This is a genomic window from Micromonospora sp. NPDC047753 (genome assembly GCF_040642735.1).
Lineage (GTDB): Bacteria > Actinomycetota > Actinomycetes > Mycobacteriales > Micromonosporaceae > Micromonospora.
The window spans coordinates 1-49,683 of the sequence record NZ_JBEYSL010000001.1; the positions used below are offsets into that span (position 1 = coordinate 1).

The 49,683-nt window shown below is 71.4% G+C and carries 42 protein-coding genes; 24 read left to right on the plus strand and 18 right to left on the minus strand.

What is annotated here, in order from left to right:
* Positions 1-1,297, minus strand: a 1,297-nt coding sequence (locus ABZ749_RS00005; protein ID WP_357221031.1) for a hypothetical protein, incomplete at its 3' end; no start/stop codon positions are given.
* Between the two features lie 109 nt (positions 1,298-1,406).
* Here ABZ749_RS00005 and ABZ749_RS00010 point away from each other — a divergent pair.
* Both ABZ749_RS00010 and ABZ749_RS00015 read left to right on the plus strand, forming a co-directional pair.
* Positions 1,407-2,705 carry a PQQ-binding-like beta-propeller repeat protein gene (locus ABZ749_RS00010; RefSeq protein WP_357220929.1) on the plus strand — a complete coding sequence of 433 codons (1,299 nt, stop codon included), beginning with the start codon at positions 1,407-1,409 and terminating at the stop codon, positions 2,703-2,705.
* Positions 2,702-3,979 carry a PQQ-binding-like beta-propeller repeat protein gene (locus ABZ749_RS00015; RefSeq protein WP_357220933.1) on the plus strand — a complete coding sequence of 426 codons (1,278 nt, stop codon included), beginning with the start codon at positions 2,702-2,704 and terminating at the stop codon, positions 3,977-3,979. Before ABZ749_RS00010 ends, ABZ749_RS00015 begins: the two co-directional genes overlap by 4 nt.
* Here ABZ749_RS00015 and ABZ749_RS00020 read toward each other — a convergent pair whose 3' ends face one another.
* Positions 3,980-5,131, minus strand: coding sequence for a peptidase C39 family protein (locus tag ABZ749_RS00020; protein ID WP_357220936.1), 1,152 nt, complete (start codon positions 5,129-5,131; stop codon positions 3,980-3,982).
* A 141-nt stretch (positions 5,132-5,272) separates the two neighbouring features.
* On the opposite strand from ABZ749_RS00020, the gene ABZ749_RS00025 reads away from it, so the two are divergent.
* From ABZ749_RS00025 to ABZ749_RS00035, 3 genes are all read left to right on the plus strand, one after another.
* A complete protein-coding gene (locus tag ABZ749_RS00025; protein WP_357220939.1) occupies positions 5,273-5,941 on the plus strand; it encodes a response regulator transcription factor in 669 nt (222 codons plus the stop codon).
* Positions 5,938-7,113, plus strand: a complete 1,176-nt coding sequence (locus ABZ749_RS00030) for a HAMP domain-containing sensor histidine kinase (protein ID WP_357220942.1) — start codon at positions 5,938-5,940, stop codon at positions 7,111-7,113. Before ABZ749_RS00025 ends, ABZ749_RS00030 begins: the two co-directional genes overlap by 4 nt.
* 239 nt (positions 7,114-7,352) lie before the next feature.
* Positions 7,353-7,790, plus strand: coding sequence for a VOC family protein (locus ABZ749_RS00035; protein WP_357220945.1), 438 nt, complete (start codon positions 7,353-7,355; stop codon positions 7,788-7,790).
* A gap of 119 nt (positions 7,791-7,909) precedes the next feature.
* Here ABZ749_RS00035 and ABZ749_RS00040 read toward each other — a convergent pair whose 3' ends face one another.
* The 8 genes from ABZ749_RS00040 to ABZ749_RS00075 all read right to left on the minus strand — a co-directional run bounded on the left by ABZ749_RS00040 (position 7,910) and on the right by ABZ749_RS00075 (position 16,001).
* Positions 7,910-8,536, minus strand: a complete 627-nt coding sequence (locus ABZ749_RS00040) for a dihydrofolate reductase family protein (RefSeq protein ID WP_357220948.1) — start codon at positions 8,534-8,536, stop codon at positions 7,910-7,912.
* Positions 8,533-9,009 carry an SRPBCC domain-containing protein gene (locus ABZ749_RS00045; protein ID WP_357220951.1) on the minus strand — a complete coding sequence of 159 codons (477 nt, stop codon included), beginning with the start codon at positions 9,007-9,009 and terminating at the stop codon, positions 8,533-8,535. Before ABZ749_RS00045 ends, ABZ749_RS00040 begins: the two co-directional genes overlap by 4 nt.
* Complete coding sequence (locus ABZ749_RS00050; protein WP_357220954.1) at positions 9,006-9,344, minus strand: metalloregulator ArsR/SmtB family transcription factor; 339 nt, start codon at positions 9,342-9,344, stop codon at positions 9,006-9,008. Before ABZ749_RS00050 ends, ABZ749_RS00045 begins: the two co-directional genes overlap by 4 nt.
* 161 nt (positions 9,345-9,505) lie before the next feature.
* Positions 9,506-10,366, minus strand: coding sequence for a hypothetical protein (locus tag ABZ749_RS00055; protein WP_357220957.1), 861 nt, complete (start codon positions 10,364-10,366; stop codon positions 9,506-9,508).
* A gap of 170 nt (positions 10,367-10,536) precedes the next feature.
* A complete protein-coding gene (locus tag ABZ749_RS00060; protein ID WP_357220960.1) occupies positions 10,537-12,597 on the minus strand; it encodes a 3-hydroxyacyl-CoA dehydrogenase NAD-binding domain-containing protein in 2,061 nt (686 codons plus the stop codon).
* Positions 12,594-13,790, minus strand: a complete 1,197-nt coding sequence (locus ABZ749_RS00065; RefSeq protein WP_091400648.1) for a thiolase family protein — start codon at positions 13,788-13,790, stop codon at positions 12,594-12,596. The genes ABZ749_RS00060 and ABZ749_RS00065 overlap by 4 nt, the downstream gene beginning before the upstream one ends.
* Positions 13,791-14,004: 214 nt before the next feature.
* Positions 14,005-15,333 carry a ribonuclease D gene (locus ABZ749_RS00070; protein ID WP_357220963.1) on the minus strand — a complete coding sequence of 443 codons (1,329 nt, stop codon included), beginning with the start codon at positions 15,331-15,333 and terminating at the stop codon, positions 14,005-14,007.
* Positions 15,334-15,428: 95 nt separating this feature from the next.
* Entirely contained in the window at positions 15,429-16,001 is a 573-nt protein-coding gene (locus tag ABZ749_RS00075) for a DUF3000 domain-containing protein (RefSeq protein ID WP_357207090.1), read from the minus strand.
* A gap of 137 nt (positions 16,002-16,138) precedes the next feature.
* Here ABZ749_RS00075 and hemE point away from each other — a divergent pair, with 137 nt between their 5' ends.
* From hemE to hemQ, 3 genes are read left to right on the plus strand one after another with little or no spacing between them, the layout of a single operon-like run.
* Positions 16,139-17,236 carry a uroporphyrinogen decarboxylase gene (gene hemE / locus ABZ749_RS00080; protein ID WP_357220967.1) on the plus strand — a complete coding sequence of 366 codons (1,098 nt, stop codon included), beginning with the start codon at positions 16,139-16,141 and terminating at the stop codon, positions 17,234-17,236.
* Positions 17,237-17,241: 5 nt separating this feature from the next.
* On the plus strand, positions 17,242-18,651 hold the full coding sequence (gene hemG / locus ABZ749_RS00085; RefSeq protein WP_357220970.1) for a protoporphyrinogen oxidase: 1,410 nt from the start codon (positions 17,242-17,244) through the stop codon (positions 18,649-18,651).
* On the plus strand, positions 18,648-19,349 hold the full coding sequence (hemQ, locus tag ABZ749_RS00090) for a hydrogen peroxide-dependent heme synthase (RefSeq protein WP_196921722.1): 702 nt from the start codon (positions 18,648-18,650) through the stop codon (positions 19,347-19,349). The genes hemG and hemQ overlap by 4 nt, the downstream gene beginning before the upstream one ends.
* A 265-nt stretch (positions 19,350-19,614) precedes the next feature.
* Here the strand turns inward: hemQ and ABZ749_RS00095 are convergent, their stop codons facing one another.
* From ABZ749_RS00095 to ABZ749_RS00115, 5 genes are all read right to left on the minus strand, one after another.
* On the minus strand, positions 19,615-20,130 hold the full coding sequence (locus tag ABZ749_RS00095; RefSeq protein WP_357220973.1) for a GNAT family N-acetyltransferase: 516 nt from the start codon (positions 20,128-20,130) through the stop codon (positions 19,615-19,617).
* Positions 20,131-20,222: 92 nt separating this feature from the next.
* Positions 20,223-21,338: a lytic polysaccharide monooxygenase gene (locus ABZ749_RS00100; protein ID WP_357220977.1), complete on the minus strand. Its 1,116-nt coding sequence runs from the start codon at positions 21,336-21,338 to the stop codon at positions 20,223-20,225.
* A 117-nt stretch (positions 21,339-21,455) separates the two neighbouring features.
* Positions 21,456-21,911: a GNAT family N-acetyltransferase gene (locus tag ABZ749_RS00105; protein ID WP_357220980.1), complete on the minus strand. Its 456-nt coding sequence runs from the start codon at positions 21,909-21,911 to the stop codon at positions 21,456-21,458.
* Positions 21,912-21,935: 24 nt separating this feature from the next.
* On the minus strand, positions 21,936-22,877 hold the full coding sequence (locus ABZ749_RS00110) for a DMT family transporter (protein WP_357220983.1): 942 nt from the start codon (positions 22,875-22,877) through the stop codon (positions 21,936-21,938).
* A 210-nt stretch (positions 22,878-23,087) separates the two neighbouring features.
* Positions 23,088-23,348, minus strand: a complete 261-nt coding sequence (locus tag ABZ749_RS00115; RefSeq protein ID WP_357203274.1) for a Prokaryotic metallothionein — start codon at positions 23,346-23,348, stop codon at positions 23,088-23,090.
* A gap of 156 nt (positions 23,349-23,504) precedes the next feature.
* Between ABZ749_RS00115 and ABZ749_RS00120 the strand changes: the two genes are divergently transcribed.
* The 3 genes from ABZ749_RS00120 to ABZ749_RS00130 all read left to right on the plus strand — a co-directional run bounded on the left by ABZ749_RS00120 (position 23,505) and on the right by ABZ749_RS00130 (position 25,309).
* Complete coding sequence (locus ABZ749_RS00120; RefSeq protein WP_357220986.1) at positions 23,505-23,780, plus strand: isoamylase early set domain-containing protein; 276 nt, start codon at positions 23,505-23,507, stop codon at positions 23,778-23,780.
* A 109-nt stretch (positions 23,781-23,889) separates the two neighbouring features.
* Positions 23,890-24,636 (plus strand): lytic polysaccharide monooxygenase, encoded by a 747-nt coding sequence (locus tag ABZ749_RS00125; protein ID WP_357220989.1) that lies wholly within the window; start codon positions 23,890-23,892, stop codon positions 24,634-24,636.
* Between the two features lie 64 nt (positions 24,637-24,700).
* Positions 24,701-25,309 (plus strand): DUF305 domain-containing protein, encoded by a 609-nt coding sequence (locus ABZ749_RS00130; protein ID WP_357220992.1) that lies wholly within the window; start codon positions 24,701-24,703, stop codon positions 25,307-25,309.
* A 12-nt stretch (positions 25,310-25,321) separates the two neighbouring features.
* Here the strand turns inward: ABZ749_RS00130 and msrB are convergent, their stop codons facing one another.
* Positions 25,322-25,726, minus strand: coding sequence for a peptide-methionine (R)-S-oxide reductase MsrB (gene msrB, locus ABZ749_RS00135; RefSeq protein WP_030336225.1), 405 nt, complete (start codon positions 25,724-25,726; stop codon positions 25,322-25,324).
* 47 nt (positions 25,727-25,773) lie between these two features.
* On the opposite strand from msrB, the gene ligD reads away from it, so the two are divergent.
* Entirely contained in the window at positions 25,774-26,805 is a 1,032-nt protein-coding gene (ligD, locus tag ABZ749_RS00140) for a non-homologous end-joining DNA ligase (RefSeq protein WP_357220995.1), read from the plus strand.
* Positions 26,806-26,818: 13 nt separating this feature from the next.
* Here the strand turns inward: ligD and ABZ749_RS00145 are convergent, their stop codons facing one another.
* Positions 26,819-27,124: a hypothetical protein gene (locus ABZ749_RS00145; RefSeq protein ID WP_357220997.1), complete on the minus strand. Its 306-nt coding sequence runs from the start codon at positions 27,122-27,124 to the stop codon at positions 26,819-26,821.
* A 67-nt stretch (positions 27,125-27,191) separates the two neighbouring features.
* On the opposite strand from ABZ749_RS00145, the gene ABZ749_RS00150 reads away from it, so the two are divergent.
* The 10 genes from ABZ749_RS00150 to ABZ749_RS00195 all read left to right on the plus strand — a co-directional run bounded on the left by ABZ749_RS00150 (position 27,192) and on the right by ABZ749_RS00195 (position 38,145).
* On the plus strand, positions 27,192-27,380 hold the full coding sequence (locus ABZ749_RS00150; protein WP_357221000.1) for a hypothetical protein: 189 nt from the start codon (positions 27,192-27,194) through the stop codon (positions 27,378-27,380).
* A 73-nt stretch (positions 27,381-27,453) separates the two neighbouring features.
* A complete protein-coding gene (locus tag ABZ749_RS00155) occupies positions 27,454-28,707 on the plus strand; it encodes a DUF222 domain-containing protein (protein WP_357221004.1) in 1,254 nt (417 codons plus the stop codon).
* Positions 28,708-28,870: 163 nt separating this feature from the next.
* The gene (locus ABZ749_RS00160) at positions 28,871-29,515 is read left to right on the plus strand and encodes a YdeI/OmpD-associated family protein (protein WP_357221006.1); all 645 of its coding nucleotides are present in this window, start codon (positions 28,871-28,873) and stop codon (positions 29,513-29,515) included.
* Between the two features lie 31 nt (positions 29,516-29,546).
* Complete coding sequence (locus tag ABZ749_RS00165; protein ID WP_355009378.1) at positions 29,547-30,026, plus strand: DUF2975 domain-containing protein; 480 nt, start codon at positions 29,547-29,549, stop codon at positions 30,024-30,026.
* Positions 30,026-30,241: a helix-turn-helix transcriptional regulator gene (locus ABZ749_RS00170; RefSeq protein WP_030336216.1), complete on the plus strand. Its 216-nt coding sequence runs from the start codon at positions 30,026-30,028 to the stop codon at positions 30,239-30,241. The genes ABZ749_RS00165 and ABZ749_RS00170 overlap by 1 nt, the downstream gene beginning before the upstream one ends.
* Positions 30,238-30,402, plus strand: a complete 165-nt coding sequence (locus tag ABZ749_RS00175; protein ID WP_357221010.1) for a hypothetical protein — start codon at positions 30,238-30,240, stop codon at positions 30,400-30,402. The genes ABZ749_RS00170 and ABZ749_RS00175 overlap by 4 nt, the downstream gene beginning before the upstream one ends.
* 115 nt (positions 30,403-30,517) lie before the next feature.
* Positions 30,518-33,706 carry an ABC transporter permease gene (locus ABZ749_RS00180; RefSeq protein ID WP_357221013.1) on the plus strand — a complete coding sequence of 1,063 codons (3,189 nt, stop codon included), beginning with the start codon at positions 30,518-30,520 and terminating at the stop codon, positions 33,704-33,706.
* The gene (locus tag ABZ749_RS00185) at positions 33,703-36,411 is read left to right on the plus strand and encodes an FtsX-like permease family protein (protein WP_357221016.1); all 2,709 of its coding nucleotides are present in this window, start codon (positions 33,703-33,705) and stop codon (positions 36,409-36,411) included. Before ABZ749_RS00180 ends, ABZ749_RS00185 begins: the two co-directional genes overlap by 4 nt.
* A gap of 1 nt (position 36,412) precedes the next feature.
* Positions 36,413-37,408, plus strand: coding sequence for an ABC transporter ATP-binding protein (locus ABZ749_RS00190; RefSeq protein WP_357221019.1), 996 nt, complete (start codon positions 36,413-36,415; stop codon positions 37,406-37,408).
* An 11-nt stretch (positions 37,409-37,419) separates the two neighbouring features.
* The gene (locus ABZ749_RS00195) at positions 37,420-38,145 is read left to right on the plus strand and encodes an ABC transporter ATP-binding protein (RefSeq protein WP_357221034.1); all 726 of its coding nucleotides are present in this window, start codon (positions 37,420-37,422) and stop codon (positions 38,143-38,145) included.
* Positions 38,146-38,337: 192 nt separating this feature from the next.
* Here the strand turns inward: ABZ749_RS00195 and ABZ749_RS00200 are convergent, their stop codons facing one another.
* Positions 38,338-38,790 carry a GNAT family N-acetyltransferase gene (locus ABZ749_RS00200; protein ID WP_357221022.1) on the minus strand — a complete coding sequence of 151 codons (453 nt, stop codon included), beginning with the start codon at positions 38,788-38,790 and terminating at the stop codon, positions 38,338-38,340.
* 296 nt (positions 38,791-39,086) lie between these two features.
* Between ABZ749_RS00200 and ABZ749_RS00205 the strand changes: the two genes are divergently transcribed.
* Both ABZ749_RS00205 and ABZ749_RS00210 read left to right on the plus strand, forming a co-directional pair.
* Positions 39,087-43,070 carry a LamG domain-containing protein gene (locus ABZ749_RS00205; protein ID WP_357221025.1) on the plus strand — a complete coding sequence of 1,328 codons (3,984 nt, stop codon included), beginning with the start codon at positions 39,087-39,089 and terminating at the stop codon, positions 43,068-43,070.
* Between the two features lie 89 nt (positions 43,071-43,159).
* The coding region (locus ABZ749_RS00210) for a polymorphic toxin-type HINT domain-containing protein (RefSeq protein WP_357221028.1) at positions 43,160-49,683 on the plus strand (6,524 nt) is incomplete at its 3' end.

Consider the following 49,683-nt stretch of genomic DNA (forward strand, 5'->3'; position numbering starts at 1 on the left):
GCTGGGCCGGCACCCGCGGCCGGTCGGCCACCGCGCGCCCCTGGCGGTGCGCGGCGTCCCAGGTCAACGCGAGCAGTACGCCCACCGCGGCCGCGACCACCAGCGTCAACCGGGTCGGCATCATCATCTCGACCAGCGGCAGGTCGTCCGACACGTACGACCACGGGCCGCGCACGCCGGTCTCCACACCGTTGAAGCGCACGAACGGCCCGATCGCGGCCACGCTGAACACCACGATGAGCACCGCGGCGATCCGGGCGGCCAGCGAGCGGCGTACGAGCAGCACCAGAGCCACCACCGAGAGCAGCACCAGCGGCCAACCGAACCAGGTGTTCTGCTCGGTCAGACCGATCGTCTTCTCCACTGCCGGGTCACCGGCCCAGGTGTCCCTGGCGAACGTGACGAAGGCGACCAGGTCCTCGCCCCAGTTGTGGAACACGCCACCCTGCAGGCCCCGGTAGGACTGCGGGCCGTTGAACTGGAACCAGATCGGGTACGCGGTGAGCACCAGCGCCAGCCCGCCGGCGACGCCGAGTCCAGCCAGGAAGGTGCCGGCGGCGGCCCGGGTGGCGCGCGGCCGCTGCACGGCGTACGCCAGCACGATGACCAGGCAGGCCAGCGCGGTGAGCAGCAGCATCTCCTCGTTGATGAAGATCTGGTACGCCACCAGCGCACCGAGCACGAGGCCGTTGCGTCGCCACCGGCCCGGCTCACCCAGGGTCAGCACCCGCACCACGATCAGCGGGAGCAGGAAGTTGGAGACGAAGTTCGGTTGGCCGTTGGCGTGGTGGATGATTCCCGGCGCGAAGCCGAGGAACGCGCCGCCGACGAACGCCGCCGCCCGGGAGCGCACCAGGTGGCGGGAGAGCATCCAGTACCCGGTGCCGGCGGTGGCGGCCAGCGCCGCGCCCAGGTAGACGGCGTACATCACCTGGGGGCCGAGCAGCATGGTCAGCGGGGCCAGCGGCAGGGTCACCCCGAGCAGCGAGGTGTTGGCCATCATGTTCACCCCGTCCGGGGCGTTCTGACGGGCCGTGAACAGCGGGTTCTCCAGGTGCCGCACCGAGTACTCGCCGTGCGCGAACAGCCACTCGAACCAACTGTGGTCGGTGGGCAGGTGCGAGGAGACCCGGCCGTTGACGTCACCCCAGTAGTTGAGGCAGACGAAGACGCCCAGCAGCACATAGGCTCCGAGGGCCAACAGGTCGGCTCGGGCCGGACGGCGTCGAGGCCGCCGTGTCGACTCGGCCTCGACCGGGTCGGCGTCGGTCACGGGAATCAGCGAAGGGTCTACCACCGGCACAGCCACGACGCGCCATCGTACAGGCGGGGTTCCGTCACTTTTGCCGGGCCGGTGCGCTGACGGTCGGTTTGCCGGACGGTGACTCGTCGGCCAGCCTTACCTGGTGACGGAAGGACGGTCGTTGTCGATCATCGAGCTGGGCGAGATCAGCGACGAGCCCACGTCGGCACCTCCGGTTCGCCGCCCGCGCGCCGTCGATCGCCCGCTGCGCAGCGCGACTGTGTTGCTTCTCAGCCTGGTGATGCTGGCCGGTGCCGCGCCGCCGACGCAGCGCACGGTGAGCGTGGTGCCGGGGTCGCGGATGGCCACCGCGTATCTGGCCGGGGACGGGGTCTACGTGGTCGATCCGCCGGCACCCGACGGGGAGCGGTACCTGACCGCGTACGCCCAGCCGGCACCGACCGGCGTCGGGGTGCGGCGGCGGTGGCAGGCGCCGCTGGCCCGCACGGCCAACTACCTCGAGGTCCGGGTCGAACGGGGTCTGGTGCTGGCGCTGGCGGTCAACGCCCCGAACCGGCGGTTCCAGACCACCGCCTTCGACAGCGCGACGGGCCGGCAACGCTGGCAGCATCCCGGTGCTCCCCAGCCGACCCCCGGCGGTGGCCTGCTGGTGACCAATGGCCGGGAGGACGGGTCGGGCGCGATGAGCGGGGTCGAGCCCGACAACGGCCTGGTGCTCTGGTCGGTGCCGCTCCCGCCGGCCGCCAGCCCCACCTACCACCTCACGTCCGAGGGGCAGGTCGACCGGTTCGTGCTCCTGCAACCGACCGGCGAGGTGCAGGTGCACGACGCCGACACCGGCCAGCTGCTGCGCAGCATCGACACGCTGTCCGGTGACCGGTCGGCGTACCAGCGGGTGCAGATCGTCGACGACCTGCTGCTGCTCGTTCCGCCGGGCAGCACCCGGCTGGTGAGCTTCGGGCTGGCCGAGTTGGAGCCACGGTGGACGGCGGAGGTGACGTTGGTGTCGCATGTGCTCGAATGCGCCGGTCTGCTCTGCGCGGCGCCGCAGACCGGCGGCCTCCAGGTGCTCGACCCGGCCACCGGCTCGGTGCAATGGTCGGAACCGGGCCAGGACGTCCTGGCCGACGTCCGGTACGGTCGGCTGCTGATGGCCAGGCCCGGCCAGGGGTACGCGGTGCGGGACGCGGCCACCGGGCAGGTACGAACCGAACTGGGCGTGTGGAGTCTGATGCCGGTGCTGGGGCCGGACGATCCGCTGGTCGGTGTGCGGCGAAGTGACGACGGTCGGATGGTCGTCGCCGAACTGGACCTGGTGGCCGGTCGGACGCGGATCGTCGACGTGCTGCCGGGTATCGCCGGCAGCTGCCAGGCGTCCCTGCCGGTCCTGCTCTGCCAGCGCCTCGACGGCACCACCGCGCTGTGGCGGTTGACGCGATGACCGGGCCGGTGATCGACCTCGGTGAGCTGCGGCACGACCCGGACCCGGACCCGGTGCCCCGCCCGCCCCGCGCTCATGGTCGTCCGCTGCGCTTGGCGCTGGTCGTGGTGCTCGCTCTTGTCACGCTCGCCGGCTCTGTCGTCACACCATCCCGGCCGGCCCCGGTGACGCTGCCGGTCCGGTCCGGGTCCGACGTCATGGTCGACGGTGACCTCCTCCTGGTCCTGGAGCCGACCACCACCACGACCCGACGGACGCGGGTGTCCGCCTATCGGTTACCCGGCGGCGAGCCGGTCTGGCAGGCGCCGCTGTCGGCGGAGGCCAGGTACTGGGGGATGACCCCACTGGCCGGGATGCTGCTGGCCACCGGCTACGAGATCGGCCCGGACGGTCGGGACACAATCACCGTCGCGCTGGACCGGGCGACCGGGGCGTACCGGTGGCAGCAGCCGGGCACCGTCTCCAAGCTGACCGACGGCAACGTGCTGCTGCGTAGCGGCGGCGAGACCTTACCGTCCACTCTGCGCGCGGTCGATCCGTGCTGCGGCACCGTGCGATGGCAGCTCTCCGGCGCCAGCGCCGAGACGACTGTGCGGGGCACCGAGCGCGGGGTGGACCGGGTGGTGCTCAGCGAGGCGGACGGGCCGGTCGAGGTACGCGACGCGATCACCGGCGCGGTGCTGGCCCGCGCCGACCTGCGCCCGCCCGACGGTGGTCGGATCGGCCTGGACCTGACGAAGGACCTGCTGCTGGCCATCGACAGAGGCTCGGGCACCGTCACCGCGTACGGGCTGGACCAGCTTGACGCCCGCTGGACCCGCGCCAGGCTCCATGTCGACTTCGCGCTGGACTGCGGCCCCGTCCTGTGTGTGCGCACCGGCAACAACGAGCTGCAGGCGCTCGACCCGGCAACCGGCGAGGTGCGCTGGAGCAGCACCCAGTGGGGGTGGGCCTGGCCGACCGGCGGCCGGCTGATGGCCAACATCAGCGGAATCGGTCCGCTGGAGCAGTACATCGTGCTCGATGCGCTGACCGGCCAGCAGGTGGCGGACCTGGGCCGGTGGGAGCTGTACCAACTCGGTCCCGGCGGCCGGTTGGTCGGCATACGGCGGCACCCCGACGCAGGAGTGCTCGTCGGTGAGTTGGACGTCGGCGCCGGAGAGGTGCGCATCGTGGACGTGCTGCCCGACGCCACCGGGGAGTGTCAGGCGATCACCGGCTACCTGGTGTGCAGTGCGGCCGGCGGGTACCAGCTCTGGAGACTGACCGACTGATCACCAGTTGGCCTGGGCGGGTGGCGGGGGCAGCGGCACCGACGCGGGTCGCAGCACGTACGCCACCCCACCGCTGCCGCGTTGCCAGACCGCCTCGAACGCCTGCCGGGGCACTGTGCGACGGACCGCGTCGTCGTCCGGGGCGTACGGGTCGTTGAGCACCGGGTCGCCGTCGGCGCTGAAGCCGACCAGGACCATCAGGTGCCCACCGGTGTCGTACTCGAGCCCCGGCACCTCGTCGGCCCGGAACGCGGCGGAGACGATCAGGGGGATGCCGGCGGCGACGAACTCCTCCGCCTCGACCAGCGACCGCAGCCGGGTGACGAACGCGTCCACCCCGTGCAGACCGGCGTACGCGGTGTTGAACGGCCAGTTGCCGGCCCCGGCGTACGCGTGGTCGTAGCAGTGCCGGGCGGCGTGTACCACCACCGGACGCGGGCCGGACGGCTCCACCCAGGCGTAGCGGTCCGGCGTCGGCTCGGCGCCCCAGTAGGCGAGCACCATCGAGGTGCAGGTGGGGCTGCACCAGGAGTCACCGCCACCACCCCACTGCGGGTACTGGCCGGCGTGCAGCCGCTGCGAGTAGCGGGGCACCTCCAGCACCCGGCCCCAGGCGGCGGACGAGACGGGTTCCCCCGCGTACCCCTGGTCGACCGTCGCGGGGCCGGTGGCGACAGCGCCGATGCTGCGCAGCACCGGCCCGGTCGGGTTGCCGGCGGGCCGGCACAAGGTCACCCGCGTCTGCCAACCGGTGACCGTCGCTCCGGTCACGATCAGGGTGTCGGTGTCGACCCGGGCGGCACTGTCACGCTGTCCGGGCAGCGAGGTGCGCCGTACGGTGTCGTCGCCGGCGGCCCAGCGGGCCAGCCGGTACCAGTCGGTGCTGGGCGCGTCGTCGTGCCAGCCGCGCAGGTCGACCTCGATCCAGCAGCCGTCGGGGGTGTCCGCCGTCCAGGACGGCACCACCTCGGCGACGGCGAAGCCGACAGGTACCGGCGGCGACGTCCAGGTGCCCCGTTCGGCGACGCCGTCGAGGATGAGCCCTCGACCGCCGGCGAGCAGGCCGTCGCCGCTGCCGCTGGTCAGGTCGGCCGGCAGGTGGAAGGCCCGGTAGGCGATGTCCCGCCGGGTGGGTGGTGCCGCAGTGGTCATGCCAGTCCGTCCGTCGCTCGATACCGCCGGCCAGCATCGCGTACGCCGCGGTGGCCCGCAACGCCGGCCGGCGCGGACGGCGAGGGACGATGGTTGCCCGCCGGCACTAGGTTGTCGGTGGTCAGCAGCGAGGAGGCCGGGATGCGGGTACTGGTGGTCGAGGACGAGCGCAACCTCGCCGACGCGATCGCGCGGGGGTTGCGCAAGCGGGGCATGGCTGTCGACGTGGCGTACGACGGCGACGCCGGCCACGAGGCGGCGTTCGTCACCCGGTACGACGTGGTGGTGCTCGACCGTGACCTGCCGGGTGTGCACGGCGACCAGATCTGCGCCGACCTGGCGTCCTCCGGCGCGTTGACCCGGGTGCTGATGCTCACCGCCAGCGGCACGGTGGCCGACCGGGTGGAGGGCTTGCAGCTCGGCGCTGACGACTACCTGCCCAAACCGTTCGCCTTCGACGAGCTGGTCGCCCGGGTGCAGGCGCTGGGCCGGCGGGCGACCCCGGCCGCGCCTCCGGTGCTCGAACTGGCCGACCTGGTGCTCGACCCGGCCCGCCGGGTGGCCACCCGCGGCGGGGTGCCGGTGGACCTCACCAACAAGGAGTTCGGCGTGCTCAGCGAACTTCTCAGGGCGCGTGGCGCGGTGGTCTCCAGCGAGGAGCTGCTGGAACGGGTCTGGGACGCGAACACCGATCCGTTCACCACCATCGTCCGGGTCACCGTGATGACGCTACGCAAGAAGCTCGGCGACCCGCCGTTGATCGAGACGGTGGTCGGTGCGGGCTACCGCACCGCCGAGGTGAGCGCGTGAGCCGCCGGCTGCGACCCACTCTGCGGTTGCGGCTGACCCTGCTCAACGGGGTGCTGCTGGTCGGGGCCGGAGCGATCCTGGTGTTGCTGGCCTGGCTGCTGGTCCGCGACGCGTTGCGACCCACCGACGAGTTGGTGCCCGGCACGATCGTGCTGCTCTCCGACGGCCGGCGGATGGACGCCGCCGAGTGGCAGCGGCAGTTGGTCGATGCCGCCTCCGGGGAACTGCTGGCCAAGGGCCTGGTCGCGCTGCTGGCGATCAGCGTGGTCGGGGTGGCCGGCGCGTACGCGGTGGCCGGTCGGGCGCTGCGCCCACTGCACCAGGTCACGGCGACCGCCCAGCGGCTGGGTGAGGCGACCCTGGACCAGCGGATCGGCTACTCGGGCGCCGACGACGAGGTGGCCGAGCTGGCCAAGACGTTCGACGCGATGCTGGATCGGATCGCGTCCGCCTTCGAGGCCCAGAAGCGTTTCGTGGCGAACGCCTCGCACGAGCTACGTACCCCGCTGGCGGTGATGCGTACGGAGATCGACGTGACGCTCAGCGACGACGACGCGGACACCGCCGAGTACCGACGGATGGCGACAGTGGTCCGCGACGCCTCCGAGCGGGCCAACGGCCTGGTGGACGCGCTGCTGGTGCTGGCCCGCAGCGAGGCGCAGGCCGGACGGCAGCTCGGCCGGCGTACCGAGTGTGACCTCGCCGCGGGCACCGCCAACGCACTGTCGGCGATGCGCCGCGAGGTGGAACGGATCGGCCTGCGGGTGCAGACGTCGCTGGAGTCCGCGCCGGTCGTCGGCGATCCGGGGCTGCTCGACCGGTTGGCCGGAAACCTGATCGAGAACGCGGTCCGCTACAACCACCTGCACGGGCGGCTCTGGGTGCGTACCGGCACCGACGGTGACCAGTCCTGGCTGGTGGTGGGGAACACCGGTTTCGAGGTGGACCAGGCCGACGTGCCGGGACTGTTCGAGCCGTTCCGCCGTGGTGGCCGGGAACGCACCGGTGCCCGTGGCTCCGGCCTGGGGCTGTCCATCGTCCGGGCGGTCTGCACCGCGCACGGCGGCACCGTACGGGTGGTCGCGCAGCCCGGCGGGGGCCTGGAGGTCACTGTCACCCTCCCGTCGTCGGACGCCCCGGTGGCGCCCGCGACGGTGTCCGCCGCCAGCTGATCGGGGTTGCGCACCTCGCTCGGCCGATGGCACGATCACGTCGTCAGCTCGACAGGGAAGGGGGTGCGTCGATGTCCACCAGTCTCGGCTCCGCGCCCCGGGTCAGCGTCGGCTGACGTCCCGGAGGCGGAGCGCCCCCGCACGGGTCGGGCGCTGATCGCCCACTCGAAGGGGAACCAGTTCCTGCGTGGTGCGCCGGGTACACGGGCCGCACCACGTCACCACCGTGGAGGACCACTGTGAGTTCGACGATCCACAACATCAGCATCGACTGTCACGACACGTACGCCCTCGCCGGCTTCTGGTCGCAGGTCTTCGACTGCCCCCGGCAGCCCGACGACTTCCCGGGCGACCCGGAGGCGATGCTTCTGCCCCCGGGTGGCCCGGAGGTGCTGTTCATCGAGGTGCCCGAGGGCAAGACAGTGAAGAACCGGCTGCACCTGGACCTGCAACCCGCCGACCGGACCCGGGCCGAGGAGGTCGAGCGACTACTCGGCATCGGCGCGACGCTCGTCGCCGACCATGTCAGCCCGACCGGTGGAGGTTGGGTGGTGCTCGCCGACCCCGAGGGCAACGAGTTCTGCGTGCTCGGCAACGCCGACGAACGGGCGGCAGCGGCGGCGGCGCGGGCAGCGGCAGCGGCGCTCGCCACGTCGGAGGTTGCCGAACCGGCCTGATGGTCGACGTACGGCACCGGGGCACCAGCCACCTTCGCGTGGCCGGTGCCCCGGCTTCCCGCTGTCGGGGCGGGGCCTGATCGCGAGATCCAGGCGGTGGCCGGGCCGTGTCGCGGTGACTAGACGAAGGCTGTCGCGCCTTCGTACTGCGCCGTCGGGGCGGCGCCGACATGCTCGTACTCGAGCAGGAGCAGGCCCTTCTCCGTCGCTTCGTGGTGAACCAGTCGGAGGCCGACGGGCGCGTTCGGGTGGTCGAGCAGCCGCCGCCCGGAGCCGGCCACGGTGGGGGCCACGACGAGTCGGAGTGTGTCGACGAGGCCAGCGGACAACAGAGCCTTGCCAAGTCGTGCGCTTCCGTGAATCTGGAGCTCCCGTCCTGGCTGCGCCCTGAGCTCCCCGACGCTGTGGATCGGGTCGCCGTGGAGCACTGTCGTCGGGTGCCAACCACCCTCCGCCAGGGTGTTGGTCACGACGTACTTCGGCAGTGAGTTCATCCGTTCGGTGAACGGATCGTTCGGGTCGGTGATCTGCGGCCAGTCGCGAGCGAACGCCTCGTAGGTCCGCCGTCCGAGCAGCAGACCGTCGGCGAGACCCAACCACTGCGAGGTGCGGCGGACGAAGACCTCGTCCAGGTAGGGCACGAGCCAGCCGCCCAGGGTGAAGCCGCCGCTCGTGTCCTCGGTCGGCGAGCCGGGCCCCTGGCTGACGCCGTCGAGAGTGACGAACTCGGTAAGGACGATCTTCACAGCGCCTCCTGGCTCTCGGCGAGCCCGGCGAGTTGTTCGGTGACCGAGCCCCAGCCGTCCGCGAAGCCGATCTTCTCGTGAAGGTCACGAGCGGCGGGATCACCGTGGCGGACGATGATCCGGTAGTCGGTGCCGTCCGGATGCTCCTTCATGGTGATCTCCGCCGTCATCGGGACCGGGGTGGGGTTCGCGGGCCGCCAGGCGCTGTCGATCACGTTGGTGAACACGATCCGTTCGAGGTCGTCGACGACGAGGAAGCACGCGTCGAGGTGCGGGACGAACTCCACCCCGTCGTCGCTCAGTCGGGTCACGAGTGCGCCACCGGGCCGGACGTCCAAGCGGTCGACGCGGCACAGTGCCGGTGCCGGTATCCACCACTTCTCGAAGCGGGACGGGTCGGTCCAGGCGGCCCACACGGTGGCGCGGGGGGCGCGGATGACCCGCGCCATGGTCAGGTCCAGGTCGGGATTCATTGCTGGTTCTCCTGCTGATCGGTGACGAGGCGTTCCAGGCGATCCGTGCGCTCTTCCCAGACCCTGCGCTGCTCCGCGAGCCAGTCGTCGACGACAGCGAGGCGCTCGCGGTTGAGCACGCAGGTGCGCACCCGGCCGGACTTGGTCGTGTGGATCAGCCCGTTCGACTCGAGCGTCCGCACGTGCTTCATGAACGAGGGGAGGGTCATCGGAAGTTCGCGGGCGAGGTCGCCGACGCTTGTCGGACCGTGGCCGAGGCGTCGGATGACCCAGCGCCGGGTCGGGTCGGCGAGGGCGACGAACACGCCGTCGAGCTGCGCCGAATACTGTGCCATGCGGCTAAGTATTTCGGGAGATGATACTTAGCGCAAGGGCAAAGTATTGGCGGCCGCGGGGAGTGCGCTGACGTGCCACCGCCGGTCGGTTGGCGTGCCTCAGGAGAAGCAATCGGGGCCCCGGCCACCTGAAGGTGGCCGGGGCCCCGGTCGCGTACGGATCAGGACTGCTGCTCGACCTGGCCCCGGATCGCGGTGAACTCGGCCTTCGCCTGGTCGGCGGACTTGAAGTACATCACCACCATGCCCAGGCTGCCCCGGTCGGCCCAGACGCAGATGCCCAGCGGCACGGTCTCGGCCTTGCCGTCGCCGCAACGCGCCTCACCGCCGAGCGGGCCGGCGTCGACGGCCGTCATCGTGTCCACCGTCAGCTGCTTGGACAGGCCGTCCACATAGGCGTCCAGCTCCTTCTTCGGGTCCGACAGCAGCCCGGACACGCCCGCGATCATGACGAGGTCCTGCTTGGTCGGGTCGCCGTAGAAGGCGGCGACAGTGCTCGTCTCGTTTCCCGCCGCCGTCTTCATCCCGGCGACCGCCTGCTCAGCGGCCGTCAGGAGCTCCGGGTTGGTGAGCTTCGGCCGGCCGGCGAGGGTGGTCGGCGCGACCACCCGGGTCTTGCTGGCGTCCAGCGCTTCGTTCACCGGCCCCTTGGCGACGGCCCAGATGATCGCCGCGCCGCCGACGCAGAGCACCAGCACCACTGCCAACACGATCAGCACGATCTTGCCGACGTTCGACTTCTTCGCCGGGGGAGGACCGCCGGCCAGGTTCGGGTCACCGTACGGCTGACCCGGCTGCGCGTGTGGGAAGCCAGGCTGGGCCGGCGGGAAACCGGGCTGCGCGGGCGGGAAGCCCTGCTGCGCGTACGGCTGACCCGGCTGCGCGGGCGGGTAACCACCGGGCTGCTGCGGCTGTCCCTGCTGCTGCGGCGGCGGCCACCCGCCAGGCTGCTGGCCCGGCTGCTGCGACGGGTCGGGGGAATCGTGCGGCGGGCCGTAGGGATTGGCCGGCGGCTGAGACATCAGTCAGCTCCAAGATGGGGTTGCGAAACGCGTGATCCTAACCCGCCGCGATGCCCGCCGCCGTCCCCGCGGAAACCCGCATCCCGCGATCGTCTGACCACAAACGGTCGCGGTGGCCGGTCCGTCCGATAGGGACGATCCGACCACCGCGACCGTGGTGCTGCGATCTGTCAGGCGGGCAGGCTCGCCGCGCCGGGCGGCAGGAACCGCTGGCCGGTGACCCGCTCGGAGGTGCCGGTCCGGTCCAGGTACGGCGTGACACCGCCCAGGTGGAACGGCCAGCCGGCGCCCAGGATCATGCACAGGTCGATGTCCTGCGCCTCGGCGACCACGCCCTCGTCCAGCATCAGCCGGATCTCCTGCGCGAGCGCGTCGAGGGCGTTCTGGCGCACCTGCTCGGCGGTCAACGGCTGGTCACCCACCACGAGCAGCTTGGCGACCTCCTCGTTGACCTCGTCATCGACCACGATCGGCTGACCGGAGTCGGCGATCCGCTTGAGGTTCTCGCTGACCCCGAACCGGTCCGGGTACGCGGCGTGCAGGGTGCCGCCCACGTGGTACGCGACGGCCGGCCCGACCAACTGGAGCAGAGCGAGCGGACGCATCGGCAGGCCCAGCGGGTCCAGTGCGCTGTTCGCCACGTCCAGCGGGGTGCCGGCGTCGACGGCGGCGAAGACGGTGCCCAGGAAGCGGGTGAGCAGCCGGTTCACCACGAACGCCGGAGCGTCCTTGACCAGCACGCTCGACTTCTTGAGCTGCTTACCCACAGCGAACGCGGTGGCCAGGGTGACGTCGTCGGTGCGCTCGCCCCGGACGATCTCCAACAGCGGCAGCACCGCCACCGGGTTGAAGAAGTGGAAGCCGACCACCCGCTCCGGGTGCTCCAACTCGGCGGCCATCTCGGTGATCGACAGCGAGCTGGTGTTGGTGGCGAGCACCGCCTCCGGAGAGACGACCTTCTCCAACTCGGCCCAGACCTGCTTCTTGACGCCCAGGTCCTCGAAGACGGCCTCGATGACGAAGTCGGCGTCGGCGAACGCGCTCTTGTCGACAGTGCCGCTGACCAGGCCGTACAGCTTGGCGGCGGTGCCCTTGTCCATCCGGCCCTTGGTGACGGCCTTCTCGATCTGGGTGTGCACGTAACCGACGCCCTTGTCCACCCGGGACTGGTCGAGGTCGGTCATCACCACCGGCACCTGGAGGCGGCGGGCGAACAGCAGCGCCAGCTGGCTGGCCATCAGACCCGCGCCGACGATGCCGACCTTCGTGATCGTGCGAGCCAGGCCCTTGTCCGGTGCGCCGGCCGGGCGCTTGGCCCGCCGCTGCACCAGGTCGAACGCGTACAGGCCGCTGCGCAACTCCTCGGAGAAGACCAGGTCCGCGAGGGCCTCGTCCTCGGCGGCGGTGCCGGCGGCGAAGTCGCCGTCCTTCGCCGTCTCCAGCAGGTCGAGCGCCTTGTACGCGGCCGGGACCGCGCCGTGCAGCCGCTGGTTCAGCGTCTCCCGGGCGAAGTAGAGCACGCCCGCCCACATGTCCTTGTCGACCTCGGGTCGGGTCACTGTGACCTGACCGCGGACCACGCCGGCAGCCCACTCCAGGGACCGCTCCAGGAAGTCCGCCGGCTCCAACAGGACGTCCGCGATGCCCAGCTCGGCGGCCTGCTTGGGCTTGAGCATCTTGTTCTGCATCAGCGGGTTCTGGATGATCACCTGGGTCGCGGCGGGGATGCCGATCAGGTTCGGCAGCAGCTGGGTGCCGCCCCAGCCCGGCACCAGACCGAGGGACACCTCGGGCAGCGCGAGGGCCGCCGCGCCCCCGGAGAGCGTCCGGTAGTGGCAGTGCAGCGCCAGCTCCAGGCCACCGCCCATCGCCGCGCCGTTGACGAACGCGAAGGTGGGAACGGTGCTGTCCTTGAGCCGGGCGAAGACCCGGTGGCCGAGCCGGCCGATCTCCAGCGCCTGCGCGCGGTCGGCGAGCTGCGGCAGGCCGACGATGTCCGCGCCCACGCAGAAGATGTACGGCTTGCCGGTGACCGCGATGAACGCCGGGTCGGCGGCGAGCGCGGCGCTGATCGCCTCGTCCAGGCTGGCCAACCCACCAGGGCCGAAGGTGTTCGGCTTGGTGTGATCGAAGCCGTTGTCCAGCGTGATCAGGGCGGCGGGCCGGTCCAGCCCCGGCACGTTCACCTGGCGCAGCAGCGCCCGGGTGACGACCTCGTTCGGTGCCTTCACTTGTTGCCACCCTCCCAGTGCGGGTTCTCCCAGATGACAGTGCCGCCCATGCCGATGCCGATGCACATCGCCGTGAGGCCGTAGCGGACCTCGGGGTGCTCGGCGAACTGGCGGGCCAGCTGCGTCATCAGCCGTACGCCGGAGGACGCGAGAGGGTGACCGATGGCGATCGCACCGCCCCACGGGTTGACCCGCGCGTCGTCGTCGGCGATGCCGAAGTGGTCGAGGAAGGCGAGCACCTGCACGGCGAAGGCCTCGTTCAGCTCGAACAGGCCGATGTCGTCGATGCTGAGCCCGGCGAGGCGCAGCGCCTTCTCCGTCGACGGGATCGGGCCGACGCCCATCACCTCCGGCTCGACTCCGACGAAGCCGAACGACACCAGCCGCATGGCGACCGGCAGACCCAGCTCGCGGGCGGTGGCCTCGTCGGCCAGCAGGCTCGCGGTGGCGCCGTCGTTCAGGCCGGCCGCGTTGCCCGCGGTGACCTTGCCGTGCGGGCGGAACGGGGTCTTCAGGGTGGCGAGCTTCTCCAGCGAGGTGTCCCGCGGGGCCTCGTCCACGGTGGCCAGGCCCCAGCCGCCCTCGGCGTCGCGGATCGACATCGGCACCAGGTCGTCCTGGAGCTTGCCGTTGGCGTACGCCTTGGCGGTCTTCTGCTGCGAGGCGAGCGCGAACGCGTCGGTGCGTGCCTTGGTGATGTGCGGGACCAGGTCGTGCAGGTTCTCCGCGGTGGAGCCCATCACCAGCGCGGACGGGTCGACCAGCTTCTCCGCGATGATGCGCGGGTTGGGGTCGACGCCCTCACCCATCGGGTGGCGGCCCATGTGCTCGACGCCACCGGCGATGGCGATGTCGTACGCGCCCATGGCGATGCCGCTGGCCACGGTGGTGACCGCTGTCATCGCCCCCGCGCACATCCGGTCGATGGCGAAGCCGGGAACGGTCTTGGGCAGCCCGGCCAGCAGGGCGGCGGTGCGGCCGATGGTGAGGCCCTGGTCGCCGATCTGGGTGGTGGCCGCGATGGCGACCTCCTCGACGCGCTCCGGGGGCAGCTGCGGGTTACGACGCAGCAGTTCCCGGATGCAGCGGATCACCAGGTCGTCGGCGCGGGTGTTGGCGTACATGCCACCCGCCTTGCCGAACGGGGTACGGACGCCGTCGACGAAGACGACGTCGCGAACTTCACGGGGCACTTGAGCCTCCTAGCCGAGGGGCACGTTGCCCCGAATGCTACTCGTCAGTAACCAACCCCGTCCCGACCCCCCGCTGTGGCCCACCCCACATCGGCGCGCGCCAACGCCCCGTTGATCATGAAGTTGTTGCCATCGGCATCGGCGTGTCCTGGCAATAACTTCATGATCAACGGGCGGGGCGGGGCGGGGCGGGGCGGGGCGGGGCGGGGCGGGGTTAGGGGGTTGGGGTTTTTGGGGTCAGGGCTTCGGTCAGGTCGGAGATGAGGAGGCCGATCTGCCACTCGCGGGCGTTGAGGCCGCGCAGGGTCTCCGCCACCGACTCCTCGGTGATCTCCTCCGGCGGGGTCCAGGCCAGCCGGCGGACCGAATCCGGAGTGATCAGGTTTTCCGGCGGCAGGTTGTGCTCGCCGGCGATGCGGATCACGACCTCCCGGCAGCGGGCCAGCCGACCGGCCGCCACCGGGTCCCGCTCGGCCCATCGGTGTGGTGGGGGCGGGCCCTCCACGGCCGGCGAGACCGGCAGGGAATCCTCCGGTAGCTGCCGGGCGTCGTCGAGCGCGGCGAGCCAGGTGCGGGCCAGCCGACGGACCGACCGACCGCCGAAGCCGGGCAGGGTCAGCAGGGTCTTCTCGTCCTTCGGGTCCAGCTCGGCCGCGGCGATGATCGCCGAGTCGGGCAGCACCCGACCGGGAGCGGCGTCGCGCCGGGACGCGATCTGGTCCCGGGCGTACCACATCGAGCGGACCCGGGCCTGCGCCCGCGCCCCCCGCAGCCGGTGGATGCCCGAGGTGCGCCGCCACGGCTCCGCCCGAACCCGGGGTGGGCGTGCCCCGGTGCGGACCAGCGCGGCGAACTCCTCCGCGGCCCAGGCCGACTTGCCCTGCCGGGTCAACTCGGCGTCCAGCGCGTCGCGCAGGTCGGTGAGCAGCTCCACGTCGAGGGCGGCGTACGTCAACCACGACTCGGGCAGCGGTCGGCTCGACCAGTCGGCCGCCGAGTGGTGCTTCTCCAGGGTGAACCCGAGCAGCTGCTCGGTGAGCGCGGCCAGCCCGACGCGTTCGAACCCGGCCAGCCGAGCTGCCAGCTCGGTGTCGAACAGTCGGCGTGGACGCAACCCCACCTCGGCCAGGCAGGGCAGGTCCTGGCTGGCCGCGTGGAGGACCCACTCGGCCTCACCGATCACCGCGTCCAGCGCGCTGAGGTCGGGCAGTGGCAGCGGGTCGATCAGCGCCGTGCCCGCACCGGCCCGGCGAAGTTGAACGAGGTAGGCCCGTTGGCTGTAGCGGTAGCCGGAGGCCCGTTCGGCGTCCAGCGCGACCGGGCCGGTGCCCGCCGCGAAGCGGGCCACGACCTCGGCAAGCTCGGCCGGGGCGGCCACCGGATCGGGGGTGCCGTCACGCGGGGCGATCAGCGGAACGGGCCCACCGTCGGCCGGGTCAGCCCCCTCGCCCGCCGGCTGCGGCTGGGCCGACGGCGGGTGCTGGGGTGCGTTTCCCGGAAGTTCTTCGGTGGGCCGACGGCGCAGGGGTGGTTCGTCGGTCACCTGCCAACCCTAGTGCGCGCGGAGATCCGGCGGGTGCAGCCGGTCCGGCGTGTGTCGATCAGGTGTCCGCAAGATGTCCTCCCGAGGGCCGAACGTCAGGCTGCGCCGGCCGGGCGGCGGTCGGCGAGGGCTGTGACGCCCGGTGGGGGGAGCCCGGCGGTGGAGGCGAGCAGGGCGCACCAGCCGAGCAGGTGCGGGGTCAGGTCGTCGTCGACCGGCGTCCAGGACGCGCGAATCTCGATGTCACCGATGGTCGGTGGCCCGGCGAGATCGCCGAACCGGGTCGACATGGTCTGTGTCACCGTTCCGCCGATCGCCCGGTGGCCGGCGTCCTGGGCGTCCAACGCGTCGGTCAGCCACGTCCAGCCGACCCCGGGCAGCAGCGGGTCGGCGGCCAGATCGACCTCCAACTCGGCTGTCACGTAGGTGACCAGCCGCAGGGTGCCCTGCCACGCCTCGTGCCCGACCGGGTTGTGCAGCAGGATCAGCCGACCGGTCGCCACCTCGTCGTCGTCGCGCAGCACTGTCGCGGCGAGCGCGAACGCGTACGGGGCCAACCGCTGGGGGGCGCCGACCTCCTCCAGGGTGATCTCCGGCCGGGGGGCGGCCGACCGCAGCCCGGCGACCGCGCGGGCGAACGTCTCCGGGAGCGCGATCGGGGGGGCCATGTCGGCAGCCTATGCCGCCGTTCGTCGCCCGCTTCGACGGCGCGCCGACGCTCGTGAAGGGCACCGGGCGTAAGGAACGGTGCCCTTCCTCTCACCCCCACCCGGTTTCCGGTGGTGGGCGTGGCACGATTGCGGCGATGACCACGGACACCACGGGCACTGTCGCCCGAGACGGAGAATCCCGCCCCGGCGGACCGGCCGACTCGGCCTTCATTCGGGCCTGCCGACGTCGGCCCGTCCCGCACACCCCGGTCTGGTTCATGCGCCAGGCCGGCCGCTCCCTCCCGGAGTACCGGGAGATCCGGGCGAGCGTGCCGATGCTGGAGTCCTGCCGGCGCCCGGAGCTGGTCACCGAGATCACCCTCCAGCCGGTGCGCCGCCACGGCGTGGACGCGGCGATCCTGTTCAGCGACATCGTGGTGCCCGTCGCCGCCGCCGGGATCGACCTGGACATCGTGCCAGGCACCGGCCCGGTGGTCGCCGAGCCGATCCGCACCGCCGCCGACGTGGAGCGCATCCGCCGGATCACCCGCGACGACGTCTCGTACGTCGACGAGGCCGTCCGGCAGTTGGTGGTCGAGCTCGGCGACACCCCGCTGATCGGTTTCGCCGGTGCGCCGTTCACGCTGGCCAGTTATCTGGTCGAGGGTGGGCCGTCGCGCACCCACGCGAAGACCAAGGCCCTGATGTACGGCGACCCGGAGCTGTGGCACGCGCTGTGCGCCCGGCTGGCCGACGTGACGCTTGCCTTCCTGCGGGTGCAGATCGAGGCCGGCGTCTCCGCCGTGCAGCTGTTCGACTCGTGGGCCGGCGCGCTCTCCGAGGCCGACTACCGCCGTTTCGTGCTGCCGCACTCGACCACAGTGCTGAGCGGGCTGAGCGACGCCGGGGTGCCCCGGATCCACTTCGGGGTGGGCACCGCCGAGCTGCTCGGCGCGATGGGCGAGGCCGGGGCCGACGTGGTCGGCGTCGACTGGCGTACGCCGCTGGACGTGGCCACCGGCCGGATCGGCGCGGACAAGGCGGTGCAGGGCAACCTGGACCCGTGCGTGCTGCTCGCGCCGTGGCCGGTGGTGGAGGCCGAGGTGCGCCGCATCCTGGAGCAGGGCCGGGCGGCCCCCGGGCACGTGTTCAACCTCGGCCACGGGGTCATGCCGGAGACCGACCCGGAGGTGCTGACCCGGGTGGTCGCGCTGGTGCACGAGCTGTCCAGCCGCCGAGCCGACCAGGGCTGACCGGGATGCGGCGGCCCTGGCGGGTGGCGGTGGTCGGCGGCGGGATCGCCGGGCTGGCCGCCGCGGTCCGCCTGCGCGACCGTGCACCCGCCGGCACCGAGATCACGGTGTACGAGCAGTCCGGCGCGCTGGGCGGCAAGCTGCGCACCGGGGAGCTGGCCGGTCAGCCGGTGGAGTTCGGCGCGGAGTCTTTCCTGATGCGCGACCCGACCGGCGCCGAGAGCGCGGCGGTGGCCCTCGCCCGCCGGCTCGGGCTGGCCGAGAAGATCGTGCACCCCACTGTGGGGCAGGCCGCGCTGGTCATCGACGGAGGGCTGCGCCCCATCCCGGGCGGCACCCTGGTGGGCGTACCCGGGGATCTGGATCGGGTGGCCACTGTCGCCCGCCCGGCCGCGGACGCCGACACCGACGGCGGTCGGCCGCTGGTCGGGCCGGACGCTGACGTCTCGGTGGGCGCGCTGGTCCGGTCCCGTTTCGGCGACGAGGTGGTCGAGCGGCTGGTCGACCCGATGCTGGGCGGCGTGTACGCGGGCCGCGCCGACGATCTTTCCCTGGTCACGACGATGCCGGCGCTGGCCCGCACGGCCCGGGTGGAGCACACCCTGGTCGGTGCGGTCCGGGCCGCGCAGGCCGCCGCGCCGCGCGTGCCCGGCGCCCCGGTCTTCGGCACCCTCGCCGGTGGGCTCAGCACCCTGGTCGAGGCCGCCGTGACGGCCAGCGGCGCGACGGTACGGCGGGACGCCGCAGTGCGCGAGCTGACAGCGACCGACACGGGTTGGCGGCTCACCGTCGGCCCGACCCGCGACAGTGAACTGGTCGACGTGGACGCTGTGGTGCTGGCCGTGCCGGCGCGTCCGGCGGCGCGGCTGCTCGCCGGCCCCGCGCCGACGGTGGCGGCGGGTGTCGGCGCGCTGGACTACGCGAGCGTCGCGCTGGTCACCGTGGCGTTGCCGCAGCCGCGACTACCCGAGCTGTCCGGCTTCCTGGTGCCGAGCACCGAGGGCCTGCTGATCAAGGCGGCGACCTTCTTCACCACCAAGTGGGGGCACCTGCGCCAGCCGGACGGGCTGGCAGTGGTACGCGCCTCGGTGGGCCGGTACGGCGAGGAGGCGCATCTCCAGCGCCCCGACGCGGACCTGGCGGCCACCGTGCACCGGGAGTTGTCTGCGGTGCTCGGCACCTCGCTGCCCGCCCCGGTCGACGGGCACGTGCAGCGGTGGGGCGGCGCGCTGCCGCAGTACGCGCCGGGGCACGCCGACCGGCTCGGCGCCGCGCGGGCGGCGCTGCGGGCCGCGCACCCCACACTGGTCCTCGCCGGCGCCGGCTACGACGGCGTCGGCATCCCGGTCTGCGTCCGCTCCGGCGAGACGGCGGCCGAAGAGATCATCACAGCACTGGGAGGATCGGCGAGATGACCGAGCAGACCAACGCGGCCCGGTTGCGGGAGCTGAACGACAGCATCCGCTACACCATGTGGTCGGTGTTCCGGGCCAGCTCCCCGCTGCCGTCGCTGCGGGACAACGTCACCGGCGAGGTGGTGTCCCTCTTCGACGAGCTGGCCGGTAAGGACGTGGTGGTCCGGGGCGTGTACGACGTCTCCGGGCTGCGCGCCGACGCGGACGTGATGATCTGGTGGCACTCCGCGTCCCCCGACGCGCTTCAGGACGCCTACCTGCGGTTCCGCCGCACCACGCTGGGCCGGGCGCTCACCCCGGTGTGGTCGCAGATGGCGCTGCACCGGCCGGCGGAGTTCAACAAGAGCCACATTCCGGCGTTCCTGGCCGGTGAGGAGGCTCGCCCCTACATCTGCGTGTACCCGTTCGTCCGCTCCTATGAGTGGTACCTGCTGCCCGACGCCGAGCGACGCGAGATGCTGGCCGAGCACGGCAAGATGGCCCGCGGCTACCCGGACGTGCGGGCCAACACCGTCGCCTCGTTCGCGCTCGGCGACTACGAGTGGATGCTCGCCTTCGAGGCCGACGAACTCCACCGGATCGTCGACCTCATGCGGGACCTGCGCGCCTCCGGCGCCCGCCGGCACGTCCGCGAAGAGGTCCCTTTCTACACCGGCCGCCGCCGCTCAGTAGCCGAAATCGTCAACTGCCTGGTCTGACGGGCGCCCCCGCCCGCGCCCCCGCGCCTTCGCGATCTTGCACTTTCTGCTCCGGCGAAAGGGGCGTAAGCCGCGATCTGGCAACCGAAAGTGCAAGATCGGCGCACCGGCTGCCCCGACCTGGTCGATCATGGAGTTGTGGTGCCGGTTTTGGGAACCCACGGGTCCTTTGCGACCACCACAACTCCTTGATCGACGAGGGCAGGTGGATCGGCGAGGGGCACGGGGCTGGCTCGGCGGCATGGAGGGTTACGGGTCGTCTCGCTCAGCGTGACTGGCTGAGGTGTGGTGGTTGGAGGGGGCGGAGCATGATCTGTTCTCGGCGTACGCCGTCGGGCATCAGGTCGCCTGGCTCGTCGGTCAGGCGGAAGCCAGCGCGGTGGTAGAGGGCCTTCGCGCGCGCGTTGTCCGTCCTGACGGAGAGCCGTAGCCGCTCGGCGCCGCGCTTCTGGGCCCAGCGCGCCACCTCGTTCACCAGGTGGTCGCCGACACCGCTGCCGCGAGCGTCGGGGTGCACCCACATCGAGATCAGGTCCACCATGAGCGGGTCAATCGTGGGTACGCCGCTCGACATCCCAACCGGACGCCGGTCCAGGACGGCCACCAGGTTGAGTGAGCCGGGGATGCTCAGCCGGTCGCGCCAGCGCTGTTCGCGGTCGCCGTCGCCCTGCCAGTCGGCGAGCCGTGAGCCGAACGCTTCCGGCGCCTCGGCGAGGGCGGCAAGCCGCAGCTCCCGCCAGGTGGGCCAGTCGTCGGAGGTGAGCACCAAGATGTCGATCATGCGGCGATGGTGCCCGGACGGATCGCCGGGCACCACCGCATTTTCCGCCGTCCGGCGCTGCACCCCCGCCCGGGTGCGGCGCCGGACGGGGATCAACTGGTCGTCGTACAGGAGACCAGCGGAACCGGGTTGCTGCCGTTCCACGAGCCGAGGAATCCGAACGTGGTGCTCGCTCCGGCGGCAAGTGTGCCGTTGTGGTTGGCGTTACGTGCGGTGACGAGCGTGCCGCTGGTGCTGACCGTCGCGTTCCACGACGAGGTGACCTGCTGACCGTTGCCGTAGTTCCAGCTCACCGACCAGCCCCGGGTGGGTGAACCGCCGGCGGTCACCTTCACGTCGGCCTGGAAGCCACCGGCCCACTGACCGGTCACCTGGTACGTCGCCGTGCAGGCACCGGCCGGCGGCGGGGTGCTCGGCGGCGGCGTGGTTGGCGGGGGCGTGGTTGGCGGGGGCGTGGTGGGCGGCGGGGTCGTCGGCGGGGGCGTGGTGGGCGGCGGTGTGGTCGACCCGCCGCCGAAGTCGACGTCGCTGCACAGGTAGTACGACTGGTCCAGGTGGCTGGCCTGCCAGACGGTGTAGACGATGTGCCGTCCGGTGCGTCCCGGCGCGCTCACCGGGATCTGGATCGAGACACCACCGGTGTCCGGGTTCCACTGGGAGGCCGGGGTGTTGCCGATCTGGCCGGCCAACTCCAGGTTGCCCCAGCCGAGCGGTTGGGTGGCGGAGTTGAAGCCCTGCTTCGTCACGTACACCCGGATGTAGTCGGCGCCGTGGCTGGCCTGGTCGAAGAAGCGGAGCCGGAAGTTGTTCGACACCGCTGTGGTCTTCCAGGCGCCGACGGTGTCCAGCGCGTTGTAGCGAGGGCTCTGGGTACGTCCGCCGCTGCACAGTTGGCCGTCGGGTACGGCGGCCTGGTGGTTACCGCCCACGCCCTCGCGGAACAGGCCGTTCCAGTTCCACATGGCGGCCGGGTCGGACTGCCAGGCCTGCCAGCACATCGGGTCCTCGGTGGCCATCCGAGGGTTCTGGAAGTCGCCGCCCCAACGTTGCCAACAGCTGTAGTTGCGCGACGCCGGGTCGACCACCGAACCGTGCGCCGAGGCGGGCTTGGTCAGGATGGTGGTCAGTGCGGTCGTCAACAGGAGCGCGGTGGCCGCCACGATGGCGAACAGCCAGAGCACGCGTCGTGATCGGGTGAGTGTGGACATGGAGCCCCCGGGGGGATGAGGTGGGACGTCGACACCCGGATCGCCGGGAGTTGCCCACTCCCGTGCCTGTCGCTGGCTCCCGCGACGGCTTTACCCGGCACCATGCCAGCTCGATAGTCAGCCGTCAATGGCATCGCGCCGCATCGGGGTGTGCGGGATGCCGTCCTCGACGTAGTCGGGGCCGCTCACCGCGAAGCCGTGCCTGGCGTAGAACGCGACAAGGTGCGACTGGGCTTCCAGCACGCAGGTCCGGTTGCCCACCACCTCCAGCGCCGCCGTCATCAGCCGGCCGGCGTGTCCGCCGCCGCGCGCCGCCGGGGCCACCACCACCCGACCGATCCGGGCGACACCGTCCGGGTCGGCCAAAATCCGCAGGTACGCCAGCGGCGCGCCGCCGTCGGTGAGCCAGACGTGCCGGGTGCCCGGCTCGACGTCCCGCCCGTCCAGCTCGGGGTACGGGCAGTTCTGCTCCACCACGAACACGTCGATGCGCAGTTTGAGCAGGTCGTGGAGGGTGCGGGCGTTCAGGTCGGCGAAGGAGGCCGTCCGGAGTTCGGTGGTCTGCTGGGGCATCCACCGATGGTAGGTCGGGTGGGTTCACCTGAGATCCGCGCGGTCGGGTGCGAGGTAGGTGGCGGCCACGGCGGTGAGCAGCAGGGCACCGCCGACGATCACCGGCAGGGGGAGCGGTTCGCGCAGCAGCGCCACCGCCAGCGCCGCGGCGGTGAGCGGTTCGAGCAGGGTCAGCACGGCCGCGACGCTGCCCGGGGTGGTGCGCAGCCCGGCGTAGAACAACGCGTACGCGACCGCCGTGGTGACCACGCCGAGGTGCAGCAGCAGCGCCAGGGTGTCGAGGCGTACCGGCACGCTGACCCCGGCTACCAGGGTGAACGGTGCCAGGGTCAGCGCGCCGACAGTGGTGGAGATGGTGGTCAGCGTCATGGGCGCGGTGCGCTGCGACACCTGACGGCTGACCAGGGTGGTCACCGCGTACCCGAGGCCGGAGCCGGCTGCCGCGAGCAGGCCGAGCAGCGGGGCGGGCGCCGCCGCGCCGGGGTGCTCGGTGGCGGCGGTGATCAGGACGAGGCCGGCCACCGCCGCGACCAGCGTGCCGAGTCGCAGCGGGCCGGGGAGCCGGCGGGCGTGCGCCGACTCCCAGGCCGCGGCGAGCACCGGTGCCAGGCCCAGGCTGACGATGGTGGCCACGCTGACTCCGGCCCATGCCACGGCGGCGAAGTAGAGCGCCTGGTAGAGGCCGAGGCCGACGCCGGTGAGCAGCAGCGGTACGGGTGCGGCGCGCACTGTGGTCACGATCGTGCGGAGCCGGCCGGCGGTACACGCCAACAGCACGAGCGCGGCGATGGCGAGGCGGTGGAAGCCGATGCTCACCGGGCTGAGCCCGGTGCTCTCGCGCAGGAGTTGCACCGCCACACCGGTGGTGCCCCACAGCACCCCGGTGACGGTGATCTGGATCAGGCCGCTGCGGGCGGCGTGGCTGGCGGCCGAGGCGGCCGGCAGCGGGGTGCGGGTCGTGGACACGGGAGCGCTCCGAAGGGTGAGCCGTTGACGGGGACGACGTCGACGGAGCGCGTACGGCATGGTGGCCGAGCGGGGTCAGGTCACCCGGTCGGCGAGAGGCGCGGCGCTCCGCTCAGGAGCGCGGCGGGGGCAGGACGCCCAGGAACGGCCGCATGGCGATGACCGTACCCCAGTGTGGTGGTCCGGTTGGCCCGCGGCCGGGCGGCGCGGTCAGGCCGGGCGGGCGCCCACGGCGTCGCGGACCTCCGCGCCCACCGCTCCCTCGACGGCGCGGGCGCAGTGTGCGCAGCAGAAGAAGCGGCCGTTGACCTCGACGCCGTGCCCGGAGATCTTGACCTGGCAGTGCTCGCAGATCGGTGCCATGCGGTGGATCGCGCACTCGAACGAGTCGAAGGTGTGCACGTCGCCGCTGACGGTGTGCACCTCGAACGCCATCCAGTAGTCGTTGCCGCAGACCTCGCAGGTTGCCACCGAAAACCTCCGTTAAATGGACAAGTGCCTACAGAATCCTCCAAGTGGCGCCGACGTAGGGGCGGAACGTCGACGCCCGACCGCCACGACGGCGTGTCGGCGTCGGCGTGTTGCCCGTTGTGCCTGGTGAACCGCCGCAACCCCCGGAGGATCACCGTGATCAAGCGCAACAGGCTCTTCGGCAACCAGACCCGGGTCACCTTCTGCCTGCCCCGCGATGTCCCGCCCGGCCCGGTGAGCGTCGTCGGCTCGTTCAACGGCTGGCAGCCCGGTCGACACGAGTTGGTGACCCGCCGCGACGGCACCCGGACGGTGACGGTGAAGCTGCCGCCGGGGGAGTACCGGTTCCGCTACCTCGGCACCGGCGGCGTCTGGTTGGACGATGAGTCGGCCGACGAGGTCGACGGCGGGGGCAGCCTGCTCCGCCTCTGAGAAGAAAACTGCCATCATCGATGGATTTATCGATGAGAGTCTTTACTGTTAACAATGTTTAAATTACTTTGAGGGGCACCTCACCGGACCTGGAAAAGGAGCTGCCCCGATGCGTCGAAGAATCACCGTCCCGCTGGTGGCGGCGGGCGCTGTCGCCGCCACCCTCACCGTCGCCGCCCCCGCGCAGGCGCACGGCTACGTCTCCGCCCCACCGAGCCGGCAGGCGCTCTGCGCGCAGGGCCGGGTGCCCGACTGCGGGCAGATCAGGTACGAGCCGCAGAGCGTCGAAGGACCCAAGGGCCTGCGCAGCTGCAACGCCGGAATCTCCCAGTTCGCCGTCCTCAACGACGACAGTCGGGGCTGGCCGGCCACCTCGGTGGGCACCTCGCTGACCTTCACCTGGGTGAACACCGCCCGGCACGCCACCAGCAACTGGGAGTACTGGATCGGCAACACCCGCGTCGGCGTGGTCAACGGCAACAACCAGCAGCCGGGCGCCACGGTGTCGCACAACGTCAACCTCGGCGGCTTCTCGGGCCGGCAGAAGATCCTCGCGGTGTGGAACATCTCCGACACGGCGAACGCCTTCTACTCCTGCATCGACGTGCAGATCGGTGGCGGCGGGTCGAATCCGACCCCGACCCCGACGCCGACGCCGACCGCCACCCCACGGCCCACCCCGACCCCCACCCCGACCAATCCGCCCGCCCAGGGCGGCACGTGGGCGACAGGCCGGGCGTACCAGGTCGGCGACCAGGTCACCTACGGCGGAGCGACGTACCGCTGCCGGCAGGCGCACACCGCGATCCCGGGCTGGGAGCCGCCGAACGTACCGGCGCTCTGGCTCCAGGTCTGACCGCACGGGTGCGGCCCCTGGTCGCACCCGTGTCGCCGCTCTCGCGTGAACGGAGGCAACCGGCATGCCCCGCCGTACCCCGCTGGCCTTCCTCGCCGCGGCCCTGCTGCTCACCGGAGCCTGCGCCGGACCGCCCACGTCGAGGCCGTCGACAGTGCCTCAGCCGACACCCACGTCCCCGGCCGGCTCGGCGGCGGCCGGGTCCGTGGGTGCCGGGTCCCCGATCGGGGCGGACTCGATGAGCGGGATCGACGTGGTGTTCCTGAGCACCATGGTCGGCCACAGCGAACGCACCCTGCAGATCGTCCGGCTGGCCCGGGACCGGGTACGCGACGACGCGCTGCGCACCCTGGCCGCCGCCGTCGAGGCGACCGAGGCCGACGAGCTGGCCGCCATGCGCGGCTGGCTGCCCACGGCCGGGCCGGGCGCCAGCGCGGCCGCACACCACCACGACGGGCACGGCGACGACGCCGCGCTCGACCGGCTGCGGACCGCGCCGGACGCGGACGTCGACCGCGTGCTGCGCGAGGTACTCGCCGACCACCAGCGATGGGCCGCCGACCTGGCCAGATCCCAGGTCGGTGTCGGCCGCAACGAGCAGGTCCGCGACCTGGCCCGCCGGATCGAGCAGTCCCGGACCGCCGAGGTCGAAATGCTCAGGGGTACGCCCTGAGCGGCTCCTCGCTCAGCGGGGTTCCAGCTTGATGGAGACCGAGTTGACGCAGTGCCGGGTGTCCTTCGGGGTGAAGCCCTCGCCGTGGAAGACGTGCCCGAGGTGACTGTCGCAGCGGGCGCAGCGGATCTCCGTACGGGCCATGCCGAGGCTGCGGTCCTCGATCTCCTTGACCCGGCCCGGGATGGCGTCGTCGAAGCTCGGCCAGCCGCAGTGCGAGTCGAACTTCGTGTCGCTGGAAAACAGCTCCAGCCCGCAGGCGCGGCAGTGGTAGACCCCCTGGGTCTTCGTGTCCACGTACTCGCCCGTCCACGGGCGTTCGGTGCCGGCCTCCCGGAGAACGTGGAACTCCTCGGGGGTCAGTCGGACCCGCCACTCTTCGTCGGTACGGGGCAGCTCGTTGTCGTCAAGACTCACCCGTCAACGGTACGTCGAACGTCGGGGGCGTGGCATAAGGTCGCGGGATGGGTGGCACCAAGGCTGCGGCCGCCGAGGTCGAAGTAGCCGGGCACACCGTCCGGTTGAGCAGTCCGGATCGGGTGATCTTCCCGCAGCGGGGGTTCACCAAGGCGGACGTCTTCCACTACTACCTCGCGGTCGGCGACGGGATCATGCGCGCCCTGCGGGACCGCCCGACCACCCTGCAACGCTTCCCCGAGGGCGTCGAGGGCGAGGCCTTCTTTCAGAAGCGGGTGCCCACCCGGGGGGTGCCGCCCTGGGTGACGACCGCCCAGATCACCTTCCCGAGCGGTCGGAGCGCCGCGGAGCTCTGCCCGGCCGACCTGGCGCACGTGGCCTGGGCGGCGCAGATGGGCACCATCGTCTTCCACCCCTGGCCCGTGCGGGCCGCCGACGTCGACCGCCCCGACGAGCTGCGCATCGACCTGGACCCGCAGCCCGGCACCGACTTCGCCGACGCCGCGCGGGCCGCCGGCGAGGTCCGCGCGCTCCTCGACGAGCTGGGCGCGACCGGCTGGCCGAAGACCTCCGGCGGTCGGGGCGTGCACGTCTACCTGCGCATCCAACCCCGCTGGACGTTCACCGAGGTGCGCCGGGCCACCATCGCGCTGGCCCGGGAGGTGGAACGCCGCAACCCCGACCTGGTCACCACCGCCTGGTGGAAGGAGGAGCGCGGCACCCGGGTCTTCGTCGACTTCAACCAGATGGCGCGCGACCGCACGATCGCCTGCGCGTACTCGCTGCGGGCCAACGCGCGGGCCACCGTCTCCACCCCGGTCACCTGGGACGAGCTACCCGACGTCGACCCGGACGACTTCGACCTGCGCACCGTGCCGGCCCGGCTCGCCGAACGAGGTGACCCGCACGCCGGGATCGACGACGCACCGTGGGACATCACCCCGCTGCTCGAGTGGGCCGAGCGCGACGCCGCCGCCGGCCAGGGCGACCTGCCGTACCCGCCGGACCACCCGAAGATGCCCGGTGAACCCAAGCGGGTCCAGCCCAGCCGCGCCAAGCGCACCCCCGACGGTCCGTGACCGCCCTGCTGCCTCACAGCGGTAGCGGGGCCGTCCACGCCAGGAACCTCTCGAACAGTTCCCGTGGGTCGGGTCCCGGCTCGGGGTTGAGCTGGTAGAGGTCGGCTGTCGCGTCGAACAACTGGCTCGCCAGGTAGATCGACAACCCCACCCGATCCGTCCCGTACTGCACCCGCAGCAACATCCGAGCGAGTGGGCACGGCCAGGCGGCGGCGCACACCCGACAGAGCCACGTGGGCCGGCGCGGCAGGTGCTGGTGCACCGGATGCAGGTTGCGCAGCGGCCCGTCTCCAGGCGGCTCCCCACTCGACGTAGACATGCCCTTTACGGTGACCGGTAAGTTGCCCCGGGTCAAGGAGTCGGGTCATCTGTTTACCGTCCGGCATATGGATCTGGTGGGCGCTGCGGAGATTCGCGCGATGCTCGGTGGCATCAGCAAGCAGCGCGTTTATGTGATCACCAGCCATCGGAACTTCCCGGAACCCGTGGCCGACCTGGTCCAGGGCAAGGTCTGGCGGAGGTCGGACGTGGTGGCCTGGATCCGGGAGCACCGGCCGGAGTTGGCCGAGGGCTGACCCGGGCCTGATTGGGTCGCCCAGGGCGCTTCGCGCCGCCGTTTTTGTCGTACACCTGTTCTAGAGTTTGCCTGTGATCGATGAGTTGGCGCGGGCGGAGGGTGCGGTGGCGGCCTGCGCCGACGCCCCGGCCTGGGCCCTCTCCGAGCACGACTTGATCGCGGTGCTCGATGCCACGCACCGGTTGCAGCAGCGGCTGGCGGCGGTGCAGTTGGCGGCGGTCCGCGAGTTGGACGGTCGAGGCGCAGCAGTCGCGCAGGGTGCCTCCTCGACGGCTGTGTGGTTGCGCCACCGCCTGCGCCTGGACGACGCCGCAGCGCGTCGGCTGGTCGGTCTCGCCGCCGCGCTCGACGTGGCCCCGCCCGCCGTGCGCGACGCCCTGGCGAGCGCGGCGGTCAGCGCGGAGCAGGCCCGGGTCATCGCCGACACGGCCGCCACGGTGTCTGCGGCGGCCGACGCCGAGGTGACCGACAAGGCCGTCGGTGTGCTGGTGGAGTGGGCCGGGCAGTTCGACCCGGCAGTGCTGCGCCGGTTGGGTGCCCGGATTCTCGACCATGTGGCGCCCGACCTCGCCGAGGCCGCCGCCGCCGCGGCGGCCCTGGCCGCCGAGGCCGCCCGCGCGGCCCGCGACCGGCACGTCACGATTTCCGAGCAGGCCGGCGGGTGCCTGCGACTCAGTGGCATCCTCGACGCCGAGACCGCCGGCCTGCTGCGCGCCGCCATCGACCCGCTGAGCGCACCCGCCGGCCCCGACGACGCTCGCGGAGCCGGTCAGCGCCGCCACGACGCCTTCGCCGACGTGTGCCGCCTCGCGCTGCGCACCGGCGAGGTACCTGACAGCGGCGGCGACCCCGCCCAGGTCGTTATTACCGCCAGTTATGACGCGTTGGCTGCTCAGGTGGGCGCCGGGACGCTCGACATCGGCCTTCAGCTCACCCCCGACACCGTGCGCCGGCTCGCCTGCGACGCGGCCGTGCTGCCCGCCGTGCTCGGCGGCGCGGGCCAGGTCCTCGACGTGGGCCGGCAACGCCGCCTGATCACGGGGCCACTGCGGCGGGCACTGGTGCTGCGCGACGGCGGCTGCGCCTTCCCCGGCTGCGACCGCCCACCGCGCTGGTGCGCCGCCCACCACATCCGGCACTGGGCCGACGGCGGCCTCACCAGCCTCGACAACGCGGTGCTGCTCTGCGGCCACCATCACCGGCACGTCCACCAGGCCGACTGGGTGGTTCGGCTGGGTGACGACGGCCACCCGGAGTTCATCCCGCCGGCCTGGCTCGACCCCGACCAACTCCCGCGCCGCAACCACTACCACCGACGGACGTAGGCCGATCCGCCTGGCAGCCTGGGTTGTAGCGGAGGGACGGGTCCAATATCTCTGCAACCGCTGTGCGCCATAGGCGCAGCCTGAGAGGTGGTTGACCTTGACGCGCGGTCAACCGCTGTTGAACGCCGGGCCGGCTGTCGGACCCGGGGTTTAGCCTGCCGGCATGACGAGCGCCGAGCTGGATGAGCTGATCGTCGCGGACGCCGACGCCCTGCGCGTGTGGTTGTCGGCCCACCACGCCACGTCGCCCGGCGTCTGGCTCGCGCTGACCAGGAAGGGTGGCACGGTCACGACGCTGACCTGGCAGCAGGCGGTCGACGAGGCCCTGTGTGTCGGCTGGATCGACGGGCAGGCCAGGAAACGCGACGAGGAGTCCTCCTGGATCCGGTTCACCCCGCGCCGGGCGCGCAGTTCCTGGTCCCAACGCAACGTGGCGAACGTGGCCCGGCTGGAGGAGCAGGGGCTGATGTTGCCGGCGGGCCGCGCGGCGGTGGACGCCGCGAAGGCGGATGGGCGGTGGGCCGCCGCCTACGCCCCGCCGTCGGAGGCCGAGGTGCCGGCCGATCTTCTCGCTGCCATCGCCGCCGAGCCCGCCGCCCAGGCGATGCTCGACGTCCTCACCAAGGCCAACCGGTTCGCTCTCATCCATCGGCTCAACGCCGTCAAGCGCATCGAGACCCGCGAACGCAAGATCGGCGAGTTCGTCGCCATGCTGGCCCGGCACGAGACCTTCTACCCCCAGAAGGCCAGGCCGGCCGCCGGGCCGACGCTGCCGTCAGTCGGCGCGGGCCTCGAGGAAACCGATTGACTTTCGATAGCTAGCAAGCGAAAATCGATGCATGGTTACTGAGCATCGAGCGGTTGCCGCTCTCCGAGTCTTCCTCGTGGTGCTGTTCGGGGTCCTGGTGGTGTTCCAGACCCTCTCGCTGCCCGGGCAGTTCAGGTACATGGCCGAGCAGTCGCCGCAGGACGCCCACCTCAGGTGGCCGGCCACCGCCGTGACGGTCTTCTGGGTGCTCTGCGTCCAGGTGGTCATCGTCGCGACCTGGCAGCTGCTCAGCCTGGTCAAGAACGACCGCATCTTCACCGAGGCGTCCCTCAAGTGGGTGGACGCGATCGTCTGGGCCATCGCCGCCGCCTGGGTGGTGCTGGTGGCGGTCTTCCTCTGGGTCGGGTTCAACGCGGACGACCCCGGGGTGCCACTGCTGCTGTTCCTGCTGACGGTGGGCGTCACCGTGCTGGGGCTCCTCATGGTGGTCATGCGGGCGCTGTTGCGGCAGGCCACCACCCTGCGGACCGACATGGAAGCGGTGATCTGATGCCCATCGTCGTCCGCATCGACGTGGAGTTGGCCAAGCGCAAGATGAGCGTCGGTGAGTTCGCCGAGCGCGTCGGGCTCACCCCCGCCAACGTGGCGGTGCTGAAGAACGGCCGCGCCAAGGCGGTCCGGTTCAGCACCCTCGAAGCGATGTGCCGCGTCCTCGACTGCCAGCCCGGTGACCTGCTGGAGTGGGTCGAGGAAGAAACCCCATGAGGTACGTCCTGATCATCGGAGTCGTCCTCTCGGTGGCGCTCGGCATCACCGTCGTGGTGCTGGGCGGGGCCGACGACTCCCCGGGACTGCAGCTCATCGGCGTCATGCTGGTGCTCTGCGCGGTGGTCTTCGGCATCCGCAACCGTCGAGGCCGCAACTAGCCGTCCCGCCCGACAACTCTCTCCGTAATAACGATCATGTAACGGGCGCGAACCTTTCCCGGTAGGTGGCCTGTCTTGATGGTCGTCGGCCCGCCAGGGCCAGGGGAGGCGTCGGATGAAGCTGGTGTGGAGGCGGGCCCGCGAGGCGCGAGGGTTGCTGGTCGCGGCGGTGATCGCTGCCCTCGTCGCCGTCGCGTTGGTCACTGGGCTGTCCGACTACAACCGTCGGGCGGTGGACGCCGGGCAGCGGGCACTGGTCGCCGCCTCACCCGCCGAGGAGCGCGGCCTTCTGGTCAGCGGCTCGGGTGGGCGGGACGCGGCCGAGTTCGCCACCCGGGACAAGGCGGTCCGAGCCGAGTTCGCCACCGGGCTCGGCGGCGTCCCGGTCAGTGTCACGGCCGCCCGTTACGGCACCGGCCGGGAACTGACCGGCGACCTCGGGCAGATCCCGCGTACGGCCGACGAACCGGTCTTCGCGAACCTGGCCACGTTCGCCGACCTCGCCAGCCACGCGGAGCTGACCAGCGGAGCCTGGCCCAGCCCCGGAGCGAACCCCGTCCAGGTGAGCCTGCCCGAGCGGGTCGCCGGTGCCCTCGGCCTGACCGTCGGCGAACGCGTCCCGGTGCGCGATCGGGCCACCGAACGACGCGGGGAGTTGGTGCTCGCCGGCACCTGGCGGCCCCGCGACCCGGCGGACGCGTACTGGCTGCTGGCCCCCGGCGTGGGGGCGGGCAGCGCCGGTTCCGGCACCTCGTACGGGCCGTTCACGCTCGACCCGGCCGACTTCGCGGCCACCTTCCCGGGCTCGGTGTCGGCGTCCTGGCTGGCCCAACCGGACCTCGGCGCCGTCGACACCGCCGACCTGCCCGCCGTTCGGAAAGCCCTCACCGAGGCGGCCACCGCAGTGCCCGAGGCCGCCCAACTGGGCAGCTCCGGGCAGACGGTGACCAAGATGCCGCAGCTGCTGGACCGGATCGGCCGCGCCGACCTGGTGGGTCGCTCGTCGCTGGCCACCCCGCTGCTGCTCATCCTGGTGCTCGCCGGCTACGCGCTGGTGCTGGTCGCCGCGCTGCTGCACGAGGACCGCCGCCCACAGACCGCGCTGCTGCGCGCCCGCGGCGCCGCCCGTAAGCAGTTGGCCGGCCTGGCCGCCCGCGAGGCGACCCTGGTGGTCGCCCCGGCCGCCGTGCTCGGTCCGCTGATCGCCGGTGAGGCGTTGCGGTACATCCGACCCGGCGGGTCGGGTGACCTCTACACCGCCGGCGGCAACACCACCCTGGTGTGGGCGGCGGCAGCGGCCACCGCGGCCGGCTGCCTCGTCGCCATGGTCCTTCCGACGCTGCGCGGCGCCGGGACGTACGTCGCCGACATGGCGGCCCGATCCCGGCCGAACCGGGCCGCGAGCGTCCAACGCGCCAGCGTCGACCTGGTGCTCGTGGCGCTCGCTGTGCTCGCCTGGGTGCAGCTACGCCGATACGCCTCCCCGCTGGCCGGCTCGGGTGGACAGCTCGGGCTCGACCCGCTGCTGGTCGCCGCCCCGACGCTCGGCGTGCTGGCCGGTGCCGTGCTGGCGTTGCGGGTGCTCCCGCCGCTCACCCGGTTCGCGGAGCGCTTCGTCGACCGACGCCCCTGGACCGCCACCATGTTCGGCATGTGGCAGGCCGGCCGGCGTCCGCACGCCGGCCCGGTGCTGCTGCTCGCGCTCGCCGTCGGCGGCAGCACCCTGGCCTGGTCGCTGATCAGCACCGGCGAGCGGTCCCAGGTCGAGCAGGCCGGCCACACGGTCGGCGCCGACCTCCGGGTGACCGAACGGACCGGTGGCGCCCCACCGACCCGGGCCGGTGAACTCGCCGCGCTACCGAGCGTGGACCGGGTGCTGCCGGCGTGGCGGGACGAGATCCGGGTCGGACGGGAGAACCTGCCGGCGACAGTGATCGGTGTCGACCCGGCCAGCGCCCCGGGCGTCGTCCGGCTCGCCGACCGCCTCGGCGACGGATCGGTGTCGGAGCAGTACCAGCGCATGATCGATGAGCGCGGGACGCCCGCCGGTGTCGAACTGCCCGCCGGGGCACGGGCGATCACCGGCACGGTCCGTACCCCGGTGAGCAGCGCCGCCCGGTCGGTGAAGGTCGCGGTGACGCTGCTGGTCACCAGCTCCGACGGGCTCGCCCTGCGGCTGCCGGCGGCCAACGCCGACGGTGACGGCCGGGCCACCCGGTTCTCCGTGCAACTGCCCGACGTGGGCGGGGCGCGGCTGCGGCTGGCCGGGTTCGAAGCCGACGGCGGGCTGGCGGCCGGCAACGCCTACCGACTCCAGGTGGACGGGTTGGCGGTGGTCAACGCCGACGGCACGACCCGACCCGCCGAGCTGAGCGGCGACTGGATGCTGACGGCCCCCGGCGTGGAGTCCACGCGGGTCCGGACCACCGCTGCCGGCTTCGCCGCGGTCCACCCCGTGGAGGTGATTCCCGGCGGGCAGTTCGCGTACCAGCCGCCCACCCGGTTCTCCGTCGTGGCGGGCGGGGAGAGCAAGCCCGCACCGGTGCTGATGACCCCCCAGGTACGCGAAGCCCTGAGCCTGAACGTCGGCGACACCGTCGACCTCACGCTCCCCGGGGTGACGATGCCGGTGCACCTGGTCGGCGAGCTGAGCGCCGTGCCGACGACCAGCACCGCTGCCGGCGTGCTGTTGGACCTGCCGGCCGCCGTCGACGCGATGATCCGGAGCAGCGGCGCGGTGCGACCCGTACCGGAATGGTGGGTCGGCGCCGCCGACGCGAACGCCGCCGCCCAGGCGGTCAGCGCGCTCCCGGGCGTCACAGTGCTCAACCGGGAGGCGGCCATCGAGGCGGCCGCCGACGACCCGTACTGGCGTGGCTCGCGTACCGGCATGCTCGCCGCCGCGCTCGGCGCGGTGCTACTCGCCCTCGTCGGCCTGGTGGTGGACGTGTGGGCCACCGCCCGGCGTCGGCTCGGCGAGTTCGCGGTCCTGCACACCCTCGGCGCCACGCCCCGACTGATGGCCCGGGCGCTGCTCGCCGAACAGACGTTCCTCGCCGGCATCGGTGTGGGCGTCGGGCTGTTACTCGGCACCGCGGTCGGCGCGACGATGGCCCCACTGGTCATCCTCACCCCGGCCGCCGGTCGGCCGACACCCCCGGCGGCGTTCGTGCTGCCCTGGGTGCCGATCGGCCTGACCGCGGTCGGTCTGCTGCTGGCGGCGCTCGCCTTCAGCGCGTTCATCGCCGCAGGCATCCGTCAGCGGGTGGCGGCGGTTCAGCTGCGAATCGGGGGAGAACGATGAGCGTCGGGGCGGCCGTCCGGCGGGTCCGGGCGTACGGGGGGCAGTTCCTGCTGCTGGCGGTGCTGACCCTGGTGGTCACGCTGCTGATCAGTGGAGTGCCCCGGCTGGTCAACCGGCTCGCCGAACAGGGGCTGCGAGCGCAGCTCAACAGCGAGCCGGCCGCGCGCCGGGACATCTCGTACACCACCAGCCTGGAGCCCGCGACGTCGCGGCGGACGGCGATGGGCGACGCCGCCGAGCGGTTCGACTCCCTGGCCGCGGAGATGCCGCCGCCGGTGCGCTCGGCGGTGACCGAACAGTGGTACAGCGTCGAGACCGCAGGGGCCCGCGTGGTCGGGCCGGACCTGGCGGCCCGCAACCTGCTGGTCGACATGGGCTTGCGGGCCATGCCCGACATTCAGGGAGCGAGCACCCTCGTCGAGGGGACCTGGCCGAGCGAGACGTACGTTCCCGACCGGCCGATCGAGGTGGCGCTCGACGTCGACGTGGCCGGCAAGCTCAACCTGCGCGCCGGCAGCCAACTGCGCATCGGCAGAACCGACGAGAAGGGCAGACTCGTCGACGGTGTCCCGTTGATGGTGTCCGGGCTGTTCCGCCCCGTCGACCGCGCGAACGGCATCTGGGACGGGCTCCCACAGCTACTGCGGATCATCGAACCGCAGGGTGATGGCCAGCCGTTCGTCATCGTCGGCGTCGTCGCGCAGTCGCCCTTCAACAAGCGGGCCGCGGAGGGCTGGGCGATCCAGTCCACCTGGCGCTACCGACTGGGCGTCGACCGGATCGACGCACGCGAGCTGGACCAGATGATCGACGGCCTGCAGGTGATGCAGCGCAACAAGCCGCCGGGGCTCAGCCTGACCCAGGGCGTCGACGTCCCGTTGCGCGCGTTCGCCGCCCAGATCGACGCCGTCCGGACACTGCTCGCGGTGATCGCGGCCGGCGTCCTGGCCACCCTGGCGGGGCTCATCGTCCTCGCGGCCAGTCTCGCCACCAGACGGCGTCGCTCGGAGTTCGCGTTGCTGCGTGCCCGTGGCGGCGGGGCCACCGCCGGCGCCCGGCGCAGCCTCGCCGAATCGGTGCTGGTGGTCCCGATCGCCGCCGTGCTGGGCTGGTGGCTGGGCACGCTGTTCCCCGGTGCCCCCGACCCGACCACGCCGTACCTTGTCGCGGCGACCGTGCTGGTGACACTCGCGCTGCCCGTGGCGACGCTGGCCGTACCGGCCGGCGGAGCGGCGCGTCGGGACCTGATCCGGGTGCGCCCGTCGGCCCGTCGACTCACCGCCGAGGTCTCCCTGCTGCTCCTGGCCGGGCTCGCGGCGGTGCTGCTGCGTCGGCGTGGCCTGACCCTCGGAGAGGTGGACCCGCTCCTGGTGTCGGTGCCGGTGCTCCTCGCGGTCGCGGCGGCGGTGCTGGCGCTGCGCGCGTACCCCTGGCCGTTGTTGCTGGTCAGCCGGCTTGCCGCGCGGACCCGGGGCAGCGTGGCCTTCCTCGGCACGGCCCGCGCCGGACGCTCGGCGGTCGCCGCCCCGCTGGTCGTGGTGGTGTTGGCGATCGGCACCGCGGCGTTCTGCGCGGTGGTGGCCGCCGGCGTCGACGCCAGCCGGGAACGGGCCGCCGCGCAGATCGTGCCCGCCGACGCGGTGATCCGCGGGGAGCGCTTCGCACCCGACACCGTTGACGAGCTGGGCCGCCTGCCGGGGGTTCGGGCCGTCACCCCGGTGCTGTACGAGGACGATGAGCGGTTCGCGTCCGACGAGGCCGGCACCGACGCCTTCATCGAGCAGACGGACGTGCTGCTGGTCGACGGCTCGGGGTTGGACAAGGTGGCCCGCGAATCGCAGGTGGACGTGTCGGTTCCGGCCGCGCTGCGCACCGCCGCGCCCGGCCCGGGACCGCTGCCGGCGATCGTCTCACCGGCGGTCGCCGCCGACCTGGCCAAGGCCGGGCTGGCCGACTCGGCCTTCATCTCGATGCAGGGCCAGCGGTACGGGTTCCGGGTGGCCGGCACCGCCGACGGTTTCCCGATGCTCGCGGCGAACACCGGCCGGTTCGTGATCCTGCCCTGGCAGGCCCTGCCGACGCGTACCACCACACCCGTGCCGACCACCCTGCTGATCGCCGGGAACTCGCTGGACGCCGAGGCGCTACGCGTCGCCGGCGACCAGGGGCAGGAGCGCTACCAGCGGGACGGCACGGTCACCGGCCGGGAACGGCTGATCGGGGTCACCGTCGACACCCGGGCTGACGTACGCCGGGACCTTGGCGAGGGCGGCGCGAACGGGGTGCTGGCCTTCGGCTTCGTGGCCGGGGCCGTCGGCGGCACCGTGCTCGGGCTGTTGGCCATCGCGTTCACAGTGCTGGCCGGAGCGCGCGCCCGGGGTCAGGTGCTGTCCCGACTTCGTACCCTCGGCCTGTCCCGCCGGCAGTGGCGAGGGCTGCTGCTTGTCGAGTTGACCCCGCTGGTCGCGGTGTCGGTGCTGACCGGCGCGCTGGTCGGTGCGGTACTGCCCCTGCTGCTCAACCCGGTGCTCGGCCTGTCCGCGTTCACCAGTGGTGTGCCGGTCCGGGTGGCTTTCGAGCCCAGCCTGGTCGCCGCGGTGCTCGCGCTCGGGGCGGTCGCCCTCGGCTTCGCGGTCGCCGTCGAGGCCCTGAACAACCGCCGGTTGCGCCTCGGAGAGGTGCTTCGGCTCGGAGAGGAGAGCTGAGATGACCGCTACCGCCCAGACTCCACTGGTGCCTGACCTGGCCGCCCTGCAACAGCGGGCCGCGCTTCGCGCCGCCGAGCGGGCCGGTGGGCAGGACCGCCTTCGCGGGCACATCGTCTGCGACGGCCTGGTGCGCATCTTCAAGACCGAGGGGGTGGAGGTGGTCGCCCTGCAGGGGCTCGACCTGGTCATCGACCGGGGCGAGCTGGTGGCGATCGTCGGTGCCTCCGGTTCGGGCAAGTCGACCCTGCTCAACATCCTCTCCGGCCTGGACACCCCGACCGCCGGCATCGCCCGGGTGGCCGACTACGACCTGCTCTCGCTCTCGGCGAAGCGACGGCTGAGCTACCGCCGGCAGCTGGTCGGGTTCGTCTGGCAGCAGACCGGCCGCAACCTGCTGCCGTACCTCAACGCGCTGGAGAACGTCGAGCTGCCGATGCAGTTGGCCGGCAAGCGCAGCAGCAAGGCCCGCCGGGCGCGGGCCCGGGAACTGCTCGACCTGGTCGGCGTGGGCTACTGCGCCGACCGGCGCCCCGGGCAGCTCAGCGGTGGCGAGCAGCAGCGGGTCGCGGTGGCGGTGGCGGTGGCCAACGACCCGGAGGTGCTCTTCGCCGACGAGCCGACCGGTGAGCTGGACGAGGCGACCGGCGCGGAGGTCTTCGCGGCGCTGCGCACCATCAACGCGGAACTGGGCGTGACCATCGTGGTCGTCACCCACGACCACGCCGTGGCCACGCAGGTCCGTCGGACCGTCGCGATCCGCGACGGCCGGACCGCCTCCGAGGTACGCCGGACCGCGCGGATCGACGCGGACGGCAACACCGAGCTGGTCAGCGAGGAGTACGCGGTGCTGGACCGCAACGGTCGGATGCAGTTGCCGGCGGCGTTCGTCGACGCGCTCTCGCTGAAGGAGCGGGTCCGGCTCGACCTGGAGCCGGACCATGTGCAGGTACGGCCCGGCGACCGGGCCTCGGACGAGCGGGGGGCACGGGCATGAGCCGGCAGAACATGGTGGTGACCGGCGCGGCCGGGTTCGGCGGGGCGCCCGGGGCGCACCCCGACGAGGTGGTCCGGGTCAGTGGGGTGAGCCGGACCTTCGGTCGGGGCGAGCACGCCGTGCACGCCGTGCGGGACGTGTCGTTCAGCGCCAACCGGGGCGAGTTGGTCGCCATCCGAGGTCGATCCGGGGCCGGCAAGACCACGTTGCTGAACCTGATCGGCGGGCTGGACCGACCGGACAGCGGCCAGGTCGTGGTGGCCGGGCACGAGGTGACCTCCGCCGGGGAGGCGGAGCTGCTGCGGCTGCGCCGGGGCACCGTCGGGTTCGTGTTCCAGACCTTCGGACTGGTGCCGATCCTCTCCGCCGCCGAGAACGTGGGAGTGCCGTTGCGGCTGGCCCAGGTGCCGGCCGCGGAGCGGGAGGAGCGCGTCGCGGTGCTGCTGGAGCTGGTCGGCCTGGGCGGGCACGCCGCGCAGCGCCCGTACGAACTCTCCGGTGGGCAGCAGCAGCGGGTCGCGGTGGCCCGCGCGTTGGCCAACGAGCCGGACCTGCTCATCGCCGACGAGCCCACCGGTCAGCTCGACTCGGAGACCGGAAGGTCCATCATGGACCTGCTGCGTGCGGTGGTGCACGCCCGCGGCATGACGGCCCTGGTGGCCACGCACGACCCGGCCCTGATCGACCTCGCCGACCGGGTGCTGGTCCTGCGCGACGGCCGCCTGGTCGAGGGCTGACCCTGCCGGGCAGTGGCCGGCGCGGCTCGCTGTGGAGCTGATGTCGTAAACGAATCGCCGATGGTGACTCGTCTACGACATCAGCTCCACAGCGTCTGTACTGACGAGCAAGTGCCCCTACCGCGTCTGGCCGTGGCCGGGCCGGCCGTCCTGGGTGATTCCCACTGCCCCTTGTGTGAACGCGACGCCGGGTCAGAGCGCGAGCTTCATGCCCTCGTGGCTGGCGACGAAGCCGAAGCCCAGGTAGAAGCGGTGCGCGTCCTCGCGGGTCTTGTCGGTGGTGAGCTGCACCAGCGCGCAGCCACGCTCGCGAGCCTGGTCGACGGCCCAGGTCATCAACTGTCGGCCCAGGCCCTGACCACGCCGGTCGGAACGGACCCGGACCGACTCGATCAGCGACCGCTCTGCGCCGTGTCGACCGAGGCCGGGGATGTAGGTGATCTGGAGGCAGCCGACGAGGTCGCCGCCCTGCTCGGCGACGATCAGCGCGTTGCGCGGGTCGGCGGTGATGTCCGCGAACGCTCGCTCGTACGCCTCGTCCACCTCGGTGAAGTCTCGGGCCTTGCCCAGCACGTCGTCGGCGAGCAGGGCGATGACGGCGGGCAGGTCGGCCCGGACCGCAACTCGGAAGATCACGTCACTCATCCGGCGAGAATCTCACAGCGCCGGGAATGCGAACCGGCCTGTGGGGGCGTCGCTCAATTTCTGTGGATTCGCCATCCTTCGATCCATCGCATCGCACATATTTTCACCGTTCTTGGATGACTTTCGATGCATGCCGACGGCCATACGGTGAGGCCAATTGATGGACCATATTGATCGTTCTTACCCATGGTGTTGGGGTCGAACCCTCTGTAGCGTGTGCCGAACATTCGTTGATCACTTTGCCTCACGGGGGTTTGGCAGTGCCGTCGACTCTTTCTGTTTGGCGTGCGTCCACTGTGGTCGGCGCACTGTTGGCGTCCCTGCTTCATGTGGTCTGGCAGCCTGATCGCGCCGCCGCCGAGCAGCCGGATTCCTGTGCGGTCAGGGTGTCGCCGACAGCCGAGTCGGAGCGCGCCGCCCAAGCCTTGGCAGGGTCGTGTGACACGTCCGTCGAGGTGCTCGCGGCGGCAACGGAGACGACCAAGGTCTTCGCCCAGCCGTCCGGTGACTTCACCTTCGAGGCGTGGGCCGAGCCGCGTTGGACCAAGCGAAACGGGTCCTGGCGGCAGATCGACACGATGCTGGCGGTGGGCGCCGACGGCCTCGTGCGCCCCGTCGCGTCGACGGCCGACGTGGTGTTCTCGACCGGCGGGGTGGGCCCGTTCGCCACCATGACCGGCGCCGGCACCACCTTCTCGCTCGGCTGGCCGAGCCCGCTTCCAGCGGGCGTCATCGACCGGGACACGATCACCTACCCCAACGTCCTGCCCGACGTCGATCTGGTCGTCCGCGCCGAGAAGTCGGGATTCGCCCACCTGCTCGTGGTGAAGACCGCAGCCGCGGCCAAGAACCCGGCGGTTCGTGAGACGCGGTACGTCGTGGGCGGCTCCGCTGACGTGGCAACCGGGAGCGGGGGAGTCGTCATCTCCGGTCCCGACGGAGTGCTCGCCGCAGCGCCGCCAGCGCTGGCCTGGGATTCGGCTCCGTCGCCCGTGGCGTCAGGGGCTCGGCGGTCGGGGCTCGGTTCGTCGAGCGATGCGCGTGCGCCGGGTGCGCGCTCCAGCGTCCGCGGCCCGGCCGAGACCGCTGCTGTCACTCCGGTGTCGGTACGAGTCGAAGACACGACGATGACGGTGGCCGCAGCTCCGGAACTGCTGGCCAGTGACCACTTTCCGATCTTCATCGACCCTGCCTACGACAAGAAGCCGTCTCGGTGGGCACCGGTGAACGACTCGAACCCCGGCACGGCGTGGACCTCCGGATCGGCCTGGCCCCGGGAGATCGTGCGGGTCGGGTCCAACTGGGACGACTACGGCGACATCTGGCGGTCGCACTTCCAGTTCGACACCACGGCTCTCGCCGGCAAGCGAATCACCGGGACGCCGAGCGTCGACGCGTACGCCGTGCACTCAGGTGACTGCGCCGGCGAGTCGGTCGGCCTCTGGCAGACGGGGAACCTGTCCAGCTACACCAACAGTTGGGACGGGATGGCGGGCCGTTGGATGCACGGCGGCGCCCTGCAGACGAAGTCGGTCAAGGCCAACGGCGGATGCAGCGGCCAGTCGGCCAACTGGGTGGCGTTCAACGCGGCGGCGATCAGGGAGAAGATCCAGGACAACGCCGACGACGGACTGTCGGCTATGACGTTCGGTCTGCGGATGGGCACCGAGAGCGGCGGCCGCTGGGCGAAGTTCGACCCGAGCAACGTGAAGATGGTCGCGAGCTATCAGCACAAGCCGACATCTCCGGTTGCGATTCGAACGGCTCCGGGCGGCAGCTGCAGCAAGACCTCGCCGGGTCCCTGGGTCAACGTCGCCACCCCGACGCTGTACGGGAAGGCCAGCGACGGCGACGGCTCGGTGAAGGTCGTCTTCGACCTGAACGGGCCGACGAGCCCGGCGGAGCACTTCTCCGCGTGGACCACGTCGGGCGAGGAGCGCGGCTGGGCCACCCCCACACTTGCCGAGGGTGACTACAACTGGCGGGTACGCGGGACGGACGAAACCGACCCCACCGGCTGGACCGGCCTGTGCTACTTCCGAGTGGACCGCACCGGCCCCACCACGCCGATCGTCGCGCGCACATCGGGGACCCCGACCGTCGGGCAACCGGTGACGCTCAGCTTCACCTCGTCCGACGCGCGGTCCGGGATGAAGCAGTTCGCCTACGGCATCGGCGTCGACGCAAAGCAGACGTTCGCGGCTTCGACGGGCACGACGTCCATCACGTTCACCCCGGAGGCCGGCCGCACCGTCGTGTACGTGTGGGCGCAGGACAACGCCGGCAACTACTCCGCGAGGGCCGCCTTCAACTTCTTCACCGGCCGCATCACCGAGGCGCAGAACCAGGGCGCCTGGCGGCTCGACGGGGACGGCCTCGACGACTCTGGTGAGGGCCGTGACCTGGTGCTCGGCAGCGGGGTCGCTTACGGACCAGACCGGAAGGGGAGCGCGAACGCCGCGTTGACCTTCAACAGCACGGGCTGCGCGCAGGCGTCGCCGGCGGTCCGCACCGACGCCGAGTACACCGTCGCCGGTTGGGTGAACCTGGCCTCGAAGAATGGCAACAAGGCCATCGTCGCTCAGACCGGTTCCATCGCGTCCGCCTTCGTCCTCAGCTACAACGCTGACGTCGATCGCTGGCGGGTCTCGCTGACCAACGCCGACAGCTCCACCGTCACGTACGCGACGGCCGATGGGGCGGCTGCCGCCGTTGGCGTGTGGCAGCACGTCGCCGCCACCGTCGACCCCGTGGCGAAGGTCGTCCGCCTCTACGTCGGCGGCTCGCTCGCGGCGGAGAACGCCATCCCCTTCACGCCGTGGAACGCCAAGTCGCGGCTCCTGCTCGGTTGTGCCGGCGGCGCGTCCACGTCGTGGCACCACATGACCGGCTCGGTCGATCACGTCGGAGTCTGGCAGGGCCTGCTCTCCGAGGCGCAGATCGCGCGGGCGGCCACCGAACTGCCCGCCGGTCAGGTCGGTAGGTGGCAGCTGCGTGGTGACGGAGTCGACTCGACCGGCTTCGCCCGGGACGCGACCGTCCCAGCGGACCTGAGCTGGGTGGACGACCCATTCGGCCGGGTGGAGTCGGCGGCGCAGATGAACGGCAACCAGTGCCTCGGCACGGCCGGTCCGGTGGTACGAACCGACGAGTCCTTCACCGTCGCGACGTGGGTCAGACTGACCGATGTATCGGCAGGTACGCAGACCGCGCTCGGTCAGGACAACGAACAGGTCAGTGGCTTCCTGCTGGGTACCAGACAGGCCAACGACGGCGCGCGGGTCTGGTCGATGGTCATGAAGGACACGAGCAGTGTGTCCTCAGGTTCGGTGACGGCCAAGGGCAGCGCCGCCGGCAGTTCCGGTAAGTGGACGCATCTGGCAGGCACGTATGACGCCACCAGCAAGCGGCTGAGCCTGTACGTCAACGGGACGCTGGCCGAATCCGTGACGCGCAACGCCGCGGGCTGGCAGGCCAACGGGCCGTTGACGATCGGCTGCGGGCGCTACGACAGCAAGGTGGTCGACCGGATCAACGGCGCGGTCTCGGATGTGCGGGCATGGCGTGGAGCCCTGACCGCTGCCGACGTGGCCGCCGTGCACGGTGGTAACCCGGCGGTGAAGCTGGAGGGGATGTGGCCCCTGGACGGCCCGGCCAGCGACACGCCCACCTACCTGACCGACTGGTCCGGCAACGGCCGGGACCTCAGCATCACCGGCCCGTACGCGTGGACCCGCGATCGCGGTTTCGGTCGGGACGGAGCGCTCGGGCTCGAACTGGCCGAGGGCTCCTGCGCGGAAACGTCCGGACCGACGGTTCGCACCGACGCCTCGTTCACGGTTTCGGCATGGGTTGTGCTGGACCAGACGACCGGCCATCACTCGGTCGTCACGCAGATCGCCACCGCCGCTCCCGGCTTCTTCTTCGGATACAACCCGGGGCCCGACCGCTGGCACTTCGGGATGCCCTCCGCGTCCGATGGGACTCCCACCTGGCACATCGCCGAATCGCAGCAGGCCCCGGAGCTCGGTAAGTGGACCCACCTGGCCGGCGTCTACGACCTGGGTAAGGGCAAGGTCCGTCTGTACGTCGACGGCGTCCTGCAGGACGAACAGGACGGCCCCTCCTCGCCCTGGATGGCGAGCGGCCCCACCCTCGTCGGATGTAACGGACACGTGAGCGGTACGCGATTCTCCCGGCTGGGCGGCGTCGTCGACGATGTCCGGCTCTGGACCTCCACAGTCGATCCGGACCGGATCGCTGATCTCGCAGCTGGCTGACCATCTCGGGGTGAGGGTGCGGCTGGACGCCGCGGGCCTCGCCGTACCTGCCGACCTCCCTTGCACCCCTCGCCCGTCAGGAAGAGGCCATGCCGAATTCTCCCGCCCTCCTTTCCCGTCCCCGACGGTTGATCGCCCTGAGCAGCATCGCGGTGCTGGTGGCGTCGACTCTCACGGTTCCCCAAGCCGCGCAGGCATCCCAGGTGCCTTCCGGGGACCGCCCCGTCAAGGCGACCAAGGCGGAGACCGTCCGCCGGGTGCCGGTGGATCGGACCCCGCTTCCGGACGACGGCGGCAGGTGGGCGGGGCCGAAGCACGCGACCTGGCCGAAGGCGGGTGCGGCCACGCTGGCGGTCGCCGAGACGCGGCGCGAGCGGCAACTCGATGGCGATCGGCAGTCGGCGTCGGCGGTGCGGGGCCTCGCCGGTGGCTTGCCGGTGAAGGCCTCGGCCGTCACCGGCAAGCGTGTCCCCACCCAGGCGCGCGTGGAACTCCTGGACGAGCAGCACTCCCGCCGACTCGGGGTCAGCGGCCCGGTGGTCGTGGTGAACGGCGACGCCGGGACGGTCGACGCGGCCTTCGACTACGCAGAGATCCGGCAGCTCTACGGCGCGGGCTGGGGTGAGCGGTTGACCCTCAAACGGCTGCCGGCCTGCGCGGCGACGACCCCGCAGCGGTCGGAGTGCCAGGAGACCGTTCGGGTTGACGCGACCAACGACCCGGCCACCAGCACGTTGTCGACCAGGGTCGACCTCTCCGGTGCGGCGCCGATGGTCTTCGCCATCACCGCCGAGGAGTCCTCGGAGGAGGGCGACTACAAGGCCACCGACCTGAAGGCATCGGGATCCTGGACTGCGGGAGACAGCTCAGGAGGGTTCTCCTACTCGAACCCGCTGCGCCTGCCGCCGGCAGAGGGTCCGCTGCCGGAGATGTCGTTGGACTACTCGTCACAGGTGGTCGACGGGCGGATGGCCGGCGCCAACAATCAGGCGTCGTGGGTCGGCGACGGGTGGGATTACGCGCCGGGCTTCATCGAGCGTACGTACGCCACCTGCACGGACGACCGCGACGCTGTCGCCGGCAAGGATCCGAACAACAAGGACAAGAAGACCTACGACCAGTGCTGGAAGGGTGACTCGCCGAACGTCACGGTCTCGCTCAACGGCACCAACGCGTCCCTGATCAAGGATGACGTCTCGGGTGTCTGGCGCGCGCAGAGCGACAGCAACTGGCGGATCCAGTTGGACGGCAGTCCGGGGACGTCGGGGAGCGCCACTACCGAACGGTGGACGGTCACCACGCCCGACGGCACCCGCTACTTCTTCGCGGGCGAGGCCGCCGCGACCGACTCACGGTGGACGATCCCGGTCTTCGGCAACCACTCCGGCGAGGACTGCCACGCGACCGCCTTCAAGGACTCGTCCTGCAAGCAGGCCTGGCGCTGGATGCTCGACAAGACCGTGGACGTCCACGGCAACACGGTCCGCTACTACTACCAGGGCGAGACCGGTCACTACGGCGCGGCTGACGACAAGGACAACCGGCAGTCGTTCACCCGGGGCGGTTACCTGACGCGGATCGACTACGGGCTGCACGCCAATTATTCGAGCGTCGCTGCCACCGGGCGGGTGGTGTTCAGCGTCGCCGACCGGTGCCTGGCGACCGAGTGCCACAAGGATGGCAAGCCGGTCAAGGCGAACTGGCCGGACGTGCCATGGGACAAGGAATGCGACGCGGTGCCCTGCACCGACAAGCTGGCACCGGTCTTCTTCAGCACCAAGCGACTCACGAAGATCACCACCCAGGTACGTGACGGCAGCGCGTTCCCCGACGTCGAGTCGTGGAGCCTGAGCCACGAGTTCAAGGCGCCGAAGGTGGCCGGCTCGGCGTCGCTGTGGCTCAAGGAGATCGTGCACGCCGGGCACGTCGGTGGCCTCGTCACGGACCCGCCGGTGCAGTTCACCGGCGTGGAGTTGGTGAACCGGGCCAATGTCCTGGCGGGTGCGCCGCTGTTCTCTCGGTGGCGGATCCAGAACATCCGTACCGAGTCGGGCGCCGACATTCACGTCACCTACTCCGATGCTGACTGTGACCTGAACGACCTGCCGGGCTCACCGGAGACCAACTCGCGGCTGTGTTACCCCGTGTACTGGACTCCGGACGGGTACACCGACCCGAAGCGGGACTGGTTCCACAAGTACGTCGTCACCGAGATCTCCGAGATCGACCGCACGGCTGATCAGCCGGCGATCACGACCCGGTACGAGTACAGCACCGACGGGGGTGGCACGAGCGTCCTGTGGGGCTACGACGATGGTGAGTTCACCAAGAAGAAGCACCGCACGTACGGGCAGTGGCGCGGCTACTCCCAGGTGGTCACCAAGGTCGGTGAGCCGGGTCGGGGCGTACCGCTGACGACTCGCAAGCGGTTCTACCGGGGCCTGGACGACCAGCCGTTGCCGGGCGGTGGCCGGCGCAACGTTCTGGTGTCCGACTCGGAGTCCACCACGTTCTCGGACCATCCGGCGCTGGCCGGTTCCCCACTCGAAGAGGCGACCCTCGACGGGTCAGACGTCGTCGAGGCGTCCACCACGCAGTACTGGACCCGCCAGACCGCCGCGCGGACCCACACCGGGGGCACCGACCGGGCTTACTTCACCGGGCCGTCGGTCGTGAAGACCCGCAAGTTGCTGGCGCCGAACAAGTGGGCGCGGACCGAGACCCGCACGACCTATGACCTGGAGGACGGCCAACCGGAGACGGTGTCCGAGCTGGGGGACACCGCCCGTACCGGCGACGAGACCTGCAGCACCACCACGTACGTCAAGAACGGCACCGCGTGGATCCGCGCGGCGGTGTCCCGGGTGGAGACGGTCGCCAAGTCGTGCGGGGCGACGGTGAACCGCCCGGCGGACGTCATCTCCGACGTGAAGACCTACCACGACGGATCGGACACGCACGGCTCCGCTCCCACCAAGGGCCTGGTGACCCGCGAGGACACCCTCGACACCTGGAACGGCGGACCCGTCTACGCCACCACCTCCCGGAGCAGCTACGACGCGCTCGGGCGGATCGGCAGCGCGACGGACGCCCGGGGCGGGGTCACCACCACCACGTACACACCCGCAGGCCCGGGGCCGGTCACCCAGACGGTCACCCTCAACCCGCTCCAACACAAGACGACCACCACCCAACAGCCGGCCTGGGCCGAGCCGACGGCGGTGGTGGACGCCAACGACAAGCGCACCGACCTGGCACACGACCCGTTGGGGCGGCTCACCAAGGTGTGGCTGCCGGGCCGGGCCAAGGCGACCAAGACACCGAACCTGGAGTTCGGCTACCGGGTACGTGCCGACGGGCCGCTCGCCGTCACCACCAAGCGACTCGGACCCAACGAGACCTACATATCCGAGATCGGGCTCTTCGATTCGCTGTACCGGCCTGTCCAGACGCAGGAGGACTCGCTCGGTGGGAAGCGCCTGGTCGAGTCGACCGGCTACAACGACCGGGGCCTGGAGGCGTACCGGGCAGGTCCGGCGTACGTCACCGGCGTCCCCGCCATCGAGCTGCTGCAACTCAACCCGGGCGAGGACCGCGTCCGCACGGTCCTGAGTCATGACGCCGTCGGACGGGTCGTCAACGAGGGCACCTGGTCGGGCCACAGCCAGTTGTGGGCGACGGTCACCAGCTACGGTGGCAACCCGGACGGCTGGCAGGTATCGGTCACCCCGCCGCGGGGCGGCACGGCGACCGCGACCATCAGCGACGCTCAGGCTCAGACCACCGAACTCCGGCAGTTCCATGGGATCACCCCGAGCGGCGGGTACGACGCCACGAAGTACACGTACACCCCGCGCGGTGACCTGGCGACCGTGACCGGCCCGACCGGGAAGGTCTGGGAGTACGGGTACGACCTGCGCGGCCGGGAGGTGCGCACGGTCGACCCGGACAAGGGCGAGACGAACCTCACCTACGACAACGACGACGACGTGACGTCGTCGAAGAACGCGCTCGACGACGTGGTCTCCACCGAGTACGACGCGCTGGGACGGCAGAAGAAGCGCCTGGTCAACGGTCAGCTCGCCGCCGAGTGGGCGTACGACACGGTGGCCAAGGGGCACCTGTCCAAGCAGGTGTCGACCGTCGACGGACACCAGTTCGTCCGGGAGATCTTCGCGTACAGCGACGCCTACCAGGTCGCCGACGAGGAGGCGCGCATCCCGGCGATGCCGGGCCTGGGGACGGCGGCCGGGACGTACGTCTCGACGTACACCTTCAAGGCCGACGGGTCGCCGGACCGGATGAACGTTCCCAAGACCGGTGCCCTGGAGCGGGAGACGATCGGCCACACCTACGACGACCTGGGCAACGTCACGCGCCTGGTGGGCACGTCGTACCCGTCGGGAACGAACACCGTCTACGTCGACGCCGCAACCTACTCGCCATACGGCGAGGTCCTGAAGCGCACCCTCGGCGTCAACAACAAGCCGCAGGCGTACCAGACCTACGTCTACGACGACCCGACCCGCCGGCTCAAGGAGTTCTATTTCGACCGGGACGCGACGGTCAACAACGTCGCCGCCCTCTCCTACGATTACGACCACGCGGGCAACGTCCTGTCGATGGCGAACACGCCGCTCGACAATGACGACAAACCTCGACCTGGCGACAGTGACGTCCAGTGCTTCCAGTACGACCAGCTGAGGCGTCTCACCCAGGCGTGGACACAGGCGACCACGACCTGTGCCGCGGAGCCGACCGCGGGCGCCATCAGCGGTAAGTCGCCGTACTGGAAGGCGTACGCCTACCACGCGGACGGTTCCCGCAAGTCGGTCACCGACCGTCGTACCGGTGTCGCCTCCGACTACGGGTACGCCGCAGCCAACGCCGCCCAGCCACACGCGGTCCGGACCGTGACCACCGGCAGCCGGGTGGACCACTACGACTGGGATGCCACGGGCAACCTCACCTACCGCAAGGTCGACGGGGTCACCGAGAACCTGGAGTGGAACCCCCAGGGCAAACTCCAGAAGATCACCGGACCGGGTGGCGCGACCCGGATGGTCTACGACGCCGATGGCAACCGGATCGCCCGGATCGACCCGAACGGTCAGGCCACCGTCTTCGTCGCCGGGCAGGAACTGGTCGTTCAGGGTCAGGACACCACGGCGACCCGGTACTACCAGCACGCCGGCGACACGGTCGCCTCTCGGGCCGCGTCCACCGCGACGGGTCCCAAGGACCTGACCTGGCTCGCCGCCGACCAGCACGACTCGGCGCACTGGGCGGTCAACTCGGTCACCCGGGTGGACACGGTCCGATACTCCGACCCGTTCGGAAACGCACGCTCGGGCGGCACCGGCGGCACCTGGCCCTCCGGCCAGCGCGGCTTCGTCGGCGGCATCAGCGATCCGACCGGCCTGTCGCTGCTGGGTGCCCGCTTCTACGACGCGGCGCTCGGCGCGTTCATCTCCGTCGACCCGGAGACTGACGAGTACGACCCGCAGCGGATGCACCCGTTCGCCTACGCGAACAACAACCCGGTCACCTTCGCCGACCCGGACGGCCTCTTCTTCGGAAAGATCAAGAATGCGGCCAGCCGGGCCGCCAACGCGGTGGCCAACACCGCCAAGTCGGCGGTCAAGGCCGTGGTCGACAACGCGGGCACCATCTCCGCGGTCGCGGGCGGGATAGCCATGGTGGCGGCTGTATTGCCACCACCAGCCCAGGTGGTGGCGGCGGCTGCCGCCGCCGTGTCGGCGGTGGCAGGCGCCATCGACACCGCGAAGACCTGCGCCGGTGGCGATACTGCGGGCTGCGCCATGGGTATCGCGTCGATGGTCCCGGGAGTCCGGCAGGCGAAGACGGCGGCTCGTGGCGCCGGCGCGGTCAAGAAGGCTGTGAAGGGGAAACGGCCGAGCGGTTGTAACAGCTTCCTGCCCGGCACGCCGGTCCTGATGGCCGATGGCAGCTACAAGGCAATCGAGGAGATCCAGCTCGACGATGTCGTGTGGGCGGCCGACCCGGAGTCAGGCAAGGACGGTGCCCGACCGGTCACCGCGCTGATCACCGGCAGCGGGCAGAAGACGCTGGTCGACATCAGCATCGACTCCGACAGTGACGGCGTGGCCGACGGCACGGTGACCGCCACCGACGGCCACCCGTTCTGGGTTAGCAACCAGCACGAGTGGCTGCGCGCCGAGCACCTGAAGCAGGGTGACCTGCTACTGAGCCCGGACGGTGCTCGGGTCAGCGTCATCGCGGTCGTCGCCTATGGCGCGGTCGCGACGGTGCACAACCTCACTGTCGACGACATCCACACCTATCACGTCCTGGTCGGCGACACCGACGTCCTCGTGCACAATCAGGGCGGTCTGGATGAGATCTGTGAGCTGGACGCGAGGGATATCCATTTCACCCAGGACTCGGCCTCAAACCAGTTCAGTGATCATCCAGGAACACTGCTCGAGATGGCCGAAGATCTCAAGCGCGGCAAAAAACTCAACATCCCGGCCATTCGCGTGTTCGAGGAGAATGGCAAGATGTACACGCTCGACAACCGGCGCCTGCTGGCGTATCAGATCGCCAACAAGCCGATCAGGACTAAAAAAGC

Coding starts and splice junctions, on each gene's coding strand:
- ABZ749_RS00015 (WP_357220933.1), top strand. CDS start 2,702: ATGACCGGGCCGGTGATCGACCTCGGTGAGCTGCGGCACGACCCGGAC.
- ABZ749_RS00020 (WP_357220936.1), bottom strand. CDS start 5,131: ATGACCACTGCGGCACCACCCACCCGGCGGGACATCGCCTACCGGGCC.
- ABZ749_RS00025 (WP_357220939.1), top strand. CDS start 5,273: ATGCGGGTACTGGTGGTCGAGGACGAGCGCAACCTCGCCGACGCGATC.
- ABZ749_RS00045 (WP_357220951.1), bottom strand. CDS start 9,009: ATGAATCCCGACCTGGACCTGACCATGGCGCGGGTCATCCGCGCCCCC.
- ABZ749_RS00050 (WP_357220954.1), bottom strand. CDS start 9,344: ATGGCACAGTATTCGGCGCAGCTCGACGGCGTGTTCGTCGCCCTCGCC.
- ABZ749_RS00055 (WP_357220957.1), bottom strand. CDS start 10,366: ATGTCTCAGCCGCCGGCCAATCCCTACGGCCCGCCGCACGATTCCCCC.
- ABZ749_RS00075 (WP_357207090.1), bottom strand. CDS start 16,001: ATGGCCCCCCCGATCGCGCTCCCGGAGACGTTCGCCCGCGCGGTCGCC.
- hemE (WP_357220967.1), top strand. CDS start 16,139: ATGACCACGGACACCACGGGCACTGTCGCCCGAGACGGAGAATCCCGC.
- hemG (WP_357220970.1), top strand. CDS start 17,242: ATGCGGCGGCCCTGGCGGGTGGCGGTGGTCGGCGGCGGGATCGCCGGG.
- hemQ (WP_196921722.1), top strand. CDS start 18,648: ATGACCGAGCAGACCAACGCGGCCCGGTTGCGGGAGCTGAACGACAGC.
- ABZ749_RS00095 (WP_357220973.1), bottom strand. CDS start 20,130: ATGATCGACATCTTGGTGCTCACCTCCGACGACTGGCCCACCTGGCGG.
- ABZ749_RS00100 (WP_357220977.1), bottom strand. CDS start 21,338: ATGTCCACACTCACCCGATCACGACGCGTGCTCTGGCTGTTCGCCATC.
- ABZ749_RS00105 (WP_357220980.1), bottom strand. CDS start 21,911: ATGCCCCAGCAGACCACCGAACTCCGGACGGCCTCCTTCGCCGACCTG.
- ABZ749_RS00125 (WP_357220989.1), top strand. CDS start 23,890: ATGCGTCGAAGAATCACCGTCCCGCTGGTGGCGGCGGGCGCTGTCGCC.
- ABZ749_RS00130 (WP_357220992.1), top strand. CDS start 24,701: ATGCCCCGCCGTACCCCGCTGGCCTTCCTCGCCGCGGCCCTGCTGCTC.
- ligD (WP_357220995.1), top strand. CDS start 25,774: ATGGGTGGCACCAAGGCTGCGGCCGCCGAGGTCGAAGTAGCCGGGCAC.
- ABZ749_RS00145 (WP_357220997.1), bottom strand. CDS start 27,124: ATGTCTACGTCGAGTGGGGAGCCGCCTGGAGACGGGCCGCTGCGCAAC.
- ABZ749_RS00150 (WP_357221000.1), top strand. CDS start 27,192: ATGGATCTGGTGGGCGCTGCGGAGATTCGCGCGATGCTCGGTGGCATC.
- ABZ749_RS00160 (WP_357221006.1), top strand. CDS start 28,871: ATGACGAGCGCCGAGCTGGATGAGCTGATCGTCGCGGACGCCGACGCC.
- ABZ749_RS00165 (WP_355009378.1), top strand. CDS start 29,547: ATGGTTACTGAGCATCGAGCGGTTGCCGCTCTCCGAGTCTTCCTCGTG.
- ABZ749_RS00170 (WP_030336216.1), top strand. CDS start 30,026: ATGCCCATCGTCGTCCGCATCGACGTGGAGTTGGCCAAGCGCAAGATG.
- ABZ749_RS00175 (WP_357221010.1), top strand. CDS start 30,238: ATGAGGTACGTCCTGATCATCGGAGTCGTCCTCTCGGTGGCGCTCGGC.
- ABZ749_RS00180 (WP_357221013.1), top strand. CDS start 30,518: ATGAAGCTGGTGTGGAGGCGGGCCCGCGAGGCGCGAGGGTTGCTGGTC.
- ABZ749_RS00185 (WP_357221016.1), top strand. CDS start 33,703: ATGAGCGTCGGGGCGGCCGTCCGGCGGGTCCGGGCGTACGGGGGGCAG.
- ABZ749_RS00190 (WP_357221019.1), top strand. CDS start 36,413: ATGACCGCTACCGCCCAGACTCCACTGGTGCCTGACCTGGCCGCCCTG.
- ABZ749_RS00195 (WP_357221034.1), top strand. CDS start 37,420: ATGGTGGTGACCGGCGCGGCCGGGTTCGGCGGGGCGCCCGGGGCGCAC.
- ABZ749_RS00200 (WP_357221022.1), bottom strand. CDS start 38,790: ATGAGTGACGTGATCTTCCGAGTTGCGGTCCGGGCCGACCTGCCCGCC.